A 51,152-nucleotide genomic window follows, 5' to 3' on the forward strand; every position below is an offset into this window, starting at 1 on the left:
AATCACGCAACTCGCACATATATATCAAAAATCGCACATAAAAGTCAGATAATCGCACATATATTTATCTCCTATTAAAAAAGGGCAAATTTTGTTTTTTTAAGAAAGACAGTACAGGGGGAGAAAACGAGTTAAAGGTTAAAATCGATAGGGCAAGGTCTCAAAAAAGAGAAGTGCACATATTATTGCGGAATTCGCACATAAAAGTGAGAAATTCGCACATATAATCAAGCAACTCGCACATATATTTCAAAAACTCGCACATATAATCACGCAACTCGCACATATATTTCAAAAACTCGCACATATAATGCGCAACCCACCTAAAAAAAGAAGTCACCGTAAAAATACAGTGACTTCCCCTCGATCTCCGTTTAGTTATCCTTAAAAGCAGATAAACAAACTAATTATTTTTCTTCTGACGATCTAGTCGTTCCCAAACACGTAAGCTTTGATATGGATCAAAGGACCATTCAATCCTACCGTTGTCTTTGTACATACCGTAATGTAAATGAGGTGGAAATTTCCCTTGCGTTCCTGGTTTACCGTAACCTGAACTTCCTACATATCCGATTACCGTACCAGGTTCTACGATTGTTCCTCGTTCCATACCTTTTTCAAAGCTACTTAAATGAGCGTAATAATGGTATACGTTTTTTACATCACGAATACCAATCCGCCAGCCACCATATTTATTCCACCCTTTTAATTCAACGATACCATAAGTGGTGGATTTAACAGGTGTTCCGTAATCTGCAAAGATATCCGTACCTTCATGGATACGACGTCCACCCCAACCACGACCATCTCCCCAAGTGCTTCGGTAACTATAATTAAAGTGTAATGGCATTGGAAATGAACGGTCACGTAAATCAAGTGTATTAAATTTCTTGTATACTTTTGCATGCCCTGTAATTAGCTCAATAGCTTTGTCTCGTTGGTAATAATCCCATAACCCGATTCGGATATCATCTTCTTTTTGCCCAAATTTCGAAAGGTGTTGAGCAAACGTGTACAACACATCTTCATCATCATTAAGATCTGCTTTTCCGTCTCCATTTCCATCTAATCCTACACCATCAAACATGGAGATAGAAATTGCATTTGTGTCTTGTTTATTTGGATTTTGTGCTCCGACCCAATCTTCCTGGGAATAGTAAATAGCAATAAAACCATCTTCTTTTGGCAAGTCTTTACGAGCTTCCCTCAGTCCTCGTTCATAGCTATCAACTGCAGCAAAATAATACCATGGAATTTGCGTAGTTGCTTCTGTTTTTAAGTATAGTGCTAATCTTTCAGCAAAAATCTCTTCTGAAGAAAGATCTTCAATGTTTGCTGCAACTATGTTCGTTGGAAGTATGAACATAAGAAGGAATAATCCGATTATTAGTTTCATTTTTTTCAATCTCATGGTAGGAACTCTCCTTTCATACTTCTTACATATATCTAGTGTGTGACTAATACATGTAAAACCATACGGAAAAATGTTGGAAATTATCATATAATCATTAGGTTACTGGTGCTGAACCTTTGAGATTTCTACCTTTTCATGTTAAAGTTACTAATGATTCTCAACATAGTATGAATACCTATAATGTAGTATAATAAGATAGCCGTTGAATATGTAAACTACGAAAGACATGCAAAGAATGGAATTGGAGTGAAACAAATGGCAAAGCAAGAAGAGTATGTGAGAAAACCAGAATGGTTAAAAATAAAGCTTAATACAAATGACTCCTATACAGGGTTAAAAAAGATGATGCGTGAGAAGAAATTACATACAGTTTGTGAGGAAGCTCGTTGTCCTAATATCCATGAGTGTTGGGCTGAGCGTAAAACAGCTACATTTATGATCCTTGGAGATGTATGTACTCGTGCTTGTCGTTTTTGTGCTGTAAAAACCGGTTTACCGAATGAATTAGATCGACAAGAACCAGAAAGAGTAGCAGAATCTGTGAAGCTCATGGGGTTAAAACACACTGTTATCACAGCAGTTGCCAGAGATGACTTGAAAGACGGAGGAGCTGAAATCTTTGCAGAGACAGTTCGTGCTATTCGTCGTGCAACGCCATTTACAACAGTAGAAGTTCTTCCATCAGATATGGGTGGAAAAATAGAAAATTTAAAAATATTAATGGATGCAAGACCTAATATATTAAATCATAATATAGAAACGGTAAAACGACTGACTCCAAGAGTTCGTGCTCGAGCAACGTATGAGCGTTCCTTAGAATTTTTAAAAAGAGCAAAGGAATTACAGCCTAAAATCCCAACAAAATCAAGTTTGATGATAGGGTTAGGGGAAACAAAGGAAGAAATAATAGAGACAATGGATGATCTCCGAGCAGTAGATGTAGATATTATGACAATTGGTCAATACTTACAGCCGTCGAAAAGCCATTTAAAAATTGTGAAATATTGGACACCTGAAGAATTTAAAGAACTTCGTGATATTGCTTTAAGTAAAGGATTTAAGCATTGTGAATCAGGTCCTTTAGTTCGTTCATCATATCATGCTGATGAACAAGTAAATGCAGCAGCGGAACAAGGTTAAATAGAAAGTCACCTTCACATTGGAGGTGACTTTCTTTGATTAGAATAATATCTAATCCATAGACCTATTAGAGTTTCGATTGTAATTCCCATGTCCTTGACGATCATAATCTCGATTCTGATCAAATCTCGTGTCCTTAAGCATTGGGTCGTCCATTTGTAACGCTTCTCCTTGAGGATATGATTTCATTTCTTCAATTGTTGCATCCAGTGTTCCTCTATAGGAAGGGTCCTGTGAAGACAATCCTTGGAATCGTTCTATGTCTTTCATGAACAGTCTACCTTCTGCAACATATACATCAAAATAGGCTGGCACGAATGAATAAGCAGTTTTCCTTAACTGAGTAGCCACTTCGCTTTTGTTATTGTTTGTTGATTCATAGGCCATTAAGACATGTTGCTCAGTAACGAGAACAGCAATTTCTTCTATGGATGGTAATGTTGCTGAGACATGACTTATCGTTTCAGCTAATAAAGAATGATCATACACAGAGTATTGTGGTACATTTTGTCCACTATAAGCTGTTTCTTTTGAGTCTCTGTGAAAACCAAATCGGTGATATTTATTGATATCCTCATCTGATGCACGACGATTAATAACAAATCTTTCTTCAGGTTGCTGATACTCACCGAATAATTGAAACCCTTGTTGAGAAGCATCATTGTTCGTTCCACAAGCTGACAATGTTAGTAAAAACAATCCGAAAAACATGAAAAAACTACTCTTTTTCATCATGTTAACACCTCCTAGTTTATAGGATGACCTAATAGAAAGGAGTTTACGGTGGTAATTGTTGGTCTCTTTCATATTGAACATTGAATTTTTTGTGTAAATAAGGCAAGATAGAAATAGAAAAGAGAGGTGCCTACTATGATCAAAGTACAAGGAAACACATATGAAGTTGTGGAAGATGTTCGTGGTGGTTGGAATGAAGAAGAGTTTAAAAATCGGTTTAGTGACGTTTTAAATAAATATGATTATATTGTAGGTGATTGGGGTTATGAACAGCTTCGATTAAAGGGATTTTTTGAAGATGATAATCGAAAATCTACATTTGATTTAAAAATTGGTTCATTACCTGAATATTTATACGAGTATTGTAACTTTGGGTGTTCTTATTTTGTTGTTAAAAAAGTTAATGAGCGAAAGAAATCCAATAAGACAGTGAAAGAAGCATTAGTAAAGTAGTCAAAAGTAGAAAGAGGCTGGGACAAAAGTGTTTTCAGTAAAGAGAAATCCGAACGAAATGATTCTTGGTATACTATTCGCGGCAGAAATATACTTCGCTTTCCGCAGACGGTTGGTTAGTAGCCGAGCGCTTAAGCACTCTTGGGGTCTCACCCTTGCCTTTTGATCCCGCCGGAGTCTTCGTATATTTCCGCCGCTAAGGTTACCTATCGTTCGTCTTTTCAATGTTACACTTTCGTTATATTCCAGCCTCTTTTTTCAAATTTCTGAGCTTAACGTTTTCTTGTTTTTTCTCTAGATTGTCGGCTTTCCTAGATCATCACAAGCCTCTTCCTTCGTCTACTTATTAAATTAAAAGGGCTCTCCACGATCAGCCCGTTTGTCATCGTGAGTAGGATGAGAACCTGGATCCTTCCGTTCTAAGTTCTGGTGAAGGTTTTTATTTTCATACGTAAATGCACTTATAGCTTGTTGACCTTCTTCCCAGGGGCTACTTTTCCCAGGAGTAGGTTGAAAGGGTGAACCATAAGGACCTTCAGGATCAAATTCTGGAAGTATTTGATTTTTGTTTTTTTCAACTGTAATGAAATCGTGATAATCTTGTTCGTTCTCTTTTTTTGAATCTACATGTCGGGAGTCTTTTCCCATTAAAAAGCACCTCCATTAACATTAGTATGTGTTATGGCGGTGCTATTCATTGTATTAAATATTAGGAAATTCAATGATAAACAATATGCTTATATTACTTCGTATAAAAATTCTCTTAGTTCTTTTCCATCTTCTTCATTTAGTTGAAAGGCATCTTCTAAGTAGCCTGGTTCTTCTAAGTCATCGGAACCAATAATGCCAAATCGATTCGATTGAATGTCTAACACAAGTTTTTTTCCATAATATCGATTGGTTGTCATAATGATTAGATCGAACCGTTGTGACTCTCCCATAAAACTAATGAACCTAGTTTTTGTATCTTCTACTTCATCATATAAGAAAAATCGTTCTGTCATAAGAAACCCTCATTTCACTCAAATTTTAGTCGTAAACGAAAACTATTCCTCAGGCATTGCAAGATGCGGTTTCTGATTTAATCGGTGATGTGCTTTAATATAACGAATTGTACCTGTTTTAGCTCTCATTACAATGGAATCCGTCTCAACTAAATCAGAACCCAAAAATCGAACTCCTTCTAGTAATTCCCCGGAAGATACGCCAGTAGCAGCAAAGATCGCGTCATCTCCTCTAACTAGATCATCCAGTTGAAGAACGAGAGAAGTATCCTCAATCCCCATTTTCTTACATCTCTCTATTTCTTCCTCATTCATTGGTGCTAAACGAGCTTGCATATCCCCGCCCAACGCTTTAATTGCAGCTGCGGTAATTACACCTTCTGGTGCTCCTCCTGTACCAACAAAAATGTCTATGCCAGTTCTTGGCATTGCGGCAGCAATAGATGCAGCAACGTCACCGTCTTCGAAAAACGTCACACGAGCACCTTTTTGGCGGATACGCTCAACCAATTCATTATGTCTTGGACGTTCTTGTATTATAACTGTAACATCTCTGACTCGTTTTTGCGTCATTTTTGCAACAATATCAATTGTTTTTTCGATAGGATCCGTTAATCGGACGAGGCCAGCAGCCTCTGGACCTACCACTAATTTTTCCATATACATATCAGGTGCATGAAGCAAAGTACCTCTGTCAGCTACAGCGATGATAGCCATGGCATTTGGATACCCTTTTGCAACGATATTTGTACCTTCTAGAGGATCCACAGCAATATCTACTTCCGGACCATTCCCTGTACCTAGTTTTTCTCCTATGTAAAGCATCGGTGCTTCATCGAGTTCCCCTTCACCTATGACAACTGTACCTTGCATGTTTACAGAATCAAACATACTTCTCATTGCATTTGTAGCAGCGTCATCTGCTTCATTCTTTAAACCTCTTCCCATCCATTGAGAGGAAGCAAGTGCTGCAGCTTCCGTAACTCGTACGATTTCCAGTGCCAATTCACGATCCAATGTTAATTCCCCCATAATTTCTCTCTATACATCTAGTAATTCTTCATCATGATACCAAAAAAGATAGGGGAAATAAATCATATTTTGAATAGTAAAGAGATTTAATAAAGGTTAGAATAGCAATGTGCTATACTAAATAGTGAAAAATAGGAGAGAAAAGGTGATATTCATGTATTTTGTAGATAGGGAATTATTAGAAAATAGATTGCAGTATATGGAGAAACAGCTGAGTATTTTTTCACAACAACAAGAATGGAAAAGTGACATAGAAAAAGTTGCTTTAGAACGCTTTGTACATATGACTATTGAAGTAATCATTGATGTAGGTAATCAAATGATTGACGGGTTTATCATGCGTGATCCAGGGAGCTACGAAGATGTAATTAACATTTTGGTGGATGAAAAGGTAATTAGTAATGAAGATGGAATAGTATTAAAGGATTTTATCTTGATGAGAAAAATAGTATTGCAAGAATATACAGAAATAAATAGTGCTGAATTACATTCAAATATGAATAAATCTATGCCAGCTTTACTAACGTTTCCAGGAAAAGTGCGTTTATATTTAGAAAATGAGCTAGGTCCTGTTTCTGCTTTTTTACCTTCAAAAGATTAAAGCATATAGATAGTAAGCGTTTTACTAAAATATATCAAATTTCAAACTAAATATTGAACATCTAATGAACGGATTAAGTCAAATTTTTAAACTTTTTACTAAGTAAATTTACGAAATACCTTTTTTAACTTACAATAAAAGGGAAGGAAGGTGAGAAATATGCCAACGAAAACCACCTCTACGAGAGATCATATTCTAGGTCTAATAAAAAAGAGGAAGCAATTAACTGTTTCTGTAATCGCTTTAGAATTAGATATTACAGAAATGGCTGTGCGACGACATTTAAATACTTTAGAGCGTGACGGAATTGTAGAAACAACTCTTTTGCGTCAAGCGATGGGACGCCCTACACACGTATATCAGTTGTCACACACTGGAGAAGAAACATTTCCAAGAGATTACGGTACTTTAGCAGTAGAGCTTCTTGATGATTTAATGGATTTAGATGGTATTGAAAAAGTCGAAGAGCTATTTAAAAAGCGAAGAGAGAGACAGAGAAAGCGTTTTGAAAAGCGAATTGGCATCGGGAAAACGTTAGAGGAAAAAGTGCAAGAATTAGCTCAGCTTCAAAATGAACAAGGATTTATGGTGGAGATTACACATGAAGAGGACGGTAGTATTATTTTTAAAGAGTATAATTGTCCCATTGCTGCTGTTGCAAAACAATTTCCAATGATCTGTGAATCAGAGCTTTTATTGTTCAAAGAAGTTTTGGATACAGAGGACATTGAATGTAAAATGTGCATAGCAACTGGACACGACCCTCATTGTTATTATAAAATTCGTAATACAAACTAAAAGTAATCGTCACTCCATGGGTGACGATATTTCTTTTGAATATGGCTTTGTTAAAGATTGTATCTGAAATTTTACGTTCAATAACATGCCCTTGATTATAAAGTAAACGGAGGAAGTACTAGTGAAAGAATATGAAGGTTATTTGATTGACCTGGATGGTACGATGTATCGAGGCGAAGAGAAGATAGAAGCGGCTTCAAGATTTGTAAAAAAATTAGCAGAAAAGCAAATTCCATATTTATTTGTTACCAATAATTCGTCGAGAACTCCAGAGCAAGTTGCTGATAAGCTAAACTCTATGGACATTCCATGCGGTTCAGATCATGTTTTCACTACAAGTATTGCTACTGCAAATTACATTGAACAAAAGCACGGTGTAGCGTCTGTGTATATGATCGGCGAAGAAGGTTTGTCTACTGCTTTGGAATCTAAAGGAATGAAGCTGGTGGAAGAAGATGCTAACGTTGTAGTTATGGGGCTAGATCGTGAACTTACATATGAAAAGTTAGCAAAGGCTTGTTTACTAGTTCGTTTTGGTGCAACGCTTCTTTCTACAAATGGAGACGTTGCTATTCCAACAGAAAGAGGTCTCTTACCAGGGAACGGCTCTCTCACATCCGTAGTAGAGGTATCTACTGGTGTGAAAGCAACTTACATGGGAAAACCAGAAGCTATTATTGTAGATCAAGCATTAGAGGTATTAGGAACAGCGCTCGAGAAGACGGTGATGGTGGGAGATAATTACAATACGGATATTTTGTCTGGGATTAATGCAGGCATGGATACCATCATTGTTCATACAGGAGTAACAACAAAGGAACATTTAACAACAGTAGAGGTGCAACCTACCTGGTCTATTGAATCTTTAGATGATTGGGAAATTTGATGGGCGGGAAGAGTCACTTCCTGTTTCGGGCATATCACAAGGTCATAGAACGACCTTGTGATATGCCCTATTCTGTATTTTCAGCGCTATGTGCTAATCTACTTGATGCCGCGGCTGCAATTGCTCCTACGATATCGTCTAAAAAAGTATGACATCCGTTGTTTTTATCATTTAATCTTTGAAGTACTCCTGGTTTCTTTTTATCAATATAACCGTAATTGGTAAACCCAATGGAGCCATATACATTTACAATAGATAGAGCTATGATTTCGTCTACGCCATATAATCCTTCATCGCGGTCAATTATCTCTTGTAGGGGACTATCGAGTAGATTTTTCTCTGCTAATCGATCTAATTGAATTCCAGTAATGATTGCGTTTTGAACTTCTCGTTTTCTCAAAACAGCTTCTACATGTTCTACACACAATTCATGTGTTAATCCTTCGTAATATTTTTTTTGCAAATAGAAAACTAACTCTGCAATTTCGTCAATGGTTACTCCTCGATCTAATAACCACGTTCTGGCTGTTTCTGTATAAAAATTACTATTATGTTTCACTTTTATCACCCTAGTTTCTGAATGTTTACGAAAAGGTTTGAATATACATTAACCTTAAAGAGTTTATCTTTCTTAGTGTCTTTCTAATTCTGTGTTTTATTCATCAGAATTCTGCAACGTAGACTATCTGAAAACAAAACGAACAGAATCCGCCTATAGGTCATAAACTATTACAGAATGCTTGAAAAAGGAGGGGAACCTCATCGTGCTAGAACGAGCTATGTTTGACCAATTACGAATATATCCAGAGGAAGTAATGAATATCGGGGATGATGTTATCATCCTTTCTGAAGGAAATTGTTATTTGCTTCGGGAATTGGACGATAGACGATTACAAAAAATATCTGAGCAGCAACATATGACAGAGTATTTATCCTATAAAGGAGAACGAGACATAGCAACATTTTTACAAGACGATAAAAATAAGATTAAGGGAATACATGTAGATGGGAAAAACTATGCTGTTTTTACAGTACACATCTACCATCATCTTGGTGAAACGGTGAATGCAGCTTCGTTAGGTAAGAGATTAGCATTATTTCATCAACGGGGAATTGGATATTCGGAGTACAATAGAGATATAGGGAAGAATATGACATCCTGGAAGGACCGTTGGGAGAAGCGACTTGATCAACTCGAACAATGGTATATGGGGATTGTAAGAGAAAAAAATCAAAAAACTGATGTAGATAAAGAGTTTTGCATCACATATCCCTATTTTATGGGGATATGTGAGAATGCGATTCAGATGATGATGGATATATCGTTAGACGATCCTCAGTTGTTCCAAAATCCGTATCATACAATATGTCACTATCGATTCCATGACCAAACGTGGCTCACTCTTCAAGAGGAAATAACATCGAATGTAAAAGTACCCACTGATTTTGTCTATGACCATATAACGAGAGATATTAGTGATTATATGAGAATGATCTGGATAGAGTATGAAGGAAATGAAACCGCTCAAAGAGAAATCATTCATTTTTTAACGGAGTATGAATCTGTATATCGACTTACTCTTACAGATCAAAAGTTATTGTTTATTCGTTTGTTATTTCCATTACATTATTTCGATCATGTAGAGAGGTATTATAACACGGGGGAAAACGCAGCAATAGCGAGTAAATGCATGCTTATTTTTCAAAATAAAATGGAGTACGAAAGATTGTTGGATTACTTATTAGAAAGATATCCAATGTTAAAAAATCAGGTTGTATTGCCAGCGTGGATAAATAAGTAGGAATAGTACAGCGAGTGAATGAGCTGTACTATTTTTTACTTTAAGAATGTTTCATTTTACTAAGGATTAAAGTATAAGATTTTCACAACATACATCCAGTTGGGTTACTTATGAAGCATTCCTTAGAATTGAGTCATATAACACGAGAACGCCAGGAATCGAAGGACAGTTTGAATTCCTGAAGGAGAGTTAGAAAGGGAGCAACGGGAATCGAAGAGGAGTTTGAATTCCCGAAGGAGCGTTAGAAAAGGAGCAATGGGAATCGGAGAGGAGTTTGAATTCCTGAAGTAGCGTTAGAAAGAGAGCAACGGGAATCGAAGAGGAGTTTGAATTCCCGAAGGAGCGTTAGAAAAGGAGCAATGGGAATCGAAGAGGAGTTTGAATTCCTGAAGTAGCGTTAGAAAGAGAGCAACGGGAATCGAAGGACAGTTTGAATTCCTGAAGGAGCGTTAGAAAGGGAGCAACGGGAATCGAAGAGGAGTTTGAATTCCCGAAGGAGAGTTAGAAAGGGAGCAACGGGAATCGAAGAGGAGTTTGAATTCCCGAAGGAGCGTTAGAAAAGGAGCAATGGGAATCGAAGAGGAGTTTGAATTCCCGGAGGAGCGTTAGAAAGGAAACAACGGGAATCGAAGAGGAGTTTGAATTCCCGAAGGAGCGTTAGAAAAGGAGCAATGGGAATCGAAGAGGAGTTTGAATTCCCGGAGGAGCGTTAGAAGGAAACAACGGGAATCGAAGAGGAGTTTGAATTCCCGAAGGAGCGTTAAAAAGGAAACAATGGGAATCGAAGAGGAGTTTGAATTCCCGAAGGAGCGTTAGAAAAGGAGCATCGGGAATCGAAGGACAGTTTGAATTCCTGAAGGAGCGTTAGAAAAGGAGCAACGGGAATCGAAGAGGAGTTTGAATTCCCGAAGGAGCGTTAGAAAGAGAGCAATGGGAATCGAAGAGGAGTTTGAATTCCCGAAGGAGCGTTAGAAAAGGAGCAATGGGAATCGAAGGCCAGTTTGTATTCCCGAAGGAGCGTTAGAAAGGAAACAACGGGAATCGAAGAGGAGTTTGAATTCCCGAAGGAGCGTTAAAAAGGAAACAATGGGAATCGAAGACTAGTTTCAATTCCCGAAGGAGCGTTAGAAAAGGAGCATCGGGAATCGAAGGACAGTTTGAATTCCTGAAGGAGAGTTAGAAAGGGAGCAACGGGAATCGAAGAGGAGTTTGAATTCCCGAAGGAGCGTTAGAAAAGGAGCAATGGGAATCGAAGAGGAGTTTGAATTCCTGAAGCAGCGTTAGAAAGAGAGCAATGGGAATCGAAGAGGAGTTAGTTGTTTACATATACAAGAATTAGACTCTTTTCAAAAGTTTAAGTATTACCTTTTTGGAACCTAGAAGGATTTAACTCTAAGCGCCATCAACCTTGTCAAAAAAAGTGCGTTTTCCAACATTTCCTTTTTGGTGGGAGACAGTATGTTGCTTAAGGCTATCTCTGCTCTAGTGTATACTTAAAGATATATTATTTTAGAAAGAATACACTTATAAGGAGATGAATTGTCTTGGGAAAACCGTATGTGTATATTACTAGGAATGTTCCAAAAGAAACTATTACATCACTTGAAGAAGTCGCTGAAGTTGCAATGTGGCCACACGAGGAAGAGCCTGTGCCAAGAAACATTTTACTTCAAGAAGCAGAGAAAGCAGATGGATTGTTTACCATGCTTTCCGATAAAGTAGACAAGGAGCTAATGGATGGTGCTCCACACTTAAAAGTTATTGCAAACTTAGCGGTAGGTTTTGACAATATTGATGTTCAAACTGCAACGGATAAAAAGATAGTAGTATGCAATACCCCAGATGTATTAACGGATACAACAGCAGATCTAACTTTCGCACTACTAATGGCAACTGCTCGTCGTATTGTGGAGGCATCGGATTATGTGAAGGACGGTAAGTGGAAAAATTGGGGGCCACTTCTATTAGCGGGAACAGATATTCACCATAAAACAATAGGTATCGTCGGTATGGGAAGAATTGGTGCTGCAGTGGCTAAACGAGCAACAGGATTTGATATGGAAATTTTATATCATAACCGTTCTAGAAACGAGAAAGCAGAAAAAGAGTTAGGTGCTACATATGTTAGTTTTGACGAACTTATAAAGAGATCAGATTTTGTAGTTTGTTTGGCACCGCTTACGAAGGAAACAGAAAATCTTTTCACATGGGCAACTTTTACTCTGATGAAAAAGTCAGCAATATTTATCAATGCATCTCGAGGAGCGGTTGTGGATGAAGTGGCGTTAGAAAGGGCACTAGAGGAAAAGGAAATTGGCGGGGCCGGCTTAGATGTATTTAGGGTAGAACCTATTAGTGCTACTCACCCACTCCTTCGTTTTAAAAATGTAGTGGCATTACCTCATATAGGTAGTTCTAGCATGGAAACACGGTATGCTATGTGCGAACTAGTAAGTAGAAACATAGCAAATGTCCTCCTAGGTTCAAAACCAGAAACAAGTGTTAATCCAGAAGTGTTAGGATAAGCAAAGCGCAAGGCATGAAGTTAGCAAAGTGGAGTGTAGAAGCGTCTGCAGCCCCTTAGGAAAGCGAGCAGGTTGTAGCGAATGGAATACTCACCAACAAAGTTAGTATAACTAGATAAGCTATCCTCTAAGTATTTTGAGGGGAGGCATTCGTTGAAAAAAAGAGGTGTGTCACTATGGACACACCTCTTTACATATTAAAATACTTGTTCTAGTTCTTTTACTCCAGGAACTTCTTCAAGAAGAGCGCGCTCAATACCAGCTTTTAATGTGATAGTAGAACTAGGGCAAGAACCGCATGCTCCCATTAGACGAACTTTAACAATTCCATCTTCTACGTCTACTAATTCCACGTCTCCACCATCTCTTAGAAGGAATGGACGCAATTTATCAAGAACTTCTTGTACTTGTGATTCAATTGTTACTTCTGCCATGTAAAACACTCCTTTCTTTCCTCCATTATAATATCCAACTAAAAAAAAATCCATGAACATAACTTGAATTTTTCTATTATTATGTTGGTAACTGTATTATTCCCATTATAAAATTTCGTGTAATTGTGATAAAATTTAAAAGGTTAGACGATATCCTAAGTATCTGCATAGGTGTTTGTATTTAAAGGGGCGTTAATAATGGAGATTATCATTACTGTTTACGGTGCAGAGGAAAAGTGTGCTAGTTGCATACATTTACCAAGTGCCTATGAGACGAAAGAATGGTTAGAGGCTGCGATTACAAGAAAATTTCCTGATAGAAAATTTTCTTTTCAATATTGTGATATTCACGAGCCTAAAACAGAAGAAGAAAAACAGTTTTCACAACAAATAATGGATGATGAGTACTTTTATCCATTGGTAGTTCTAAATGGTAACGTTGTTGGAGAAGGAAATCCTAATCTACCTTCCATTTATAAGGAAATTGAAAAAGTATGAGGTAGTAAGTACTGTCTGACTTACGGAATATCTTTGAGAATTGAAAAGGAGCTGGGGCATTACAAAAGTGTAGATCTGAAAATACGAACGATAGGTAACATTAGTGGAGGAAATATACGAAAAATCCGGAGGGATTAAAAGGCAAGGGGTGAGACCACAGGAGTGCTTAAGCACTTGGCGGCTCACCATCCGCCCGCGGAACGTGAAGTATACTTCCGTATCGAATACTACTATACGCAAGGATCATTTCGTTCGGATTTCTCAGCGATGGAAACACTTTTGTCTCAGTTTTTTTCTTTAATAACCTGAATGATGTTTGTACATCCATAATACTCCTGATTTTAATACACGAGGTACTCTACCTGTTAATGCTTTTTCTCCCATAAGTCCAAAACCATGTTTTTTTCCTAATGAGCCGAGAACACCTTTTAATTTAATTTTTGGCATCATTTCAGGGAACTCCTCGCCGTTCCATTTCTTTTCAAGGAGCATAACAATTTGTTCAGCTTGAGATTCTGCAAGTTGAGCACTAGGCGCATGATCAAGTGCCGCACAATCTCCAACAACAAAAACATTCTTATATCCTGGTATATGATAATGCTTTGTTACACGAACTCTGCCCATATTGTCTTTATCCACATCCAATTGACGAACTATCTGGTTAGCTTGAATACCAGCAGTCCAAATGATAGCGTCTACTTCCACTGGATTTCCGTGATTATAGATTACTTCTCTTTCCACCTTAGTAATATTTGCCTCGTTTATGATTTCAACATCATTCTCTAATAACCAATCTGTTACATAATGGTATAGCTTCGGTGGGAACATAGATAAAATATTTTTACCACGATCATATAGTTGAACATGTAAATCTCGTCGACTTTCACGAAGTTCACTTGCAAGCTCTACACCACTTAATCCCCCACCAACAATAGCAACTTTTCCGTTTGCTTTTACACTTTGTAACACATGGTATGTTTTGCGAGCTCTCCGCATACTCTGGATGCTTAAGGTGTTTTCTGCTGCACCTGGAACATTGTGATACTTATCTTCACAGCCAAGACCAATAATGAGATCATCGTAGGATAATTCATCTCCGTTAGATAACTTCACAATTTGATTTTCTAGCATAATTTCAGAAACTGCTTCGAATTTTAATTCTAGTCGTACATCATTAGGAAACGATAATCGTAAATGAGTATCTGCTACGGTTCCAGCTGCTAATGCGTAAAACTCTGTTTTTAGACTATGATATGGCTCTTTTTCTATCAATGTGATAGAGACATCTTTAATTGTACTAGAAGCAAGTAATCGTTGAATTATTCGAAATCCTCCATAACCTCCACCTAAAATAAGCAAATTGCGCATATTTCAGCCTCCTTTTGCTGTGAGATGCGTAAAAAGAAATATAATGAAGCGTTTATTCTATATGTATTGTTATAATAGTAGAAACCTTTTAACCATTTTAAATATTATCAGGTTTCTGAAGAAAGGACAATATATTTGGATAGAATAATAATATTAGTGTTTCATAACTTTTATTATGTTGACAAAATAATAATTAGTAGGTAATATAAGTTAGATTACATGGCACTAACACAGAGGTGAACGTATGCAACCAATTATTGAATTTTGTGTTAGCAATTTAGCCAGTGGCACACAGGCTGTAAAAGAACAATTAGAGAAAGACCCGAACTTAGATGTAATAGAGTACGGATGTTTAAGTTTTTGTGGCCAATGCGCGAGGAAAAAATTTGCCTTAGTAAATGGTGAAGTAGTAACTGGCGATACAAATGAAGAATTGCTAACAAACATATACCAATTTATAGAAGATAACCCTATGTTTTAAGAGACCTCCTGACAAAAAAAGGTGGTCTCTTTTTTTGCAGGCATTATAATGAACGAATTCGTCTACTTTCTTGAAGTAAGGTGAAGAGAGCAATATACTTGCGACATGAACAACTTTAATGGAAATAATAATTTGCGACTAACAACTAAAAATATATAACCAGAAGCTATAAGATATATTCTATGCATATTTGATTATGTTAAACTAACCTTTATAGGTACATATACGAATAGAGGGTGAGAAACGTGAAACCAATTCCTTTTGATCATTCATGGCCATATGAGAAACAAATGGGTGATATATATCTTTCTGAATGTCCATACTGCAAGGCACATAATGTTTTGACACATATGAATGAAGAAATGCTTGACCGAGCGAAAGACAAAGTAAAAACGAGACTTAACATTCCATGTTGTTTGAGAACAATGATAATATTGGAAGCTGATGAGGATTATTTCTGGACGAACGAGAAATTACGTTAATAGTGGTATAAGGAGGCTAAAAAAATGCAATTTACGAAAATGCACGGATTAGGGAATCAATATATTTTTGTAAATCAATTGAAAGAGAACTTGCCTGAAGCGGATTTAAAAGATCTAGCGATAGAAGTAGCGGATATTTACACTGGGATAGGATCCGATGGGTTGATTTTAATAGGATCATCAGAAAAAGCAGATTTACAAATGAGAGTGTTTAATAAAGACGGATCTGAAGCAAAGAACTGTGGAAATGGGTTACGTTGTGTAGCAAAGTATGCATATGACAAGGGACTTGTTGCGAAAACAACGATGACGATAGAAACAAAAGAAGTAACAGTGGAAGCAACGGTTACTGTTCATGAGAAAACGAATAATGTGAGACTTGTTACTGTTGACATGGGTCAACCTTTCTTACAGCCGGATCAAATACCTGTAACAGGTGTATCCACTACTCCTGTTGTGAATGAGGATATTGAAGTGGAAGGGAAAGATTACAAAATGACAGCAGTATCTATGGGGAATCCTCATGTCGTGTTTTTCGTGGATGATATTAATCAAGCTCCATTAACGACAGTGGGGGCGAAGGTAGAGTGGCATGAAAGGTTTCCTGAAGGGGTAAATGTGGAATTCGTTGAAGTTGTTTCTGAAAAAGAATTGAACTTCCGTGTGTGGGAACGAGGTTCGGGAATCACTCAGGCTTGTGGAACAGGAGCGTGTGCAGCTGTCGTTGCTGCGGTTCTAAATAGTCATTCTTCGAAAGGGGAAGAGGTGTTAGTTCATCTAGCAGGGGGCGATTTGCAGATCAAATGGGATAACGACGGTCGCGTGTGGATGACAGGACCAGCAGAGTACATTTGTGAAGGTGAGTTTTATAGAAGAGTTGATCGGGTATGAATGTAAAAAAGGAGCTTGGATTCCAAGCTCCTTTTCATATTAATATGTTTTTACAACGTTATAGAATGTATCTCTTTCAACTGGAGTTTTATTTGCTCCTTTGATGAGATAAATCAATTCTTCACGAGTTAAGCCTTGTGAAGTTAATGCTCCAACAGAGTGAGAAATTCTTTCTTCGATTAGTGTACCGTGAATATCGGAACTTCCAAATGTTAATGCCATTTGAGTTAATTGTGGACCGATATTGATCCAATACGCTTTTATATGATCAAAGTTATCTAGCATTAAACGGCTAATTGCAATAGTACGTAAATCATCGTATGCAGATGTACGGCGCTTCAACCCTGCATTAATGCTCTTTGGTTGCATTGCTAGGGGGATGAAAACCATATATCCGTTTGTACGATCTTGTAACTCACGTAAACGATCCATGTGGATAAGTCGTTCTTCTTTTGTTTCAATTGAGCCGTAAAGCATCGTAGCATGAGTTTTTAACCCTAATCCATGTGCAATTTCATGTGCCTCTAACCATTGATCAGTAGACGCTTTATCAGGACTCATTTTTAAACGATAGCGCTCTGTTAAGATCTCCGCTCCTCCACCTGGAAGAGTATCTAATCCAGCTTTAATTAATTCTTCCATCACTTCTTTCATGGAAAGACCAGATATACGGGAGAAAAACTCAATTTCTGCTCCAGTATAAGCTTTAACTGTACATTGAGGATAGTGTTTCTTAAGGACTCTAATTGTATCTAAATAGTAATCGAACGGAACTTCGGTGTTATGGCCACCAACAATGTGGAATTCGCGAATGTTATCATTCCAACGATCTTCTACATATTTTAATAATTCTTCCTCGTTCATTGTATAAGCCCCTTCTTCACCAGGCTTACGCTTAAACCCACAAAAAGAACAACTAGCTTCACATACGTTAGTTGGATTAATGTACATATTTTGGATAAAATAAACATTATTGCCATTCTTTTGCTCGTTCACTTGATTTGCTAGTTGAGCCACTGATAATAAATCAGGTGTATCGTATAACTTTAAACCATCTTCAATAGTAAGGCGTTCACCATTGGTCACTTTTGCCTTAATATCCTCAAGACTTGGATCTAATAATACTATACTCATGTTTTCTCCCCCCGAGAATTATAAATAGCTTGCTTGTCCGATAAAACAGCTATTGTTTATAATTAATTGGAATTGAATAATAATAAGTTTCAAAAGGATACCCCAGTATGAAAAAATATATATGTTTATTCGCATATCGAAACTCTTTCTCTATCTTACCATCAAAATTACAAAAGTGACAAATGGTTGTTATAGGAATATATATAATTAATACAATAATGATGGAAAATGGTATTCTTTCGAATCAGTTCACTTGATGAGAGTATATTGAGCAGTTATACTGAAGGTGACATCCATATAAAGAAGGGGTGAAACAATGATTCATATTAGTGAAGCAGCCGCTACACAGATTAAAAAGATGATGGAAGAGGAAGAAAGTTCTGTATTCCTACGCGTAGGTGTAAAAGGTGGAGGATGCAGTGGTCTTTCTTATGGTATGGGATTTGAATCTGAAGCAAATGACGATGATACAAAATTAGAAATTCACGGTATTAACGTAGTTGTTGATAGTGAAAGTGCACCGATATTAAAAGATCTTGCTATTGATTATAAACAAAACATGATGGGTGGGGGATTCACTATTGACAATCCGAACGCCATTGCTTCATGTGGCTGTGGGTCTTCCTTTAGAACAGCTACAAATGCGGGAACACCTGAAGAGTGTTAATTGTTATATAAAAAACCAACTATTTTATGATAAGTAGTTGGTTTTTTTTGTTTAAGTAACCATAGCTCAGCTGATGGCATTTGGATTGGCAATAACTTCCTTTGTCGGCACACGAGCAGAGGATAGCACTACCGAACGATGTGTAACCTTAGCGAAGTATATTTCCGTGGCGAGTAGTAAAAATATAGTTATCATTTCGTTCGGCTTTCACCTTGATGAAACCACTTTTGCTCGAGCCACTTTTAAAACATACTCGAGCTATGACCAGGGTGTAATTTGGCGGTTGGATCAATATAGGCTTTTGCATTGTTAACGGCGATAGGTGCCTCTCCAAATCCACATGCGATCAACTTTACTTTTCCATCGTATGTAGCTATATCTCCTGCTGCATAAATTCCTTTGATGTTTGTTTCCATTTTTGAATTTACAACGATAGAGTTTTTGTCTATTTCTAATCCCCACTTCTTAATAGGTCCGAGGTTAGATATGAATCCAAAATTAACAATCAAAGTATCTATATCTAGCGTTTCTGTGTTATCTCCATCTTTTTCTTGTATATCCACGGCTATCATTTTTTCACCGTTCCCATGAAGTTTTGTAATAACGTATGGAGTCAATACATTGATTTTTTCTGAATTCATTAATTGTTCCACACTGTGCTCATGTGCTCTAAACTTATTTCTTCGATGAATAATCGTAATTTCTTCTGCGATATCTTCAAGCATTAACGTCCAATCAACTGCAGAATCTCCTCCACCTGAAAGAAGAACACGATCACCAGCAAACTTATGTAAATCGTTTACAAAATAGTGCAGATTTTTACCTTCGTATTGTTCTGCCCCTTCCACTTCAAGTCGCCTTGGCTGAAATGCACCTACACCAGCAGTGATGATGACAGTTTTTGAATAATGTGTTTCTTTATCAGTAGAGATAGTAAAAATGTCATCATCACCTTTCACAACATTTTCAACCGATTGTTCTAAAACAATAGTAGGATTAAATTGGTTTGCTTGTTCCACTAGGTCATCCACTAATTTTTGCGCACGTACTTTTGGAAAACCAGCAATATCATAAATATATTTTTCCGGATAAAGCGCGGATAACTGACCACCTAATTGTGGCATAGCTTCAATAATTTTTACACTCACTTGGCGCATACCACCATAAAATGCAGTGAAAATTCCGACAGGGCCTCCGCCGATAATGGTAATATCATATATTTCTTTTTCTTTTGACAACCACGACACCTCCACTAAAATATGACAGTAATACTATTTTTTATTATAAATGTAAAAAGTTTTTTAGGGAAGGTAGAAGATGCCCTTTAACTATAATAAAAAATAACTCATATCTCAAAATTATATAGTTATATGGGCGATATACGTGTTAAAATGAAAAAGTTCATTAAATCGTCAAAAAACGGTTGAAATTTTGTCAATAAAGCCATAAGATAATGAATGAGGAAAAAACATATTCTCTGTGTTTATATAAGAAAATGCTTTATGATGAGGATTAATCGTATTTTTATGTTATAGTACGTGAATTATATCACAAAGTTTCTGTGTTGCATGGAAAAAAACACATGCTTGACATTTTTCATGTAGGGAAAAATGGAGAATAAGAAAAGAAAATATAATTGGAGTGAGAAGCATGATTAGGAAGCCAAAAATAGTTATTTTAGGGGCCGGTTATGGGGGAATGATGACTGCAACTAAATTACAAAAAACGAGCGCTTATCAAGATGCAGAAATAACCCTTGTAAATAAGCATAACTATCACTATCAAACAACATGGTTACATGAACCAGCAGCTGGTACATTGCACCATGACCGAACGAGAATGCGTATTGACAGTGTAATTGATACAAATAAAATAAAATTTATTAAAGATGGCGTTGCAGAAATTAAGCCTGATGAGAAGAAAGTGATACTTGAAGGTGGAGAGTTAGACTATGACTATTTAGTTATAGGCTTAGGGTCAGAGCCTGAGACATTTGGTATTCCTGGCGTTCAAGAGCATGCATTCTCTATCCGGAGTGTGAACTCTGTACGATTGATTAGAGAACACATTGAATATATGTTTGCAAGCTATAATAACGAAGAAGTAAAAAATGAAGGATATTTAACATTTATTGTTGCAGGGGCTGGTTTTACTGGTATTGAATTTGTAGGTGAATTATCAGAGCGAGTACCTGAGCTTTGCAAAGAATATGATATTGACCGTGACAAAGTAAAAATTTATTCAGTTGAGGCTGCACCAACAGCATTACCGGGTTTTGATGAAGAATTAGTAAATTATGCTGTGAACTTACTTGAGAGTCGCGGGGTGGAATTTTTAATCAGTACACCTATCAAAGAAGTAACAAAAGATGGTGTCATTCTAGCTGATGGAGAAGAAATTAAGTCATCAACAGTCGTTTGGACTACAGGGGTTCGTGGTAACTCTGTTATTGAAAAATCTGGTTTTGAAGCTATGAGAGGTCGAGTGAAAGTGGATAAAGACCTGAGAGCACCAGGATATGAAGATATTTTTATCATTGGAGACTGTGCACTAGTGATAAATGATGAAATCAATCGTCCTTATCCTCCAACAGCACAAATTGCAATGCAACAAGCTAAAACATGTGCGAATAACTTAAAACAATTACTTGCGGGTAAAGATAACCTAGAAACATTTACACCTGATATTAAAGGTACAGTAGCTTCTCTAGGTGGTAAGGAAGCGGTAGGATTAGTTGGCTCTAAGAAGTTATATGGTCAATCTGCATCTATGATGAAAAAAGTAATTGATAATCGTTATTTATTCTTACTAGGTGGAATGCCACTTCTTCTTAAAAAAGGTAAATTTAACATGTTTTAAAATATGTGAGGGTAACTTGAAGGGGAACAATGACCTTAACAAGTTACCTTTTTTCTTGTATTATCAAATGAAAAGAGCCCAGATTGCTCAGCGTCTCTCCTTTTAGGTTAAAAGTGCTAAGTTTTATAATTTTGTGTTTATGACACTGGTTCTAGCGAAGTACACTTTAGTAATAAAAAATAGTAAAGTACAAAAGTGTGTAAGTTTTTCTCACAAGTAGCTATCGAAAGAAAAAGGACAATGATTACGCTTACTTTAATTTAAAAGGCTAAATTTGCTCCTTTTCAAATGTGGGGTAAATTTGATATATTATCTGAAACTTCAGAATTAATGAAAAAGGAGGAGTCACCAATGGCTCTCAATAAAAAGAAGTTAAAATCAAATGAATGTCCATATTGTACGGGAAAGGGCTACTTCCAGCTATTGCTTGGAGGATCCGAAACTTGTCATAATTGTAATGGGTCAGGACAGAAAAACTCCAATGAATAAACTATCCCTCCAAAGAATTTCTTTGGAGGATTTTTTTACATCCAAAATAGTTTCTACTCTGAACATTTCGTTATCAATAGTAGTCTTTTACATATTACAAACAATAATTCTTTTTATCGCCAATCCACACCCGATGCACTTAAAAGAAAAGTGCCTCTCTGAAGTGCACGATTGAAGCCCGATGGGGAACGTATGGAGATAAATAGACATCTCAACTGTCTTTTTCCTATCGTTTAATGTTGACGTAGTGAAAAGAATTAAGTAAACTTATCTTTGATCTTATGGGGGTGATAATCACCAATGTTAACATTACCACAGCTAATAATAGGGTTTGTTTTATACTTTGTCATGTTTTTCGGTATTGGATTCATCTTAAATATGTTACTAAGATCTACCTGGACTATGGTCGTTATTTATCCGATTGTTATTTTCTTTATAGTAGATCAAGCTGGAATTATGGCTTATTTTACTAATCCTGGACAAGCATTTCCAGATTTCTTTCATGATTTTGTCTCTTTAAGGCTTGCAGATATTATTATTTTGTCAGCAGGAATGTTGGGAGCTATACTTTCAGGAATAGCTAATAAAATGTTACGTAATAGAGGTTATCAAATGTTTTAATGAAAGCAGCAATGGCAAAAATATTTTGCCATTGCTTTTTACATTTATTGGACATTAAATCACCCCCTTTTTATCCATAAATAGGAATGATTTTAAAAAAGTTGTATAATTCTTCACTCTCCTGGAAAAGATGTCTAGGTGAGAGGAGTGGATAAGGAAAATGAGTATCATTTATAAGGCGTTAAGGAGTTTGTTCTTTATCGTTTTGTTAATTGGCGCCGTCCTTACAACTTTTACCAGTGTATCGAATGTAAATGCAGAACAATTAAAAAACTGGTTTCAAGTACAAAATCAATTTACGAATAATTTTGAAGCACCATTATATGGACAAGATTTATTGTATCGACAAACGAGTTTGAAAAGTAGAAGCTTACCAACTTTCGCTCAGGAACGACAAATTATGTCTCATGAAGCTATTGAAGGATCTCCAGTATCATTAGAGGAATCAGAGGATTGGTCAAAATACCCTTCTCTAGAGGTGGTTGCAACAGGTTATACTGCAGGACCAGAATCAACTGGGAAAACAGAGGGACATCCTCTATATGGGATTACCTTTTCAGGAGTAACTGTAAAAAGAGACTTATATTCTACTGTAGCTGCGGATCCAAGTGTTTTTCCTATTGGTACGATTCTATTTATTCCAGGATACGGATATGGTGTTGTAGCTGACACAGGGTCAGCAATTAAAGGCAATAAAATAGATCTCTATTATGAGACTGTTAGCGATGTTTATGAACAATGGGGTAAAAAATCAGTGGAAGTTTATGTTATTGAACGTGGCGAAGGTAGGTTAACGGACCAAGAGCTGATTGATTTAAATGAAGATGAAGCAGTCCAAGTATTTCGTAGGCAACTTCAATTTGTAGATGCATCTTAATAAAATACAAGAGTAAATTAGGAAGAAAGAAGGGGTGACCCAAAAGGTGATTATGATCCTTTTGAGTTACCCCTTTTTCTTTAAAGTATAAGAATTTATAAAATTTTTTTAAACTTAGAAAGGTGTCTAGCTCCAGGCGCCTTGCGCATTTCTTAGAATAGTATAGCATGAAGAATTAATGTAAGAATAATTCCTAATAGTCCACCGAAAAACACTTCAATTGGCTGGTGACCTAGTAACTCTTTTAATTCTTTTCTTTTTTCTTGCTCTTCTTTTTTCGGCCAAGTCTTCATTTCTTCAACTAGTTTATTGAAATCAGTGACTAATCGGTTTAAAACGGTAGCTTGTTCTCCAGCATGGCGGCGAACCCCAGTGGCATCAAACATAACGATGATCCCAAAGATTGCAGAAATAGCAAAAAATGGGGAACCAAGTCCTTCTTCAAGAGCTATAGCAGTGGATAATGCTGTTACTGCACCAGAATGGGAGCTCGGCATTCCACCTGTGCTTGTTAAAAGACTCCAATCAAATCTTTTTGTAGCTAAATATTGTAAAGGTACTTTTATAAATTGTGCAAACCCGATAGCAAACAGGGCTGCCCATAATGGGAAGTTAGTTAAGTAGTCCATGTAATATAATCCTTTCTTTGGAAAAATAAAGTTAGTATGATAAAAATGAAAGAGTGCATGTTTATATTTTTATGTACCCATCTTTATGGTTATATTAATCATTACATTTGCACCGATATATTATATCATATCTTTTCTATAGTATTGTGAAACAGTAACAGGGAAATCATTCACTCAGAATAATTTTCTATTTGGGGGAATTAAGATGATCCAAGTAAGTGGAAATATTGAAATGAATGAAACATCGACCATTGTTCTAGGGATGTTTCAAGGTGAAAAAAAAGATAGTACTCAATACAAAGTGATGAATAAGCTTTTACACGGAAATTATGTTTCATTGCTTCAAAAACATCAATCTTGGGCAAAGTTGGGCGAACTGAATGTTATACCTGTTTACGATAATAATGCAGTTCAATTTATTATGATTCTCGGGTTAGGGAATGGAAACAACATAGACACTTCTTTATATGAAGAACTTGGTTTGCAAGTAGGGAAGGAACTTCTAAGAAGAGGTATCACTAATACTAGTGTTTGGTGGGATTCTATCTATATAGGAGAAGAGAAAACTAAAAATGAGTATGACTCACTTTCTTCTTTTATAAAAGGATACAACGGTGGATATAATACACGATATCATAGCATGAAAGAAGTTTTAACAAAATCATTGACTCATACAACTTATCTTTATGTAAATCCAAAGAAAGTGGAATTTACTAAAAATGTTGTGCATGCTACACAGGAATTATTACTTACGTTAGAATTTGTTGAGCGACTTATAACTTCTCCTCCCAACATTGTAACAATTCAAATGTTTATAGAAGAAATAAAGCAGTTTTCTGTAAGAAATAAGTTAGAAATAGATATTTTTTCGAAAAAAGATGTAAATGCTCTTGGCATGGGTGGGATATTAGCTTTTTCAAAAGGGGATCCTGATTCAGCATATTTCGTAAAGATACAATATAAAGGAGATCCATCGCAGGACGATTACACTACAATAATCGGAGCAGCAGTGAGGAATTATCATAATCAGTCACCACATAGAAATAAATGGAAGGAATCAAATGTGGTTGCTGCCACTACTGCATTGGGAATACTGGAAATAGTGGCAAGAAAAGAACTAAAAATTAACCTATCAATATTATTACCGATTGTTGATGTAGATTGTAAGAAGATACAAAATGGTGATGTTATTCGACTGTTTAATGGGAAGACAGTGGGAATAGGGAATGAGTCTTTTCTGGAAGAGTTATTGATAGTGGACTCTATCACTTTTGGATTAATGGAAAACACAAATACAATAATGAATTTTTCGGCACTTACAAACGAGTTGGATTATGCACTAGGAAGTAGCATAAGAGTGGCTATGACTAATCATAGTATGTTTAAATACAATAAAGAAAAATCAATATGTTTTTTTTCAACGGATAATAAAACTCTAGAAACAGTAAAAAGATCTAGCTATGCAGATTACTGCACCAATTTAGGTAACCGGGGAAGAGCAATTGTTAAGGCTAATTTTATAGGTGAATTTGTAAAAAATGTTCCTTGGGTTCATTTTGACTTAGGCGGTTTTGATCGCCAACATGGTGAAAGAACGATTGTAAAAATAGTATCCGTAATTGGAATAGCGATCGATATTGTAGAAGAAAAAGCAAAATTATTATAATAATATAAAGGAAAGTGCGTACCTTAATGGTAGGTGCTTTTGTCATTATATAAATAAAGCTGCATATAGATAGAAATGGGTTTAACAAGAACGATAGTTGGGTAATTGGTAAATAGATTCATGTGCTCTCAGAGGATACGAGAATTATAGAGAGTTGTTGGTAGCATTTTTCCATACTTAGTACATTATTGGTGCTAAAGAAGGAATATGGGAATATATCACGCTATATATGAAACTATCCGTTTTGAGCTATTTTCCTCGTTGATATATGATATTTAATAGCGACATGACTTCATATTTCTTTAAAAGATTAATATAAACGAATATAACAATAAAACTTTTGACGAGTACATATATAAACGCAATTAAAATTCCTAGTAAAACTAGCGGGAAACTATGTGTATATAACGTCACTAAGTAAGAGAGGAGGGATAGTGAATTGATCGGCATAAAAAAAGTATTAAAGTGGCTAGATAACCTCCTCATTAAATTCGAAACAATCGTTTTAAGTTGGGCTATTATTGTTATTTCTGTTATGACGTTTGGGAATGTTGTGTATCGAATCATCACGAATCGAAGTTGGACATTTGCACAGGAAGTAAGTGAAATAGCAATAATAATGGCAACGTTCTTTGGAATAAGCTATGCAGCCAGGTACGGCCGTCATATTAGTATGTCCGCATTTTTTGATTTGGCACCGATGAAAATCAGAAAATTTCTTTCAATCTTTAATCCTTTCATAACAGCAATAATTTTATTCGTTCTTTGTTATTACGCATATGAATACATGATGCACCCTCTCACCCAAATCAGAACGACAAGCTCTATGGAAATTCCATATTCTATTATGGTTATACCGATTGTACTTGGTTTTTTCTTAGGCGGAATACAATTCTTACGTAATATGTGGGTGAACATTAAGAATGAAGAAGTTTACTTAGCGCAAGAGAGAAAGGATTACGATGAATCATAAAAAATAAAATAAATAGACGAAAGGATTAAAACATGTGGATATTTGTAGTAGTAATGGTACTTTTGCTAATTATGGGTTTTCCAATGATGATACCTTTAATAGCAGGAGCGATGGTTTTAGTCTTCTTTTTCCTTCCTAATATAGATCCATACATCCTTATTCAACAAATGAGGACCGGGATTGTTCCTTATTCTTTGCTAGCCGTTCCATTGTTTATCTTTGCTGCCGATATTATGTCAACGGGTAAAACCTCCAAAAGATTAGTAGATTTTGTTGGAGCGTTTGTTGGTCATTTGCGTGGTGGGTATGCAATAACAACAGCAGCAGCATGTACATTATTTGGTTCTATATCAGGCTCTACTCAAGCAACGGTTGTTGCTGTTGGAACTCCAATGAGGCAACGACTTTTGAAAATGGGATATAAAGATTCGAGTGCTATAGCACTAATTATTAACGCTAGTGATATTGCTTTATTAATCCCTCCAAGTATAGGGATGATCATATATGCTTTAGTTGCCGACGGAGCATCAGTAGGTGACTTATTTATTGCAGGTATTGGACCTGGGGTATTAATTTTCTTGTTTTTCGCAACGTATTCTGTTATTCATGCAAAGATATTTAACATTCCAAAAGTAGAAAAAATACCATGGTCAGAAAGATTTACTTTAACAAAAAAAGCGTTATTACCACTAGGTTTTCCTATAATAATCGTAGGTGGTATATATGGAGGATTTTTCAGTCCTACAGAAGCTGCTGGTATTTCCGTTTTATATGCACTGATATTAGAGGTATTTATCTATAGATCTATTAAAATTACAAATTTACCTAAAATAGCATTGTCCAGTGGACTTGTTACTTCTGCAGTATTCATTTTGGTAGCTGCAGGTCAAGCGTTTTCTGTCGCGATGAATCGTGCCAGAATACCACATAACTTAACTGATGCAGTTTTAGGTCCTGATCCATCAGCCTTGTATGTATTATTTATCGTTGCGATATTCTTCTTCATTGGCTGTATGTTTGTGGATCCGATTGTAGTTATCTTAATTTTGACTCCGATTTTTGCGCCTGTTGCTACAGCAGCGGGGGTAGATCCTGTTCATTTAGGTGTAGTTATTACGTTCCAAGCAGCGTTAGGATCTGCAACGCCGCCATTTGGAGTAGATATATTTACCGCAAGTGCGGTATTTAATAAATCGTATTTAGATGTAATAAGGGGAACACCGCCTTATATTGTAATGCTAGTAATTGTAGCGATTTTAGTTATTCTATTTGAGGATATTTCACTTTTCTTGTTGCGATGGATGTAAGTGGACTATCCTTTAAAATAAAAAAATTATTATGGGGGTAATTGTAGACATGTTTAGAAAAAAAGGACTACTTGTAAGTATTGCATTAGGTGCAAGCTTAGTATTAGCAGCTTGTGGCAATAATGAGGATGCAGGAACTGGGGCTAATAATGATCCCAATGAAGGTAACAACGGGGCTAATGAAAATAATGTTGGTGCTAATGATGATAACAACAACAATAATAATGATGATGATGGTAATAATGAAGCTGCAGTTGAACCAGAATACTTTTGGGATTTTGTAACAGAGGAGTATCAAGGGGATGTTCAATATGAATATGCAGCGGAATTTGCAAAGCGTCTTGAAGAAAAATCAGAAGGTCTTATTGAAATGACAGTTTACGAGTATGGTGGTCTTGGAGATGGAGTGGACCAAGCAGAGCAGCTTATGATGGGTTCAACTGAATTCGGTATCGTATCTCCTGGGTTTACAGGAACAATGGTGCCTGAAGCTCAAGTATTCGCTTTACATTTCTTATTCCCGGATGATGTTGCATTAACTCAAGAAATCTTAAATACAAGTGAAGCTCTAAATGTAGAACTAAGAGCAAAATATGAAGAGTGGGATATGACGCCTTTAGCTTATTGGACAGAAGGTGCAATGCAATGGACTGGAAGTGATCCACTTAGAACTCCAGAGGATTTTGATGGTTTCCAAATCCGTGTTCAAGACTCACCTTTAATCAGAAATTCTTATGAAGCATATGATGCAAATGTAACTCCAATGGATTGGGGAGAGTTATATACAAGCTTAGACCAAGGTATTGTTGAAGGCCAAGAAAACCCAATTTTCTTTATCTACTCTGCAGGATTCCACGAAGTACAAGATCATATGACAGTTTCAAATCATAATAACTATGTAGCTATGACAGTTGTAAACACGCAATTCTATAATAGTTTACCAGCTGATATTCAAGCTATGATCGATGAAACAGTAGAAGAAATGCGTGAAGTAGGATTCCAAATTCAAGAGGAATTAAACGAAGCAAATATTACAGCAATTGAAGAAGATACAGAAAACCCAACAGAAGTATATTATCTAAATGAGGAAGAGCGCGAAGCATTCCGTGAGTTAGCGTTACCTATCCGTGACTTCTTCCGTGAAAACAATGGTGATGATGCAGGGAAAATTTTAGATATGCTAGAAGCTGAAATTGAAGCAGCACAATAATAATCATATACACATAGAAAAGAACCCGTGGAAATCACGGGTTCTTTTTTCGTCACAAAAAGTTCAGGACCCAAAAAGTTCAGGTCCCTGGTCCCTGAACTTTTTGTGAATGTAGTTGACTTGTTTTATGTTATGGTGATATAGTATTCATGTTTTCATATGTTAATACTCTAATTAACTAAAGTAATAAAGAAGTGTTATGTAAATTAATAGATTGTGAGGAATTAAAATGAATGCGGTAATTGTAGCTGTTTTATTGATGATTGTATTAAGTATATTTCGTGTACATGTAGTAATCGCGATGGTCACGGGTGCTATTGTAGGAGGGATAACAGCTGGATTCTCTTTAGATGAAACATTAACCCTTTTTGGTAATGGGTTAGGTGCGAATGCTGGAGTTGCCTTAAGTTATGCAATGTTAGGGGCTTTTGCGGTAGGGATAAGTTTTACTGGTCTCCCGAATCTAATAGTAAAGAAAGCAGTTTCTATTGTTGGGGAAGAAGGAGAAACTCAAACTAGAAAGTTGTCAAAGGTTTTATTACTTTTAGGAATATTATTAATTTCTATCTTTTCTCAAAACGTAATTCCGATTCATATTGCATTCATACCTATATTAATACCACCTTTAATTAAAGTGTTTAATGCACTATTAATTGATCGAAGAGCGGTAGCTACAATAATGACGTTTGGACTAAAGGCACCATATATTTTACTTCCATTCGGATTTGGATTTATGTTCCATGAAATAATTGAGGCTAATATGGGTGAAAGTGGGATGGTTATCGAGTTATCGATGATTCCGAGAGCTCTCGCTATTCCGGTATTGGGTATGGTGATAGGATTACTTATTTCGGTATTTGTTTCATATCGAAAAGGTAGAACTTATAAAACTGTAGCTTTAGGTGAGGCAGATCAGAAGGAAGAAGATTACTCCTATAACCTTCCTTCCGTAATAGTAGGGATATCCTCTATTATTGCTGTATTAATACTTCAATATATAACTAAGTCAATGATTTTTAGTGCCTTTGTGGGTCTTGGTATCCTCTATATTTATTTTGTATATTTTCACTTCAAGAGGAACTTTCAAATGTCTCAGTCAGAAACACTTATGACAAATGGTATGAAAATGATGGCTTTTATAGGATTTGTAATGATAGCTGCTGGAGGATTTGCAGAAGTGATAAGGGGAACCGGCCATGTAGAATCTCTCGTCACAACAGTTGCAGAATTGTTGGGAGATAATAAAGGATTGGCTGCGCTCATGATGTTACTCGTTGGATTGTTAATTACAATGGGAATTGGTTCTTCTTTTTCTACCATACCAATTATTGCGGTAATTTTCGTTCCACTTGCGGAAGCGATTGGGTTTAGTACCCTTGCTACCATTGCATTGATAGGAACTGCTGGAGCTTTAGGGGATGCAGGTTCACCAGCATCCGACAGCACCCTTGGACCTACAGCAGGATTAAATGCCGATGGTCAACATCACCACATTTGGGATACGTGTATTCCAACATTTTTACACCTAAATGTTCCGTTAATTATTTTTGGGTGGATAGCTGTTATGATTTTATAATAGGAGGAGCCATCACCTTTCTTCATGTATTTGTTCGAGGTCATATAACCCGTTCGATTAAAGGAGAAAAGAATTTAGGGAGTGCAGTAGGTGGTAGAAAAGCTAAATAGAATCTACCGTACAGGAAAACATAAAAGGTTGTTGTAGAAGATAAATTTCTTTTACAGCAACCTTTTTATTAATCTTTCTCTAGGGAAGAATCTGGTTGTTGTTCCTTTGTATAAAATAGACGGAATTTGATATCTTGATCGTAATTTCCGAAACCAGAACCGAATATAGTTACTCCACCAACATTTTCTGCATCATCATGTACGGCGATGCGGAATGACCATTGCTTGTCCCGTATATGAATATCGTTAATAGTTACATCTGAAATTCTTTCCCCATCCATAAATGTTCCGTTCAAAGAGATTCGCAAATTTTTTAATAGACCGTACTGGTTAATATCCCTAGGCCACCAATCTGGAGTATACTTACCTTGATTATCTCCATAATCTCCGGGACTAGTCCAAGTTCCTAACTTGACATTATTTAAATAAAAGGAAATATCTGACGGCCAATCTTCGTTCGTGAAGGGTGCTTCGGAGCTAATCTCCATTGAAATTTCAAGCTCTTTAGGATTTTGACTCGATAAAAGAAAGTTTGGTGCTTTATATTCAATGTATCCCTTACTAAACCATAGTATCTTTGCACTAACACGTTCAGGAAATAAAAAATATCGAGGTTCATCAAATTCCCCAATGATTTTTTCTATAGTTGCTAAACCACAAGTAGGCTCTACTACAAAATCGGTGTAATGTCCAACAGATAGCACCATTTCATGAAAGTCTGAGAAACTCGCTTGCTTTAAAGGGAAATTAATTTCAAGTCGATCTACATTTAATATGCATAGTTTTTGAATTCCAGCTTTTCCAGGAATCATTTTCGCCTTGATAATATTTGCTTTTTCGAGCTTTTTTATATGCATAGTCATTATAGCACTACTTAAATTAGTAGCTTCTGCAAGTTCTTTAATATTCATGGAACGAGTCGTTAGATGTTGTATAATGGACAACCTCACTTGACTTGCAAGAGCTTCATAAACTGGAAGTGACTTATCAGATATATCTAATTGCATAATTATCCTCCGTGAATACCAGAAAATATTTTTTTTATTGCCTAGAAAACGTATGGTATTCTAAATAACGTTTTTTAATATTATATCAGAAATTAGTAAAAATTTATTAAAATTTAATTACATTTATGGAGCATTAGGTGGTTACTGCGACTATGTTGGTTAACCAAGACTAAAAGGTAATTACTATTTCGTTGACCAACTAAGGACCCGTCTCTGCGTCGGTGGATTAAGATATAAGTTATTCTTAGAAAGGAAATGGACTAAACGATTAGGGAGGAAACTATCTACGCTAATATATTTTTTATTCTTTACTATTACAACCAGTTAGTTTTTAGAATAAGTATATGAGAATTAATAATTCACGAGAAAACAACTCGAAACATTTGTTTTCTCGTGATTTTTAGTTTCTTAATTTTTCACTGGTCGACCATCTGGAACTGGAATACCGAAATTTGGTGTTCCATCTTCATTCCAAGTTATAACTTGGGCTCTTGTATGGCGGTTAGGATCATATAGAGGATCGCCATCAATGTCCTTATAATTTCTTGCATGATAAATCATTACATCTTTTGTTCCATCCTCTGAAACAGTGAAGCTATTATGACCTGGTCCGTACACACTATTTTCTTCGTTCGTTTGGAAAACAGGATCCTTAGATTTTCTCCATGATTTAGGATCTAATAAATCGCTTGTCTCATCGGCAGTAAGTAACCCCATACAATAGTTGAAGTCAGTGGCACTTGCAGAATAAGCGATAAAAATCTTCCCATTCCGCTTAAGTACAGCAGGACCTTCATTCACTAAAAATCCGATAACCTCCCAGTCATATTCTGGTTTGGTGATCATCACTGATTCTCCTTTAATAGTCCATGGGTTCTCCATTTCAGCTATATATAGGTTCGAGTTTCCAGGAATATCAGGATCTTTTTGAGGCCAAACTAAATATCTAATTCCTTTATGCTCAAAAGTTGTAGCATCTAATGCGAAGGATTCCCACTTTGTTTTAATTTTGCCTTTTTCTACCCATGTTCCTTCTAATGGATTTTCAGATTCGTTCTCTAGAACAAACATCCGGTGGTCAAATAAACCATCGTTGGTTTCGGTCGTTTTTGCTGCAGCAAAGTAGATATACCATTTTCCATCAATATAGTGAATTTCAGGAGCCCAAATATTAGCACTCATCGGCCCCGTTTCATACTTTCTCCAAGCTACTACAGGTTCTGCTTCATCTAACCCTTGAATAGTCTTGGACCTTCTTAATTCAATAAGATCATAAGCGGGAACGGAAGCTGTAAAGTAATAATAACCATCTGTGTGTTTGTAGACCCAAGGATCAGCTCGTTGTTCTACTATAGGATTAATATACTCATTTTGATAATTCATCATCTTTCACCCTTTCTTTTAAGTGTAGATCTTTAAAATGCCCTATTGAGTATTAATAAATTCATTAATTCATTAATGTTTTTGTAAACCTTATTGCCGAGGGAAGTTTACAATATTAATTTAACATAACACATATTGTACGTACAATATTTATATTTAATTCTTTGCATTATTTTAATTACTTGTATAATCCACTAAATGTTGGGCTAACTATAGATAAATAAGTAATTTAAAAAAATTATAGTATACTTTGTTACAGACAGTATATACTATGTTCATTAAGTATTATGGCCTAAAATGAACTGAATAATAAGACGGAAAAATGTACGTACAACTAAAAAATAGGGTATATAGGAAGAAGAAAAAACAAAAAAATATTAGTAATATAATGTATGAGAGCGTAAACAATTATGAAGGAGGTTTTGTATCCTTGTTCTAACAGTTTAAAGTCTAAAAAAAAAATCAATTTACTTATTGACGTACGTACAAGCTTAATAGTATATTTAACTCATAGAAATAAAACGACATTTTTTTTGGAGGTGTTTGTTACCGCTTTCAGATAATCATTCCGTATTAATTGTTAATCAAAATGTTAATCTTTTAATCTATTTATTAACTAAAGGGGGATTTACTTTGAAGAACTTAAAAATGAAGTGGTTGATTGCATTAGTAGTAAGTATGCTTTTGTTTGTGACAGCTTGTAATGATGGAGGATCCAATAATGGAGGATCTGATGATGGTGGGTCTAGTAACGGTGACTCAGAAGGTGAAGTAACATTAGAATATGTAGCATTTGCTCAACCGCAAGAACAAGAGATTTATGAACAAATTTTCGAACAGTTTGAAAATGACTATCCGCATGTAAAAGTAAACGCAACATTTTTGCCGCCAGATGATTTCTGGCAACAAATGCAGACTAGATTAGGAGCTGGAACACAACCAGATGTATTCTATGTAGCTCCTGGGAACTTGGATCTTTTAGTAGATAACAATCAAATTTTAGAAATTACAGATTACATTGATGCTACTGGGATTTTTAACTTGGATAATGTTTGGGAAAGTGGGATTTCCAGATACCAGCGAGATGGAAATATCTATGCTCTTCCGAAAGACGTAGGACCGTTCGCTTACGGATATAACCAATCATTGTTTGAAGCAGCTGGTCTTGAGATTCCGAGTTCTGATGAGCCGATGGACTGGAATGAGTATGTTGAAATTGCAAAACAATTAACGCTTGATGCAAATGGAAATAACGCTGCAAGTCCTGATTTTGATTCGAAAAACATTGTCCAGTACGGTGCTGATTTCTGGTGGCCTCACCCTGCTGTTTGGTCTGCTGGTGCTGATTGGATTAATGAAGATGCAACGGAAGTAACTATTAATACTCCTGAATTCAAAGAAGCATTACAATTTATGTATGACCTTCGTCATGTACACAATGTAGTACCTTCTCATGATGCGGCAGATGCAATGACTGGTTATGTACGTTGGTTGGAAGGAACTGTTGCTATGTTCCCTATCGCGCCATGGGATCAAGTAGCATTCTGGGATTTAGATTTTGAATATGGTCTTATGCCTTGGCCAGCACATCCAGACACAATGGAATCTAGAACTTGGTTAGGTTCAATGGGTATAGCTGTTGGTTCAAACACTGATCACCCACAAGAAGCATTTAACTTGGTTGCTTATTTATCTGTAGATGAAGATGCACAAAGACAAATGATGGAATTGGGTCTTCAAGTTCCAAATATGACGTCATTAGCTGATGAATTTCAAGAGTTAGATCATCTTCCACATAACAAACATGTATGGATTGACGTTATTGAAGAATATGGTAAAACAGTTCCTACAGAGCGTACGTACAATTCAGAGTGGTGGGATAGATACGAAGAAACGATTGTAGAGCTATGGATGGGGAACTATACAGTAGAAGAATATGTTGAAAAGTATGAGCCAATTCTTCAAGGATTATTAGATCGTGCAAATGAACAGAGAGAAAGATCGCGTTAATAGTAGTTGATATAATATAGAGATAAATAAGTTGTTTCTATAAATAACTAAACATGATGGCTTGTCTTATGACATGCCATCATGGCATTTAAAAAACCGTTACTTTTAATTTGGAAAAGGGGAACGGGAAAGGAAGCTGGGTGAATTATGAGTAAACAAGGTTTAAGTCGTTTGAGCCAAAAGGAAAAGTGGGTAGCATTTTTATTTATATTGCCTCTTCTTTTACAATTTGCGATTTTTTTATTTGGTCCACTAATGTATTCCTTATATATAAGTATGACAGATTGGAATATCTTTGGTAATAAAACGTTTATTGGCTTAGATAACTATATTGATATGATTCAAAATGATCGATTCTGGAGAGCGATGGGGAATACCGCCTTTTATCTCATTGGAATTCCAATTGGTTTAGCGATATCTATGGTTTTAGCGGTTTGGATGAATAGGGGTATCCCTGGAATTACATTCTTTCGTTTTTTAATCTATTTGCCTGTAGTATCTTCTATCGTTGCCATTACAATTCTCTGGCAATGGATGTACAACTACGAGTTTGGTTTAATTAACCATGTCTTAAGTAATTTTGGGATTGATCCTATAAACTGGCTAAATAATAGGAATTGGGTAAAACCAGCTATTATCATTTTAGGTGTATGGAGAGGTCTTGGTGTATCTACCATTTTTTACTTAGCGGCATTACAAAATATTCCTAAAACATTATATGAAGCAGCAGATATAGACGGTGCAAATTTCCTTTCGAAATTCAGACATATTACTATGCCTTTATTAACTCCTATGACGTTCTTCTTAATAGTTACAGGTGTTATTAATACGATGCAAATTTTTGTAGAAATTCAAATCATGACTCCTGCTGGTGGACCGGGATATAGTTCAGCTTCTATTGTTTTCTATATTTGGCAAGAAGGTTTCCAATATAATGCCTTAGGTTATGCAAGTGCGGCATCATGGATGTTAGGGTTGATGATTTTCATTTTGACTATCTTTAACTTTGCGATTCAAAAGAGATGGGTTCATCAATAAGGAAGGGGGGCATTAATAATGAAAAATGATACAAATGTTAAAGAAGAATTAAATAAGAGAACTAGTGATGATTCTGGGAAGAAAAAATCACTTCGTAAATCAACATCAAAGAAAATTGCAGATGGAATCATTTTTACACTGCTGTCGATTTTCTCAATTTCTATGGTGCTTCCCTTCGTCTGGATGATCTCCACTTCTTTGAAGACGCCTGGACAAACTCGAACAAGTACACCAGAATGGATTCCAGATCCTATTATCTGGACGAAGTATGTGGAGATATGGGAAAAAGCTCCGCTATTAACAGGATTTATGAATAGTACGATGTACGCTGTTATTGTTCTGTCACTAGGAACGTTCTTCACAGCCTTAGGAGCTTTTGCATTTGCAAAATTAAAATTTCCTGGACGTGAGAAACTATTTTTAGCACTATTAGGGACGATGATGATTCCTTTTCCAGCCTTAATGATTCCGCACTATATTCTGTTTGTAAATCTTGGATGGATCGATTCATTACTTCCATTAATTATTCCTGCAATGTTGGGTAACGTATTTATGATGTTTTTCCTGAGACAATTTATGAATGGGATCTCTGATGAAATAATTGAAGCTGCAAAGATTGATGGTTCAGGATTCTTCGGCATATTTTGGAAAATTATGTTACCGATGATTAAACCTGCCATTGCAGCTCAAGTCATCCTGTGGTTTATGAATGTTTGGAATGATTACGTTGGTCCACTTATCTATTTACATTCGCCAACGAACCAAACTTTACCACTAATGATTGCTAACTTTAATGCTTATTATGATATTCAAAATGATTTTCCATTAATTATGGCAGCTTCTTTAGTTTCCATGATTCCACTACTGATTGTATTCTTTGCTTTCCAGCGACACTTTGTAGAATCTATGAACTACGCGGGAGTGAAGGGATAACTCGAAAACTATATTTAAAAACAACATCATAGGAGTGTACTACCACATGAAAAAAACATGGATATTAGCATGTCTTGCAGCAGTGGGGATTATACTTATGGTGGTATTTCGGGGGCAGGAGGATAGTACTCCTGTCCCTGTTCCTGAATTTCCAACAGAACCACCTGAGTATAGTCTTGTTAATCCTGCACATATTCACAATCAAGAAAAATGGGGGATTATGAATACACATGATCCTGCCCTGGTAAAAGATGGAGAGATGTACTATACCTTTTCTACAGATATTATGGTTGGTGGATCATACCCCTTTGGTATAATGGTCCGACGCTCCGAAGATCTAATAGATTGGCAGTATATTGGCCAAGCTCTTGAAGATATACCAGAAGAAGCAATGGAGTGGGCAAACCCTGAGAATTTATGGGCGCCAGACGTGGTAAAAATGAATGATACATATTATTTATATTATTCTGTTTCAAGATTTGGAGTTAATAGATCCTATATAGGCCTGGCAACTAGTGATTCTATAGAGGGACCTTGGGAGCATCAAGGAAAAGTGATAAAAACGTCAGGATCAGATCCTGTGAATGCGATTGATCCTAATATCACATTTGATCGTGATGGTGTTCCTTGGATGGTATACGGTTCGTTCTGGGAGGGGATTCATCTTTTAGAGATTGATCCTGCTACAGGAAAACCCGTAGAGGATGGGTTTGGAAAGTTGTTAGCTGTGAGGGACTATATGGCTGACAGGGCGATTGAAGGTCCTAACATTGTATATAACCCTGACTTAGATATGTACTACTTATTTAGTTCATATGGATCTCTTAACTCTGATTATAATGTCAGAGTAGCACGTGCTAATGAAATTACTGGACCATACGTTGACTACAATGGAAATGACTTAACTGATTTGTCTGTTAGGCCAGTTTATGAAGCGGGCACAAAACTAATTGGCGGATATAAATTAGGAAATGAACATGGTTGGGTGGCTCCAGGTCACAATACAGTCTTGCAAGACGGGGAGAATTTCTTTATGGCTCATCATGCAAGAGCTCAGGCAGATCCGAATTGGTCCTATTTACACATTCGAAAAATTTTATGGACAGAAGACGGCTGGCCAGTTGTATCTCCATCACGTTATGCTGGAGAAACGCTTCAACCAATCCCTGAATCAATGCTTATTGGGGAATGGGAACACTTAAGACATCCTAGAAATGAAATTAATGTAACCTCACGATCCATTGAATTATTATCTAATGGCGTAGTGGTCGCCGATGATGGTGAACATAAATGGGCTTTCGAAGGAGAAAGCACTCTAGTTCTTACATGGGATACGGAACAAGGCGATGTAGTTGAAACAGTAACTGTACATCCTGGGTGGGATTGGCGTAACGATAAACCAACCCTATACTTTACTGGTTTAGACGAAGATGGCGTTTCCGCTTGGGGTAAGAAGGACGAGGTCAATTTAGATGAATAGGTAAGGAATAAATAAAATGTGCAGGAATAAACCTGCACATTTTTATACATATTTTCACTTAGAAAACAGTCACACACCACCTCGAAAAAATAAGAAGATAAGCCGGTAGCTTATAATTGATTATAAATGAAGGTAAAAGTGATTTAGATAGAGAACCTTTTAAACGCAACCAATTTCGTCAGCGTCATAAAAGTTTCAAAATTAAAGTGATAAGGGTTTTGAAGAAAGTTAGATAATAGTAAAATCGTACTATAAGAGTGGTGACGATTTTAAGGATTTTTCTTAAGTAGTACAAGGAGGGTTATGATGAACTCTAATTCATGGACTGGCATTATGAGAATATTCGATTGGATAATGCGCTTAGCATATGTGAATATCTTATGGATATTGTTTACAATCGTTGGGCTAATTATATTTGGTATATTTCCAGCAACAGCAGCAATGTTTGCGGTTACTCGTAAATGGGTAAGGGGGCAATCAGAAGTACCGGTGTTTACGACTTTTTGGGAATCCTACCGTAAGGAATTTTTTAAAGTAAATCTTTTAGGGCTTTTTATTATAATTATTGGTACAGTTATTTACGTTGATTTTCTTTTTTTAGCAACGGTGGATGGGTGGATTGCTACTTTCTTAACTACCATGTTGATTTTTGCAAGTATATTATTCGTTATTATTTTATTTAATATTTTTCCATTATTTGTCCATTATCAATTATCGATATTTAAGTACTTGAAGTTCTCTATTATCTTAGGTGTCTCTAAACCACATATTACTTTGGCTATGGTTTTCAGTGCTCTTCTTCTTTATTTTTTCATTTTAGCTTTTCCTGGTATTTCTATCTTCTTTTCAGGGAGTGTTCTAGCTTTTGCTATTATGTGGTTAACAAATGGGGCAATACAAAAAATAGAGGCACAAGGTAATCAAAACGAATAGGGGAATTCTAGGCTGTAATTGAAATTGCCAAACGTTAAGTTGCTACCAGGTGTTAAATTAGCTGCAGTTGCTTAAGTGTGAGAAGAGAATAGTGAAGGTACAATAATAATACTGAAAGAAAATACGTGGCCTGTTTATGAAGCTTCTAATTCATAACGGGCTTTTTATCATTTTTATAAGAGTAGATCTACATATTTCAAAATAATATACCTTGTCTTTGAATGAAAGAGTAGATTATAATTGATATAACTTATACGTACAAGTTGGGTTACTTTGATAAGGAGGATAATATGGAGAATTTATTGTCAAATATTTCTAGCCAGGCAAAGAACTGTGGTTGTGGGAATAAACACTTCGAAATAAGTATTGAGAAAATAGTGGTTAACAACAATGCATTGCAGGATTCAGTGCGATATTTAAAGGAAAAGTCCTTTACAAATATTGTTATGGTTGTGGACGATATTACATATGAAGCGGCCGGCCGGACTCTTTCCAATCTCCTAAATGAAACAAATATTCATACAGAAATATGTTTTATAGAGCCGGATGAGTTAAATGATGTGGTTGCCAACGAGGAATCCATCGTTCAATTATTGTTGGATGTTCCTGAGAGTGCACAGGTTCTACTTGCTGTTGGGGCAGGAACTATTCATGACATTACGAGAATAGTCAGCTATAAGATGCGTTTACCATTTATTTCAGTGCCGACAGCTCCTTCTGTGGATGGGTTTAATTCAATGGGGGCACCTCTTGTTATTAAAGGGGTAAAGTCAACCTATCAAACACAAGCTCCAATCGCTGTTTTTGCAGATTTGCCAATATTAATGAAAGCGCCAAAGATGATGATAGCAGCTGGCTTTGGAGATATGTTAGGAAAGAGCACATCCCTTGCTGACTGGCGTTTTAGCCATCTCATAGGAGGAGAACCCTTTTGTCCATTAGTTTATAGCATCACCAAAGATGCTTTAGTGTCTTGTGTGGATAATCATGAAAAAATTTCTTCAGGTACTGAAGAAGGGGTAACAGCATTGACAAAGTCACTCATTCAGTCTGGTTTAGCAATGCTTGTTATGGGGCAGTCGCACCCAGCATCAGGAGCAGAGCATCATCTATCCCACTTTTGGGAAATGGATTTTATTCGAAATAACAAGCCTCAAGTTTTACATGGAGCAAAAGTAAGTATATCTTGTTATCTCATCGCTGATTTTTATAAGAATCATGTAAAAGAAGCGATTGATAACTTGTCTTCTAATAATCAGAATATCCACGATCCAATCGTTAAGAAAGTGATCGACAACAAAGGTATTATACTTGAAATTATAGAGGATATTCCAAATTCCACTTCACTAAGGGAAATGGTAGAAACCTTAGGCGGAGTAACAGACCCTAATGAGTTAGGAATATCGGAAGGTCTACTAAAAACAAGTTTCCGTGAGGCACATTTGATACGTGATCGATTTACTTTATTGAAGTTTAATAATGAATTTTTACTTCATTGAAATAGTTTTAGAAGAAGTAGGCTCCTGAAAAGGAAAACACTAGGAAAAGCGAGGAGTATTATCTTTAAATGAAACGATACCTTATGATAAATTGTTCCATTTAAGAAATGATTATGTTGTTCTAACACATGGAACTATTTTCAAGAAATCAAGCGAGTATAGCGTTGTACTTTGAGGAGAGTATAAAAGAGGAAGGAGAGACTATAGCAAATAAGAATGGAAAGGTTTTTATGTGTCCTCTATTTAACTGGAATAGATTTATCGGAAGTAATACTTATATAGTAAAGAAAAGTATTTTAAAACTAACATAACATGAAGGTAAAATGAAAGTTAAATTATATAGCAATATTAGTATACATATTAAAGGGGGTTTAAGAAATGGAAATAACAAAAGAAACATTTGGTAAATTAAATGGGGATACTGTTTATGCTTATACATTAAAAAATGACAAAGGCATAGAGATCAAAAGCTTGAATTATGGTTGTATTATTACTGAAATTCTAGTGCCAGATACAAAGGGGCAAGTAGAAAATGTTGTGTTAGGTTTTGATAACATAGATGATTATGTAAACCATTCTCCGTATTTTGGTGCAGTAATTGGTCGTGTGGCAGGTAGAATTGGCCAGGCTTCCTTTCAATTAAATGGAAATACGTATAAATTACCAGTAAATGATGGTGATAACCATCTTCATGGTGGGCTTAAAGGATTTGATAAGGTTATCTGGGATGCGAAAGTCATGGAGGAGAAGAATTATGTTGGGGTGGAATTTTCTTATTATAGCGTAGATGGTGAGGAAGGATACCCTGGAAATTTAAACGTAAAAGTGATATATACACTGGACAATAACAATGAATTTAAAATAGCATATGAAGGCAAATCGGATGAAAATACTCTCTTGAACTTAACAAACCATACTTATTTTAATCTAAGTGGGAACTTAAAAACAGACATCTTAAATCATAACTTGACAATGAAAAGTGAAAGGTTCATTGAGTTAAATGATGAACTAATTCCAACAGGCGATTTGATAAATGTACAAGATACTGTTTTTGATTTTCGTGAAGGTAGAATAATCAAAGATGGCACAACCTCAAGTGATAAGCAGAATTTGCTTGCTGGAAATGGCTATGATCACCCCTTCGTGTTGAGCAGCAACCATGATAAAGAAATTGTATTAGAGGATGGAACAAGTGGACGAAACCTTGTCATCGAAACGACTGAACCATGTGTTGTCCTTTATACTGGGAATCAAATGGGGGATGACTTTGAGATGAACGGCATTAAATCGAAAAAATACTTGGGACTCTGTTTAGAGACTCAAAAGCACCCTGATGCTATTAACCAACCCAATTTTCCATCTATCGTACTAGAAAAAGGAAAAACATATAAGTCTGAGACAACTTATTCCTTTAATGTAAATCTATAACTGCTGTGAGAGGAACAGTTATATACATACAACTGTACTTCTTTTATGGAGTCTATTACAGATATTGTTGATAGGTGCTGGGAGATTATTTGATATAACCAAAGAATAATCAAAAGAAATATCCAATAGAAAAATCACTTGTTGAACTGGTGAGCAAAAGATTACGGAAAAAAGACAATTTTTCGATAAAAAGTATATGCAGAATGTCCGTACAAGTGTATAATTATTTCTAGATATATTGAAATGATCCAGGAAGGAGCTGATTAGATTGTTAGAACAATTAAAAGAAGATGTGTTTAAGGCAAACCTTGCACTGCCTAAATATGGACTTGTTACATTTACTTGGGGAAATGTAAGTGGTATTGACCGTGATAAAGGGCTCGTTGTTATTAAGCCGAGTGGAGTAGAGTACTTTGAAATGAGAAGTCGAGACATGGTAGTTGTTGATTTGGAAGGTAATGTTGTTGAAGGGAATTTAAACCCTTCATCTGATACAGCAACACATTTAGTATTATATAAATCTTTTCCGGAAATAGGAGGGATTGTTCATACCCATTCGACAGTTGCCACTAGTTGGGCACAAGCAGGTAGATCAATTCCTGCCCTTGGGACAACCCAAGCAGATTATTTCTATGGGGAAATACCTTGTACACGCCCTATGACAGAAGAAGAAATTAAAGGCGAGTACGAACTGGAGACAGGGAATGTAATAGTAGAAACCTTTAAATCCTTGAATATAGAAGCGAATCAAGTACCTGGTGCACTTGTTCATTCCCATGCACCATTTGCTTGGGGTAAGAATGCTAATGATGCTGTGCATAATGCAGTGGTATTAGAAACTGTAGCAACAATGGCTTGGAAAACGCTTACCATTAATCCTAGCACTCCGCCGATGGACCAAACATTATTAGATAGACACTATCTACGTAAACACGGAGCAAATGCATATTACGGTCAAAAGAAAATGTAAGTTATACCTTTGGTAAAAAAATGTAGAACGATGTTATGTTAAAGGAGGATTTTTACTATGATAAAAATGAAAAAATACCAATTTTGGTTTGTAACAGGAAGCCAACATTTATATGGACCAGAGACAATTGAAGAAGTACAAGAGCATTCTCGTCAAATTGTTGCAGGTTTCAATGGGGATGAAAGCATTCCTTTCGAAATCATTTTAAAGCCTGTAATGACAACAGCGGATGCGATTCATCAATTAACTAGAGAGGCAAATACAGATGAGGCATGTGCCGGTATTATTACATGGATGCACACGTTCTCTCCAGCTAAAATGTGGATTGCAGGCCTTGCAGAACTAAAGAAACCTCTTCTACATTTGCATACACAGTTCAATCGTGAGATCCCTTGGGATACTATTGATATGGATTTTATGAACACGAATCAATCTGCTCATGGGGACCGTGAGTATGGATTTATTGGTGCTCGCATGAACATAGCTCGTAAAGTGGTTGTTGGGCATTGGGAAGATGCTGAGGTGAGAGAGCGTTCGGCAAAATGGATGAGAACAGCTATCGCTGTGGCTGATAGTCATAATTTAAAAGTAGCTCGTTTCGGTGACAATATGCGAAATGTAGCTGTTACTGAGGGAGATAAGGTAGAAGCCCAAATTAAATTCGGTTGGACAACAACTGCATTTGGTATTGGTGACTTAGTACAACGAATGAGTGAAATTCCAGAAGAAGAAGTGCTTGCTCTTTACGAGGAGTATAGTGAATTATACGATATTAATTCAGAAGCACAAACTTCTGAAGCATATCGAGAATCCATTCTATATCAAGCGCGTATTGAGTTAGGAATGAAATCGTTCTTAGAAGAAGGTGGCTTCACCGCCTTTACTACCAACTTCGAGGATTTACACGGAATGAAGCAGTTACCAGGTCTTGCTGTGCAACGTTTAATGGCACAAGGCTACGGTTTTGGTGGTGAAGGAGATTGGAAGACAGCAGCACTTACTCGTATGATGAAAATCATTGCTGAAGGTAAAGGAACTTCCTTTATGGAAGATTATACGTACCACTTAGAAAAAGGGAATGAATTAGTATTAGGGTCTCACATGCTTGAGGTTTGTCCTACAATTGCCATTGATAAACCAAGGATTGAGGTTCACCCATTAGGAATTGGTGGTAAAGAAGATCCTGCAAGAATGGTTTTCAATGGAGCAGAGGGGCGTGCTTTAAATGCTTCTTTAATTGATTTAGGACATCGTTTCCGTCTAGTAGTAAATGAAGTAGAAGCAGTGAAGGCGGTAAAGGAAATGCCAAAGTTACCAGTAGCTCAAATTCTATGGAAGCCATTACCTTCTTTAAGTGAATCAGCAGAAGCATGGATCCATGCAGGTGGTGCTCACCATACGGTATTTTCATTTGAAGTTACCCCTGAGCAGTTATATGATTGGGCAACGATGACGGATATCGAGATTGTATTTATCAATGAATCCACTAATGTAATGCAATTTCAAAATGAATTAAAGTGGAACGAGATTGCACGCAAGTTCTAAATTAATTTTTGGGTAAGTTAAAAAAATTTGCGGAGCTTCCGATATAGGAAAGCTCCGTATTTTTCAATAAACATGTTTACTAAGTGGAGAAAGAAATAAGGTGTCACCAAGTGAATTGAGGTATGCATTATGCAAACGAAATACAATACGGTCAAACAAGCAATTAAATCACAAATTTTAGCTGGGGCATATGAACCTAATCAAAAAATAAGCTCGGAAAATGAACTAATGAAAGAATTTAGTGTAAGCCGTCATACAGTCAGAGTTGCAATCGGAGAATTAGTAAACGAAGGTTGGCTCTATCGTGAGCAAGGATCGGGGACATTTTGTACTGACCGCTCGATTCAGGAGTCGAGAAATCAGCAAAGTAAAAAGAGCATTGCTATTATCACTACTTATATTTCCGATTACATTTTCCCTTCTATTATCAGGGGAGCAGAATCGTATTTAAGTGAAAATGGATATCAAGTAAACCTTTATAGTACAAATAATGATATAGAAAATGAAAAACGAATTTTGGAGAGTATATTGTCGCAGCAAACGGATGGTGTGATCATAGAACCAACCAAAAGTGCCTTTACTAATCCAAATATTAATTACTATTTTAATCTTGAACGAACGAATATCCCCTACATTATGATAAATGCTTTTTACGATGAGTTAGAACCAATATGTTTGATTATGGATGATGAAAAGGGCGGTTTTATCCAAACAGAACATTTAATTAAACATGGTCATAAGAATATTGTTGGATTCTTTAAGACAGACGATATACAGGGGATTAAGCGGATGAAAGGATATATTAAAGCTCATCGAAAATACCAGATTCCAATTAATCCTAAAAATATAATAAGTTACTATTCTGAAGAAAAGCGGACAAAGCCGAAGGATGAGCTGGAAATTCTATTATCTGCTCAAACAGATGTACCGACTGGATTAGTTTGTTATAACGATGAATTGGCTTTATTATTGCTTGATGTATTACGTGATAAAAACTTAAAAGTACCAAATGATATATCTATTGTTGGATACGACGACTCTTTCCTTGCTGAAGCATCTGAAGTGAAATTAACGACTGTAAAACATCCAAAAAATAAAATGGGTGAAGCAGCAGCAGAGTTAATCGTCGATCTAGTACAAAAGAACAATCAGAATAACAAGGATAATAAAGAATATGAAACAATTATTTATGATCCAGAGTTAGTGATTCGTAAATCAACTAAAAAGATATCGGATGATGAGACTTAAAAGGAAGACCTTTTTTGTCTCTTTTTTTTATTATTTACTTGTAAAAACAAATGTCACAGTTTAAAATTGAATTGTACGTACAATTAGTTTGTTTTTGGTGTGCTGATCTTTACATGGACGTACAATTCAAGTGGTGATTACTCAATACTGTTTACTTTAAATACAATATATTAAGAGGAGATGAAGGTATGAAATTTTTCTTAGATACCGGAAATATTAGTGAAATTAAAAGAATTGCAAAGCTAGGATTAGTAGATGGAGTTACAACGAACCCTACTTTGATAGCAAAGGAAGGGCGTCCGTTTAAAGACATTATTAAAGAGATATGTGAAGTAGTAGACGGTCCTGTAAGTGCAGAGGTAATAGGGTTAACTGTCGAAGAAATGGTGGAAGAAGCTGAGGAATTAGCAAGTTGGGCCCCTAATGTAGTTATAAAACTACCAATGACAGAGGAAGGTCTTGAAGCAACATATGAGTTAACTAAAAAGGGTATCAAAACAAATGTAACTTTGGTGTTTTCTGCAGCGCAGGGACTAATGGCGGCAAAGGCAGGAGCGACATACATAAGTCCTTTCGTAGGAAGATTAGATGATATCGGTACGGAAGGTATGTCTTTAGTTAGAGATTTGAAAGCGATCCTTACAAACTATGGATTTGAAACGGAGATTATTGCAGCGAGTATCCGAAACATCGAACATGTAGAAAAATCAGCGATTGCTGGTGCAGATATCGCAACTATTCCAGGATCATTATTACCAAAACTTTGGAAACACCCGTTAACAGATAAAGGGATTGAACAATTTTTAAGTGATTGGGAATCAGTTCCGAAATAACAATTGTTTCTTTGAGGTGGATATCTGTTCAAGTGAAAATAGCATTATGGAGAATGAAACTGAGTTATTGTAACATTTATTTGCTATCTATGTAATGAAGGTAACGATACAGCAGGGGAAGTCAACACAAAGGTTGTATTTTTAGGGTAGTTTGCAATTTTTATATTTTACTGAAAAGTTCCTTGAGGAGGAAATGAACAATGACGAAAGTAGAGTCTACGATTGAAAAACTAGCAGTTAATAGCTTACGCACCTTATCTATTGATATGGTAGAAAAAGCAAATTCCGGTCATCCAGGTATGCCAATGGGGGCTGCCCCAATGGCTTACGAGCTGTGGATGAACCATATGAGACACAACCCGCAGAATCCGAGTTTCTTCGATAGAGACCGTTTTGTGTTATCTGCAGGACATGGATCTGCCTTACTTTACAGTTTACTTCATTTAACAGGGTATGACCTTCCTATGGAGGAATTGAAGAGTTTTCGTCAAATAGGAAGCAAGACTCCTGGGCATCCTGAATATGGACATACTATTGGTGTGGAAGCAACAACAGGACCATTAGGTCAAGGAATATCCACAGCTGTCGGTATGGCAATGGGGGAAGCTCATTTAGCTGCTACTTACAATAAAGAAGGATTTGAGCTTGTTAATCACTATACGTATACCATTTGTGGTGACGGAGACTTAATGGAAGGAATCGCTTCAGAAGCCGCATCAATGGCAGGTCATATGGGGTTAGGTAAAATGATTGTTCTTTATGATTCTAATGATATCTCCTTAGATGGAGACCTTCATATGTCTTTCTCTGAAAGTGTTGAACAGAGATTTAAAGCTTATGGTTGGCACTATGTACTAGTGGAAGACGGTACTGATCTAGCTGCTATTGGTAAAGCTATTGAAGAAGGGAAAACGGAGCTAAGCCGTCCAACTTTAATTGAAGTGAAAACAATTATTGGACATGGTAGTCCAAATAAGTCTGGTAAGTCAGCTTCTCACGGATCTCCATTAGGTAGTGAAGAGGTAGCGTTAACAAAAGAGTCCTATGGTTGGGAGCACGAGGCATTTGAAGTGCCAGAAGCTGTTCGTAAACATTTTAGTAAAATTGTAGAAAAGGGGCAATCTGAGGAAAAAGAGTGGAATACTAAATTTGAAGAGTATAGAAATACTTATCCAGAATTGTCTGAGCAGTTTATTCAAGCGATAAATGGTGAATTACCAGAAGGATGGGATAAAGACTTACCAGTATATTCTATAGATTCCCCTAAAATGGCTACTAGACAGTCATCAGGAGCTGCGTTAAATGCAATTGCTAAGAATATGCCAACCCTTTTTGGTGGATCGGCTGACTTAGCAGGATCTAATAATACAACACTGAAGGGGCTACCAATATACAGTAAAGAAGATTATTCTGGAAGAAATGTATGGTTTGGTGTACGTGAGCATGCTATGGGTGCTGCATTAAACGGTTTAGCTCTACATGGTGGTATTAGGCCATTTGGTGGGACATTCTTTGTTTTTTCTGACTATCTTCGCCCATCTATTCGTCTCGCTGCAATGATGAATCAGCCTGTTGTCTATGTATTAACACATGACAGTATAGCTGTTGGAGAAGACGGTCCGACGCACGAACCAGTGGAACAACTTCCATCCTTAAGGGTTATCCCTGGTTTAACAGTTATGCGGCCGGCAGATGCGAATGAAACGACAGAAGCGTATCGTTATGCCTTTGAACAAAAAGAAAGTCCAATTGCCATGGTATTAACTCGTCAAGCATTACCAGTTTTAGAAGGAACTCCAGAATTAGCGCGCGAAGGTGTTAGAAAAGGAGCATACGTATTATCTGACTCAGAAAAAGATGCTGATGTTATTTTATTGGCAACTGGTTCGGAAGTAAGCCTTGCAGTAGAAGCGAAAAAAGAGTTACAAAAGCAAGGGTTAGGAGTAAGAGTTGTAAGTATGCCGAGCTGGGAGTTATTTGAACAGCAATCAGCAGAATACAAAGAGTCTGTACTACCTTCTTCTATTAAAGCAAGAGTAGGTATTGAAATGGCATATCCGCTTGGTTGGGAGCGCTATGTAGGCGATCAAGGTTCAATTATTGGAATTAACACCTTTGGGGCTTCTGGAAATGGAAATGTTGTGGTTCGGGAGTATGGATTTAATGTAGAAAATGTGGTAAGTCATGTTGAAAAACTAGTAGCAACTGTTTAATTAAACTAATGACCACTATTTCTAGGAGGGAAATTTATGACAAATAAAGTAGTTATTAATGCAGATATTGAAAAAGGCAAGATTAACAAAAATATATATGGTCACTTTTCCGAGCATTTAGGAAGATGTATATATGAAGGTTTCTGGGTAGGAGAGGATTCTCCTATCCCTAACACAAACGGTATTCGTAATGATACGGTTGCCGCATTAAGAAACATTAATATTCCCGTGTTACGTTGGCCGGGGGGCTGTTTTGCTGACGAGTACCACTGGAAAGATGGTGTAGGTCCTCGTGAAAACCGTAAAAGGATGGTTAACACCCACTGGGGTGGTGTTGTGGAAAATAACCACTTCGGAACTCATGAATTTATGATGCTTTGTGAAATGCTTGATACAGAGCCTTATATTTGTGGAAACGTTGGTAGTGGTACTGTTCAGGAAATGTCAGAGTGGGTAGAATATATGACATTTGACGGTGAATCACCAATGGCTAACTGGAGACAGGAAAATGGTAGAGAAGAGCCATGGAAATTAAAGTATTTTGGTGTAGGAAATGAAAACTGGGGCTGCGGAGGGAATATGCGTCCTGAATATTATGCAGACCTATACCGTCGTTTTCAAACTTATGTACGAAATTATGGGGAGAATAAAATCTACAAAATTGCCGGTGGTGCAAACGTAGATGACTATCGTTGGACAGAAGTACTCATGCGAGAAGCTCATTGGTTAATGGATGGTTTGAGCCTGCATTACTATACAATTCCTGGTGACTTCTGGAAAGGGAAAGGCTCTGCATTAGATACTAGAGAAGAAGAATGGTTCATTACAATGAAGAAAGCCCTTCATATTGATGAATTAATTACGAAGCACTCTACGATTATGGACAAATATGATCCAGCAAAACGTATCGGAATGATTATTGATGAATGGGGTACTTGGTTTGATGTGGAACCTGGTACAAATCCAGGATTCCTTTATCAACAAAACACCATTCGTGATGCACTAGTTGCAGGCTTACATTTCCACATTTTCCATGAACATAGTGATCGTGTACAAATGGCTAATATTGCACAAACTATAAATGTACTTCAAGCAATGATCTTAACAGAAGGAGAAAAAATGATTCTAACTCCAACGTACCATGTATTTGAAATGTTTAAAGTGCACCAAGATGCAACAAAGCTAGACATTAATGTTTCCAGTGGTATGTATGAATTAAACGGTGAAAAGTTACCTTCTGTAAGTGCTTCTGCTTCTAAAGATAAAGAAGGGAAAATTAATATTAGCTTATGTAACTTAAATCCTAATGAAGAGTCTACTGTTACCATTGAGCTACGTGGGCTAGCACAGCAAGCAGGCAATATTTCTGGAAGACTATTAGTTGCAGATGAATTTAATGCACACAATACTTTCGATAATCCAGAGAAAGTAAAACCAGTTGCTTTAGAAAGTTTTACTGTGGAGAACGGTATATTAACAGTAACTTTACCTGCCATGTCCGTAGCTATGGTAACAGTTGAATAAATCAGGAAAATACTTTAATGAGTAGAACAAGAGAATGTAAAAGCTGTGGGATCAATGTGCATGTAGATATGGATGAATTAATGATCGAAGAAGAGAAATCAGTATCTGATGATATTTACGATGAACGCTTAGTCATTTGCATGGAATGTCCAGCGCTGCAATATGGAACTACTTGTCAGCATTCAGGAGAAATTGTTTCCTATCGAGCTTTATTTAAAGATAAATTTTGTCCGAAACCTGGAAATCCTAGGTGGTAAGAAAGAAGTGTCTGTCCGTTAGTAAGATAATAATCATACTAAAGATAGGCACTTTTTTCAAAACTTACTACCAGATATATTGACACTCATCATTTTTATACTGTGGGGGTAGGTTTCGAAAAGAGAAAGTCCTGCGGTAATATGTCAAGACTTTAAAACAAAAGAATTGGAAATTTATTTAGGTATTTA

The 51,152-nt window shown here is 36.4% G+C and carries 48 protein-coding genes and 1 pseudogene; 36 read left to right on the top strand and 13 right to left on the bottom strand.

Features of this window, described 5'->3' with window-relative positions; genetic code table 11:
* Positions 1–403: 403 nt before the first annotated feature.
* Positions 404–1,411: a M23 family metallopeptidase gene (locus ACERII_RS22215; protein WP_373645167.1), complete on the bottom strand. Its 1,008-nt coding sequence runs from the start codon at positions 1,409–1,411 to the stop codon at positions 404–406.
* Between the two features lie 258 nt (positions 1,412–1,669).
* Here ACERII_RS22215 and lipA point away from each other — a divergent pair, with 258 nt between their 5' ends.
* Positions 1,670–2,554 carry a lipoyl synthase gene (gene lipA / locus ACERII_RS22220; RefSeq protein WP_373645168.1) on the top strand — a complete coding sequence of 295 codons (885 nt, stop codon included), beginning with the start codon at positions 1,670–1,672 and terminating at the stop codon, positions 2,552–2,554.
* A 51-nt stretch (positions 2,555–2,605) separates the two neighbouring features.
* Here the strand turns inward: lipA and ACERII_RS22225 are convergent, their stop codons facing one another.
* Positions 2,606–3,289 carry a YhcN/YlaJ family sporulation lipoprotein gene (locus ACERII_RS22225; protein WP_373645169.1) on the bottom strand — a complete coding sequence of 228 codons (684 nt, stop codon included), beginning with the start codon at positions 3,287–3,289 and terminating at the stop codon, positions 2,606–2,608.
* A gap of 135 nt (positions 3,290–3,424) precedes the next feature.
* Here ACERII_RS22225 and ACERII_RS22230 point away from each other — a divergent pair, with 135 nt between their 5' ends.
* Entirely contained in the window at positions 3,425–3,742 is a 318-nt protein-coding gene (locus ACERII_RS22230) for a YutD family protein (protein WP_373645170.1), read from the top strand.
* Positions 3,743–4,093: 351 nt separating this feature from the next.
* Here the strand turns inward: ACERII_RS22230 and ACERII_RS22235 are convergent, their stop codons facing one another.
* From ACERII_RS22235 to glpX, 3 genes are all read right to left on the bottom strand, one after another.
* Entirely contained in the window at positions 4,094–4,390 is a 297-nt protein-coding gene (locus ACERII_RS22235) for a hypothetical protein (protein WP_373645171.1), read from the bottom strand.
* An 89-nt stretch (positions 4,391–4,479) separates the two neighbouring features.
* Entirely contained in the window at positions 4,480–4,746 is a 267-nt protein-coding gene (locus ACERII_RS22240; RefSeq protein WP_373645172.1) for a DUF3055 domain-containing protein, read from the bottom strand.
* Between the two features lie 42 nt (positions 4,747–4,788).
* Positions 4,789–5,763 carry a class II fructose-bisphosphatase gene (glpX, locus tag ACERII_RS22245; protein ID WP_373645173.1) on the bottom strand — a complete coding sequence of 325 codons (975 nt, stop codon included), beginning with the start codon at positions 5,761–5,763 and terminating at the stop codon, positions 4,789–4,791.
* A 169-nt stretch (positions 5,764–5,932) separates the two neighbouring features.
* Here glpX and ACERII_RS22250 point away from each other — a divergent pair, with 169 nt between their 5' ends.
* From ACERII_RS22250 to ACERII_RS22260, 3 genes are all read left to right on the top strand, one after another.
* Positions 5,933–6,379, top strand: a complete 447-nt coding sequence (locus ACERII_RS22250) for a DUF86 domain-containing protein (RefSeq protein WP_373645174.1) — start codon at positions 5,933–5,935, stop codon at positions 6,377–6,379.
* A gap of 159 nt (positions 6,380–6,538) precedes the next feature.
* Positions 6,539–7,177 (top strand): helix-turn-helix transcriptional regulator, encoded by a 639-nt coding sequence (locus tag ACERII_RS22255; protein WP_373645175.1) that lies wholly within the window; start codon positions 6,539–6,541, stop codon positions 7,175–7,177.
* A gap of 121 nt (positions 7,178–7,298) precedes the next feature.
* A complete protein-coding gene (locus tag ACERII_RS22260; protein WP_373645176.1) occupies positions 7,299–8,063 on the top strand; it encodes a TIGR01457 family HAD-type hydrolase in 765 nt (254 codons plus the stop codon).
* Positions 8,064–8,130: 67 nt separating this feature from the next.
* Here ACERII_RS22260 and ACERII_RS22265 read toward each other — a convergent pair whose 3' ends face one another.
* Positions 8,131–8,622 (bottom strand): phosphatidylglycerophosphatase A family protein, encoded by a 492-nt coding sequence (locus ACERII_RS22265; RefSeq protein ID WP_373645177.1) that lies wholly within the window; start codon positions 8,620–8,622, stop codon positions 8,131–8,133.
* A gap of 205 nt (positions 8,623–8,827) precedes the next feature.
* Here ACERII_RS22265 and yutH point away from each other — a divergent pair, with 205 nt between their 5' ends.
* Both yutH and ACERII_RS22275 read left to right on the top strand, forming a co-directional pair.
* Positions 8,828–9,865 carry a spore coat putative kinase YutH gene (gene yutH, locus ACERII_RS22270; protein ID WP_373645178.1) on the top strand — a complete coding sequence of 346 codons (1,038 nt, stop codon included), beginning with the start codon at positions 8,828–8,830 and terminating at the stop codon, positions 9,863–9,865.
* Positions 9,866–11,409: 1,544 nt separating this feature from the next.
* Positions 11,410–12,390, top strand: coding sequence for a 2-hydroxyacid dehydrogenase (locus tag ACERII_RS22275; RefSeq protein WP_373645179.1), 981 nt, complete (start codon positions 11,410–11,412; stop codon positions 12,388–12,390).
* A 197-nt stretch (positions 12,391–12,587) separates the two neighbouring features.
* On the opposite strand, the gene ACERII_RS22280 is transcribed toward ACERII_RS22275, so the two are convergent.
* The gene (locus ACERII_RS22280) at positions 12,588–12,884 is read right to left on the bottom strand and encodes a NifU family protein (RefSeq protein WP_373645180.1); all 297 of its coding nucleotides are present in this window, start codon (positions 12,882–12,884) and stop codon (positions 12,588–12,590) included.
* Positions 12,885–13,022: 138 nt separating this feature from the next.
* Here ACERII_RS22280 and ACERII_RS22285 point away from each other — a divergent pair, with 138 nt between their 5' ends.
* Positions 13,023–13,322 (top strand): YuzD family protein, encoded by a 300-nt coding sequence (locus ACERII_RS22285; RefSeq protein ID WP_373645181.1) that lies wholly within the window; start codon positions 13,023–13,025, stop codon positions 13,320–13,322.
* A gap of 297 nt (positions 13,323–13,619) precedes the next feature.
* Here the strand turns inward: ACERII_RS22285 and ACERII_RS22290 are convergent, their stop codons facing one another.
* Positions 13,620–14,690, bottom strand: a complete 1,071-nt coding sequence (locus ACERII_RS22290) for an NAD(P)/FAD-dependent oxidoreductase (RefSeq protein ID WP_373645182.1) — start codon at positions 14,688–14,690, stop codon at positions 13,620–13,622.
* 244 nt (positions 14,691–14,934) lie between these two features.
* On the opposite strand from ACERII_RS22290, the gene ACERII_RS22295 reads away from it, so the two are divergent.
* The 3 genes from ACERII_RS22295 to dapF all read left to right on the top strand — a co-directional run bounded on the left by ACERII_RS22295 (position 14,935) and on the right by dapF (position 16,544).
* The gene (locus ACERII_RS22295) at positions 14,935–15,171 is read left to right on the top strand and encodes a YuzB family protein (RefSeq protein WP_373645183.1); all 237 of its coding nucleotides are present in this window, start codon (positions 14,935–14,937) and stop codon (positions 15,169–15,171) included.
* Between the two features lie 245 nt (positions 15,172–15,416).
* Positions 15,417–15,653, top strand: a complete 237-nt coding sequence (locus ACERII_RS22300) for a hypothetical protein (RefSeq protein WP_373645184.1) — start codon at positions 15,417–15,419, stop codon at positions 15,651–15,653.
* Positions 15,654–15,677: 24 nt separating this feature from the next.
* A complete protein-coding gene (dapF, locus tag ACERII_RS22305; protein ID WP_373645185.1) occupies positions 15,678–16,544 on the top strand; it encodes a diaminopimelate epimerase in 867 nt (288 codons plus the stop codon).
* Positions 16,545–16,583: 39 nt separating this feature from the next.
* Here the strand turns inward: dapF and mqnE are convergent, their stop codons facing one another.
* A complete protein-coding gene (gene mqnE, locus ACERII_RS22310) occupies positions 16,584–17,678 on the bottom strand; it encodes an aminofutalosine synthase MqnE (RefSeq protein WP_373645186.1) in 1,095 nt (364 codons plus the stop codon).
* Between the two features lie 316 nt (positions 17,679–17,994).
* On the opposite strand from mqnE, the gene ACERII_RS22315 reads away from it, so the two are divergent.
* Positions 17,995–18,345 carry a HesB/IscA family protein gene (locus ACERII_RS22315; RefSeq protein WP_373645187.1) on the top strand — a complete coding sequence of 117 codons (351 nt, stop codon included), beginning with the start codon at positions 17,995–17,997 and terminating at the stop codon, positions 18,343–18,345.
* 242 nt (positions 18,346–18,587) lie between these two features.
* Here the strand turns inward: ACERII_RS22315 and ACERII_RS22320 are convergent, their stop codons facing one another.
* Complete coding sequence (locus tag ACERII_RS22320) at positions 18,588–19,583, bottom strand: NAD(P)/FAD-dependent oxidoreductase (RefSeq protein ID WP_373645188.1); 996 nt, start codon at positions 19,581–19,583, stop codon at positions 18,588–18,590.
* Positions 19,584–19,998: 415 nt separating this feature from the next.
* On the opposite strand from ACERII_RS22320, the gene ACERII_RS22325 reads away from it, so the two are divergent.
* The 4 genes from ACERII_RS22325 to ACERII_RS22340 all read left to right on the top strand — a co-directional run bounded on the left by ACERII_RS22325 (position 19,999) and on the right by ACERII_RS22340 (position 23,191).
* Positions 19,999–21,204 carry an NAD(P)/FAD-dependent oxidoreductase gene (locus ACERII_RS22325; protein ID WP_373645214.1) on the top strand — a complete coding sequence of 402 codons (1,206 nt, stop codon included), beginning with the start codon at positions 19,999–20,001 and terminating at the stop codon, positions 21,202–21,204.
* A gap of 351 nt (positions 21,205–21,555) precedes the next feature.
* Positions 21,556–21,693, top strand: coding sequence for a YuiA family protein (locus ACERII_RS22330; RefSeq protein ID WP_373645189.1), 138 nt, complete (start codon positions 21,556–21,558; stop codon positions 21,691–21,693).
* 300 nt (positions 21,694–21,993) lie between these two features.
* Positions 21,994–22,314, top strand: coding sequence for a YuiB family protein (locus ACERII_RS22335; RefSeq protein WP_373645190.1), 321 nt, complete (start codon positions 21,994–21,996; stop codon positions 22,312–22,314).
* Positions 22,315–22,474: 160 nt separating this feature from the next.
* Entirely contained in the window at positions 22,475–23,191 is a 717-nt protein-coding gene (locus tag ACERII_RS22340) for a 3D domain-containing protein (RefSeq protein ID WP_373645191.1), read from the top strand.
* 152 nt (positions 23,192–23,343) lie between these two features.
* On the opposite strand, the gene ACERII_RS22345 is transcribed toward ACERII_RS22340, so the two are convergent.
* Positions 23,344–23,820, bottom strand: coding sequence for a divergent PAP2 family protein (locus tag ACERII_RS22345; protein ID WP_373645192.1), 477 nt, complete (start codon positions 23,818–23,820; stop codon positions 23,344–23,346).
* A gap of 205 nt (positions 23,821–24,025) precedes the next feature.
* On the opposite strand from ACERII_RS22345, the gene ACERII_RS22350 reads away from it, so the two are divergent.
* The 5 genes from ACERII_RS22350 (at position 24,026) to ACERII_RS22370 (ending at position 30,552) form a co-directional block, all read left to right on the top strand.
* Positions 24,026–25,486 carry a M17 family peptidase N-terminal domain-containing protein gene (locus ACERII_RS22350; protein ID WP_373645193.1) on the top strand — a complete coding sequence of 487 codons (1,461 nt, stop codon included), beginning with the start codon at positions 24,026–24,028 and terminating at the stop codon, positions 25,484–25,486.
* 439 nt (positions 25,487–25,925) lie between these two features.
* Positions 25,926–26,459, top strand: coding sequence for a TRAP transporter small permease (locus ACERII_RS22355; RefSeq protein ID WP_373645194.1), 534 nt, complete (start codon positions 25,926–25,928; stop codon positions 26,457–26,459).
* Positions 26,460–26,491: 32 nt separating this feature from the next.
* Positions 26,492–27,766, top strand: a complete 1,275-nt coding sequence (locus ACERII_RS22360; RefSeq protein WP_373645195.1) for a TRAP transporter large permease — start codon at positions 26,492–26,494, stop codon at positions 27,764–27,766.
* Positions 27,767–27,815: 49 nt separating this feature from the next.
* Positions 27,816–28,976, top strand: coding sequence for a TRAP transporter substrate-binding protein DctP (gene dctP, locus ACERII_RS22365; RefSeq protein WP_373645196.1), 1,161 nt, complete (start codon positions 27,816–27,818; stop codon positions 28,974–28,976).
* A gap of 229 nt (positions 28,977–29,205) precedes the next feature.
* Positions 29,206–30,552 carry a Na+/H+ antiporter family protein gene (locus ACERII_RS22370; RefSeq protein WP_373645197.1) on the top strand — a complete coding sequence of 449 codons (1,347 nt, stop codon included), beginning with the start codon at positions 29,206–29,208 and terminating at the stop codon, positions 30,550–30,552.
* 178 nt (positions 30,553–30,730) lie between these two features.
* Here ACERII_RS22370 and ACERII_RS22375 read toward each other — a convergent pair whose 3' ends face one another.
* Both ACERII_RS22375 and ACERII_RS22380 read right to left on the bottom strand, forming a co-directional pair.
* Positions 30,731–31,669 (bottom strand): helix-turn-helix domain-containing protein, encoded by a 939-nt coding sequence (locus tag ACERII_RS22375; RefSeq protein WP_373645198.1) that lies wholly within the window; start codon positions 31,667–31,669, stop codon positions 30,731–30,733.
* A gap of 408 nt (positions 31,670–32,077) precedes the next feature.
* Positions 32,078–33,052 (bottom strand): glycoside hydrolase family 43 protein, encoded by a 975-nt coding sequence (locus ACERII_RS22380; RefSeq protein ID WP_373645199.1) that lies wholly within the window; start codon positions 33,050–33,052, stop codon positions 32,078–32,080.
* A 633-nt stretch (positions 33,053–33,685) separates the two neighbouring features.
* Here ACERII_RS22380 and ACERII_RS22385 point away from each other — a divergent pair.
* The 15 genes and pseudogenes from ACERII_RS22385 to ACERII_RS22455 all read left to right on the top strand — a co-directional run bounded on the left by ACERII_RS22385 (position 33,686) and on the right by ACERII_RS22455 (position 50,963).
* The gene (locus ACERII_RS22385) at positions 33,686–35,062 is read left to right on the top strand and encodes an ABC transporter substrate-binding protein (RefSeq protein ID WP_373645200.1); all 1,377 of its coding nucleotides are present in this window, start codon (positions 33,686–33,688) and stop codon (positions 35,060–35,062) included.
* Positions 35,063–35,209: 147 nt separating this feature from the next.
* A complete protein-coding gene (locus tag ACERII_RS22390; protein WP_373645201.1) occupies positions 35,210–36,100 on the top strand; it encodes a carbohydrate ABC transporter permease in 891 nt (296 codons plus the stop codon).
* Between the two features lie 18 nt (positions 36,101–36,118).
* Positions 36,119–37,033 carry a carbohydrate ABC transporter permease gene (locus ACERII_RS22395; protein WP_373645202.1) on the top strand — a complete coding sequence of 305 codons (915 nt, stop codon included), beginning with the start codon at positions 36,119–36,121 and terminating at the stop codon, positions 37,031–37,033.
* A 46-nt stretch (positions 37,034–37,079) separates the two neighbouring features.
* Positions 37,080–38,513 carry an arabinan endo-1,5-alpha-L-arabinosidase gene (locus tag ACERII_RS22400; RefSeq protein ID WP_373645203.1) on the top strand — a complete coding sequence of 478 codons (1,434 nt, stop codon included), beginning with the start codon at positions 37,080–37,082 and terminating at the stop codon, positions 38,511–38,513.
* A 306-nt stretch (positions 38,514–38,819) separates the two neighbouring features.
* Positions 38,820–39,446, top strand: coding sequence for a YesL family protein (locus ACERII_RS22405; protein ID WP_373645204.1), 627 nt, complete (start codon positions 38,820–38,822; stop codon positions 39,444–39,446).
* A 290-nt stretch (positions 39,447–39,736) separates the two neighbouring features.
* Entirely contained in the window at positions 39,737–40,945 is a 1,209-nt protein-coding gene (locus ACERII_RS22410; protein WP_373645205.1) for a sn-glycerol-1-phosphate dehydrogenase, read from the top strand.
* A gap of 378 nt (positions 40,946–41,323) precedes the next feature.
* A complete protein-coding gene (locus ACERII_RS22415) occupies positions 41,324–42,373 on the top strand; it encodes an aldose epimerase family protein (protein ID WP_373645206.1) in 1,050 nt (349 codons plus the stop codon).
* A gap of 110 nt (positions 42,374–42,483) precedes the next feature.
* A pseudogene (locus tag ACERII_RS22420) lies at positions 42,484–42,606 on the top strand (hypothetical protein); the annotation flags it as partial.
* Positions 42,607–42,641: 35 nt separating this feature from the next.
* Positions 42,642–43,343, top strand: coding sequence for an L-ribulose-5-phosphate 4-epimerase (gene araD / locus ACERII_RS22425; RefSeq protein ID WP_373645207.1), 702 nt, complete (start codon positions 42,642–42,644; stop codon positions 43,341–43,343).
* Between the two features lie 57 nt (positions 43,344–43,400).
* A complete protein-coding gene (gene araA / locus ACERII_RS22430) occupies positions 43,401–44,888 on the top strand; it encodes an L-arabinose isomerase (protein ID WP_373645208.1) in 1,488 nt (495 codons plus the stop codon).
* Between the two features lie 129 nt (positions 44,889–45,017).
* Positions 45,018–46,136 carry a GntR family transcriptional regulator gene (locus tag ACERII_RS22435; RefSeq protein WP_373645209.1) on the top strand — a complete coding sequence of 373 codons (1,119 nt, stop codon included), beginning with the start codon at positions 45,018–45,020 and terminating at the stop codon, positions 46,134–46,136.
* A gap of 188 nt (positions 46,137–46,324) precedes the next feature.
* Positions 46,325–46,969, top strand: coding sequence for a fructose-6-phosphate aldolase (gene fsa, locus ACERII_RS22440; protein WP_373645210.1), 645 nt, complete (start codon positions 46,325–46,327; stop codon positions 46,967–46,969).
* A 200-nt stretch (positions 46,970–47,169) separates the two neighbouring features.
* Positions 47,170–49,182, top strand: coding sequence for a transketolase (gene tkt, locus ACERII_RS22445; protein WP_373645211.1), 2,013 nt, complete (start codon positions 47,170–47,172; stop codon positions 49,180–49,182).
* Positions 49,183–49,218: 36 nt separating this feature from the next.
* Positions 49,219–50,706 carry an alpha-N-arabinofuranosidase gene (locus ACERII_RS22450; RefSeq protein ID WP_373645212.1) on the top strand — a complete coding sequence of 496 codons (1,488 nt, stop codon included), beginning with the start codon at positions 49,219–49,221 and terminating at the stop codon, positions 50,704–50,706.
* Positions 50,707–50,723: 17 nt separating this feature from the next.
* Positions 50,724–50,963 carry a DUF6171 family protein gene (locus ACERII_RS22455; protein WP_373645213.1) on the top strand — a complete coding sequence of 80 codons (240 nt, stop codon included), beginning with the start codon at positions 50,724–50,726 and terminating at the stop codon, positions 50,961–50,963.
* Positions 50,964–51,152: the final 189 nt, after the last annotated feature.

This window comes from Evansella sp. AB-rgal1 (assembly GCF_041820985.1).
Classification (GTDB): domain Bacteria; phylum Bacillota; class Bacilli; order Bacillales; family Salisediminibacteriaceae; genus Evansella.

Excerpts from the sequence above, each read along its gene's own strand:
- ACERII_RS22215 (WP_373645167.1), bottom strand. The coding sequence starts at position 1,411 with ATGAGATTGAAAAAAATGAAACTAATAATCGGATTATTCCTTCTTATG.
- lipA (WP_373645168.1), top strand. The coding sequence starts at position 1,670 with ATGGCAAAGCAAGAAGAGTATGTGAGAAAACCAGAATGGTTAAAAATA.
- ACERII_RS22225 (WP_373645169.1), bottom strand. The coding sequence starts at position 3,289 with ATGATGAAAAAGAGTAGTTTTTTCATGTTTTTCGGATTGTTTTTACTA.
- ACERII_RS22230 (WP_373645170.1), top strand. The coding sequence starts at position 3,425 with ATGATCAAAGTACAAGGAAACACATATGAAGTTGTGGAAGATGTTCGT.
- ACERII_RS22235 (WP_373645171.1), bottom strand. The coding sequence starts at position 4,390 with ATGGGAAAAGACTCCCGACATGTAGATTCAAAAAAAGAGAACGAACAA.
- ACERII_RS22240 (WP_373645172.1), bottom strand. The coding sequence starts at position 4,746 with ATGACAGAACGATTTTTCTTATATGATGAAGTAGAAGATACAAAAACT.
- ACERII_RS22250 (WP_373645174.1), top strand. The coding sequence starts at position 5,933 with ATGTATTTTGTAGATAGGGAATTATTAGAAAATAGATTGCAGTATATG.
- ACERII_RS22255 (WP_373645175.1), top strand. The coding sequence starts at position 6,539 with ATGCCAACGAAAACCACCTCTACGAGAGATCATATTCTAGGTCTAATA.
- ACERII_RS22280 (WP_373645180.1), bottom strand. The coding sequence starts at position 12,884 with ATGTTCATGGATTTTTTTTTAGTTGGATATTATAATGGAGGAAAGAAA.
- ACERII_RS22285 (WP_373645181.1), top strand. The coding sequence starts at position 13,023 with ATGGAGATTATCATTACTGTTTACGGTGCAGAGGAAAAGTGTGCTAGT.
- ACERII_RS22290 (WP_373645182.1), bottom strand. The coding sequence starts at position 14,690 with ATGCGCAATTTGCTTATTTTAGGTGGAGGTTATGGAGGATTTCGAATA.
- ACERII_RS22295 (WP_373645183.1), top strand. The coding sequence starts at position 14,935 with ATGCAACCAATTATTGAATTTTGTGTTAGCAATTTAGCCAGTGGCACA.
- dapF (WP_373645185.1), top strand. The coding sequence starts at position 15,678 with ATGCAATTTACGAAAATGCACGGATTAGGGAATCAATATATTTTTGTA.
- mqnE (WP_373645186.1), bottom strand. The coding sequence starts at position 17,678 with ATGAGTATAGTATTATTAGATCCAAGTCTTGAGGATATTAAGGCAAAA.
- ACERII_RS22315 (WP_373645187.1), top strand. The coding sequence starts at position 17,995 with ATGATTCATATTAGTGAAGCAGCCGCTACACAGATTAAAAAGATGATG.
- ACERII_RS22330 (WP_373645189.1), top strand. The coding sequence starts at position 21,556 with ATGGCTCTCAATAAAAAGAAGTTAAAATCAAATGAATGTCCATATTGT.
- ACERII_RS22335 (WP_373645190.1), top strand. The coding sequence starts at position 21,994 with ATGTTAACATTACCACAGCTAATAATAGGGTTTGTTTTATACTTTGTC.
- ACERII_RS22340 (WP_373645191.1), top strand. The coding sequence starts at position 22,475 with ATGAGTATCATTTATAAGGCGTTAAGGAGTTTGTTCTTTATCGTTTTG.
- ACERII_RS22345 (WP_373645192.1), bottom strand. The coding sequence starts at position 23,820 with ATGGACTACTTAACTAACTTCCCATTATGGGCAGCCCTGTTTGCTATC.
- ACERII_RS22350 (WP_373645193.1), top strand. The coding sequence starts at position 24,026 with ATGATCCAAGTAAGTGGAAATATTGAAATGAATGAAACATCGACCATT.
- ACERII_RS22360 (WP_373645195.1), top strand. The coding sequence starts at position 26,492 with ATGTGGATATTTGTAGTAGTAATGGTACTTTTGCTAATTATGGGTTTT.
- dctP (WP_373645196.1), top strand. The coding sequence starts at position 27,816 with ATGTTTAGAAAAAAAGGACTACTTGTAAGTATTGCATTAGGTGCAAGC.
- ACERII_RS22370 (WP_373645197.1), top strand. The coding sequence starts at position 29,206 with ATGAATGCGGTAATTGTAGCTGTTTTATTGATGATTGTATTAAGTATA.
- ACERII_RS22375 (WP_373645198.1), bottom strand. The coding sequence starts at position 31,669 with ATGCAATTAGATATATCTGATAAGTCACTTCCAGTTTATGAAGCTCTT.
- ACERII_RS22380 (WP_373645199.1), bottom strand. The coding sequence starts at position 33,052 with ATGAATTATCAAAATGAGTATATTAATCCTATAGTAGAACAACGAGCT.
- ACERII_RS22390 (WP_373645201.1), top strand. The coding sequence starts at position 35,210 with ATGAGTAAACAAGGTTTAAGTCGTTTGAGCCAAAAGGAAAAGTGGGTA.
- ACERII_RS22395 (WP_373645202.1), top strand. The coding sequence starts at position 36,119 with ATGAAAAATGATACAAATGTTAAAGAAGAATTAAATAAGAGAACTAGT.
- ACERII_RS22400 (WP_373645203.1), top strand. The coding sequence starts at position 37,080 with ATGAAAAAAACATGGATATTAGCATGTCTTGCAGCAGTGGGGATTATA.
- ACERII_RS22405 (WP_373645204.1), top strand. The coding sequence starts at position 38,820 with ATGAACTCTAATTCATGGACTGGCATTATGAGAATATTCGATTGGATA.
- ACERII_RS22410 (WP_373645205.1), top strand. The coding sequence starts at position 39,737 with ATGGAGAATTTATTGTCAAATATTTCTAGCCAGGCAAAGAACTGTGGT.
- ACERII_RS22415 (WP_373645206.1), top strand. The coding sequence starts at position 41,324 with ATGGAAATAACAAAAGAAACATTTGGTAAATTAAATGGGGATACTGTT.
- araA (WP_373645208.1), top strand. The coding sequence starts at position 43,401 with ATGATAAAAATGAAAAAATACCAATTTTGGTTTGTAACAGGAAGCCAA.
- ACERII_RS22435 (WP_373645209.1), top strand. The coding sequence starts at position 45,018 with ATGCAAACGAAATACAATACGGTCAAACAAGCAATTAAATCACAAATT.
- fsa (WP_373645210.1), top strand. The coding sequence starts at position 46,325 with ATGAAATTTTTCTTAGATACCGGAAATATTAGTGAAATTAAAAGAATT.
- tkt (WP_373645211.1), top strand. The coding sequence starts at position 47,170 with ATGACGAAAGTAGAGTCTACGATTGAAAAACTAGCAGTTAATAGCTTA.
- ACERII_RS22450 (WP_373645212.1), top strand. The coding sequence starts at position 49,219 with ATGACAAATAAAGTAGTTATTAATGCAGATATTGAAAAAGGCAAGATT.
- ACERII_RS22455 (WP_373645213.1), top strand. The coding sequence starts at position 50,724 with ATGAGTAGAACAAGAGAATGTAAAAGCTGTGGGATCAATGTGCATGTA.